Genomic DNA, 57,671 nt, shown 5'->3' with positions numbered 1-57,671 from the left:
AACGTCCTGGTTTTCAACTAGTTGAAAACCAGGACGTTTTTCTATTTTTCCTTTTTCTACTTCTACGACGATAAGAAATCAATATAATTTATCAATTTTTGTAGTGACATCTTTATCCCGAATATAATCGTCATATGTGGTGTCAACACGGTCGACCATGCCTTTTGGCCCAATCTCAATGATACGGTTAGCAATGGTATTGATAAATTCTCGGTCATGTGAGGTAAAGAGTATTGCACCAGAATAATTGATTAAGCCATCGTTCAATGCGGTGATTGATTCTAAGTCCAAGTGATTTGTTGGATCGTCGAATACTAAGACGTTGGCTTTACTTAGCATCATTTTTGATAGGTAGCACCTGACTTTTTCGCCACCAGATAAAACGCCCACTTTTTTCATGACATCTTCGCCACTGAAAAGCATTCTTCCTAAGAATTGACGTAAGAAAGTATTATCTTGTTCTTCTGGTGATGCATATTGCCGTAACCAATCAAGAATCGTCAAGTCTTTATCAGGGAAAGCAACGCTCACGTCTTTAGGGAAGTAGCTGACAATTGTTGTCACACCCCATTTATAGCTTCCAGCACTTGCTTCTTCTTGACCGTTCAAAATCTCAAAGAGAGCAGAGATGGTCGGCTCGTAACGACTCAAAAAAGCTACTTTATCTTGTTTTTGCAACTGGAAGTACAAGTCTTTAAATAAAACCTTTCCTTCATCTGTTGTTTTCGAGAGGTGGTCGACTAACAAGAGATCATTGCCGATTTCCCTTTCAGGTTTAAAACCAACGAATGGGTAGCGTCTGCTTGAAGGTTGGATATCATCCAAGGTGATCTTGTCTAGTAATTTCTTTCGGCTCGTTGCCTGTTTCGACTTTGAGGCATTGGCAGAGAAACGAGCGATAAAAGCTTGGAGTTCTTTTACTTTTTCTTCTTTTTTGGCATTTTGGTCTGCTGCTAATTTAGAAGCTAGTTGACTACTTTTTAGCCAGAAATCATAGTTGCCGACATAGAGCTTTATTTTGCCAAAGTCGACGTCACACATATGAGTACAGACATTATTCAAAAAGTGACGGTCATGGCTGACAACGATAACCGTATTCGGAAAGTCAATCAGAAAATCTTCTAACCATTGGATTGAGTGGGCGTCTAACCCATTGGTTGGTTCATCTAGTAACAAGACGTCCGGATTGCCAAATAGAGCTTGTGCTAGTAGCACTTTGACTTTTTGTGGTTCACTTAACTCACTCATCAACTGATAATGTAAATCGTCGCTGATTCCAAGGCCACGCAGCAAGTCACTAGCTTCACTTTCTGCTTCCCAGCCATTCAGTTCGGCAAATTTAGCTTCAAGTTCTGCGGCTTTTAAGCCATCCTCTTCTGTAAAATCTTCTTTTTGGTAGATAGCATCCTTTTCTTCTCTTATGGCAAACAACTCTTGGTGTCCCATCATGACAGTGTCTAAGACGGTATGATCGTCAAAGACATAGTGATCTTGTTTTAGGACTGCAAGACGTTCATGGGCATCAAGGGACACACTACCAGTTGATGGTTCGATGTCACCTGCTAGAATTTTTAAAAAAGTAGATTTCCCAGCACCATTTGCGCCGATGACGCCATAACAGTTTTCAGGGGTAAATGTCAGGTTGACCTCATCAAATAATTTACGATCAGAAAATTGTAAACTGACATTGTTGACGTTTAACATGTAATCTAATTCCTCCTTGAACGGTATTCGATTCATTGTAGCATATAATAAACTGTTAGAGAATTTTTTTGACAGTAACAAATGAATTTGTCTCTTCATCAGTTTGTTATACAAGTGCTGCTGATTAAATGTAACCATAAAAAAAGAGAAGACTGTAGTATTTAGTTTCCTCTCTATACGATTTATATGGTTTGTAAACGTTCAGTGTCAGTTAACAAAAAAGAAAAGTATGAGAAATTTTTACAAAAGCACCAACAATAATGGTGTAGTTAAAAATTTTATCTGTACTTACTGCATAATAAGATTATATGCTTCTGTTGTCATTTTCATAAAACCAGATGTTGGACCATATCCCGAATCTGATCTATAGGAGTTAATTCCTATAACTTGATTATTTGCGTTAAGTAGTGGACCGCCACTCATACCAAAAGCACTGACAACTGAATTATTATGAGCCTCATAAGTTTGATGAAGATAAGCTAAAGGTCCAGTAACAACGTTTCCAGAACTTGTATTAAAGGCCTTTTGATCTACCCAGCCGGGGTACCCAAAGTTTTTAACATTGTTAGCAGTAGAAGGAGGATTCTTATAAAGAGATAGATTTGATGGAGCGGTTCCCACATCAAGACGAATATCTAAAGCTCCAAAATCACTTCTAAAATTTCCTGTGTTTACCCAATCATTATTAGTTCTAACACCAGTTGCTGTGTAAGCAGCATTAAATTCCCATCCCACTGGAGTATCTTTTAATCCAAAAAATATCGATGCTGTATCAGCCCAACCATTTAGATCATGACTATATACAGCATGTCCAGCAGTGCCTACCGTAGTACCATTTACTTTAAATGCTGACGCGCTTAATTGATCTATCGTCCCATCTGAATGATAATAAACAAAAATTGTTTTTCCGACAGAACCATTGGGAAATCCTGTAGAGGGTGCAGAGTAAAGAGAATACGGGATAATACTATGGTTACCCTTATTATCAATATCTTTGCTAGAGCCAACAGAAATATTTGTTTTTAAATATTGTTCCATTGTGACATCATTAATTGTAATTTCACCGTTGTAATCAGGATACTTTTCTTTATATTTTTTTTGTAATAAATTTTCCCAATCTTCATGTGATATAAAGTCTGTTACCTTGGAGTCTTTATTAAGATTAACCTTTTTGATAGAAGTTAAATCTAGTGTTTCGTATTCGTGAGTTACAGTTTGGTTAGATATTATTTTTTCATCTGAGGCTGCAAAAATAGTTGGGCTACAAATAAACATCAAAATATAGACTGAACAAAGAATTAAAATTTTTTTATATTTCATAAATAGCTCCTTTGAGTATTTCTTTATACCTAGGGAAGAGTATGTAAAACATTAATGGTTATATTTTCTCATATGTATAACATTAATTTTTGCTGGGAATGTAGTTCCCACAGCTTCTTTTTTTAAGGTGATTTCGACTATATCTCCAACAGAAAAATCGTTTATAGATGAATATGAAAAGTAATAATTAGTATCACTACTAGTGATAGGTTGGTCAACCTTTTCGGAAACATAGACAAGGTTTTGCTCATGGTTAATTTTCTGTATAGTGACAGTTTTTCTTTGAAAAATAGTAGTAAAATATAAATAAGATACACTAATAACAACAATTGTAATGATTATTCCAAGCGCTAACCTTTTTTTTACTTTACCATCTAAATTGACATTGCTCGGCATCGATTATGAACTCCCCTCCTTTTATTGTTTGACTACTTTTACTATATCAAAAAATAACATTTCGAGTACAGTAATTATAGTGAACAAGTTTAGCTTATTAGTTTTTTTGGATAACACTGGAGAGTTTAAAATGTTTTGTATTATATAAAAAGAGTTATAATATGCTTTCCTGAATACCTATGACATTGCCAGAAGAAATGGACTTCAGTGAGAAATAGGAGCCTTTTACTTTCGTTGAACAGTTACCATTTCTATTTTTAATGAAACACTGTGGTTTAATTTGACACTTGGTCAAAAAAAAAGACGATACAGCTGCAGAACAGTTGAATCAAGTCATTATCGACTATCCCGGAACGGTTATCGATATTGAGCATCATCTTAGTGACATTATTGCCAAATAATGTACTAAAACTCTTACGCTGAGTAAAATGTCTGAATATGGCTCATAAACATCATTTTATAGGCGTTATTTTGCAATAAATTTTGACAATAAAATAGCGTATCAGTATAATGGACGTAATTATACAAGTGCGTTAGAGGATTTCTTGAAAAGTTAACTTGTTGACAGAGAATCGGTGAGTGGTGAAAGCCGATAACATTTTTCAAGGGTATCACCTTTTTATAGCAATTCTTCTGAAAATGATAGTGTTCCGGTTAAATGATAGTGTTTGGGTAGTAGCTAGTTAGTTAACTATTTTGTCAATCACTAATTAGTTAATCAATAATTAGTCAATCAATCGTTTCATATCAGAATAGGGAGAATCGGGTAGCCACGTTAGAGGCGTAAAGTGTTACATCGAGTTTAGAGTCTTAGCACAGTCTAGGTTCTAAACGAAGTGTAAAATTTGGGTGGTACCACGATTAACTCGTCCCTTGCGGAGGAGTTTTTTTGTTGTTATAAAGCGCTGTGACTAATTAGAAAAGATAATAAGGCAAATCAGAGGAGCGGATCAGTAGATGAAGTTGAAAGAAACGTTACAACTTGGAAAAACAAAGTTTCCAATGCGGGGTAATCTACCAGTTAAGGAAGTAGAACGGCAAGCGGAATGGGAAAAAGCTGATGTTTATCATCAACGGTTAAAATTGAACAAGGGGCATAAAAGTTTTGTTTTACATGATGGACCGCCATATGCCAATGGAGCGGTACACATGGGTCATGCCCTAAATAAGATCTCAAAGGACATTATTATTCGTTCTAAAGCTATGCAAGGGTATTATTCACCTTATGTTCCTGGGTGGGATACGCATGGTCTACCCATCGAACAGGCGTTGAAAAATAGTAAGGGTGTTGACCGGAAGAAAATGACGGTCGCTGAGTTCCGTAAGCGTTGTGAGGAGTATGCTAAAGAGCAAGTGGAGTCCCAACGTAAGACATTCAAACGCTTAGGCGTTCAAGGTGAATGGGATGATCCTTATCTGACCTTTAAACCTGAGTACGAAGCGGCTCAAATTAGAGTATTTGCTCAAATGGCTGAAAAAGGTTATATCTACAAAGGAAAGAAACCAATCTATTGGTCGCCTTCAAGTGAATCTTCTTTAGCAGAAGCAGAGATCGAATATAAAGATGTTAAGAGTCCTTCTATCTATGTCTCATTCCCTGTTCATGATGGTAAAGGTGTTGTGCCAGAGGATGCAGAATTCATTATTTGGACTACTACACCATGGACATTACCATCTAACTTAGCGATTGCTGTTCATCCAGACTATGAATATGTTGTCGTATCAGTTGATGGTCATCATTATGTGGTCGCTAAGGAATTAGTAGAGCAGCTTGCAGGTGAGCTTGGTTGGGAAGATTATAGTATTGACAAAGAATTCAAGGGAAGCGCATTGGAAAGAGCGACGGCTCACCATCCGTTTTACGATCGCGACTCATTAGTGATTCTTGGGGAACATGTCACTCTAGATGCCGGTACTGGTCTCGTTCATACGGCGCCAGGGCATGGGGACGATGACTTTATTGTCGGCCAAAAATATGGTCTAGAGATTCTATCTCCAATCGATGATCAAGGACGTTTTACGAATGAAGCACCTGGATTTGAAGGTGTCTTTTATGATGACGCTAATAAACAAATCACGGAGTTACTAAAAGAAAAAGGTCGTCTGCTGAAACTAGAGTTCTTTACCCATAGCTATCCACATGATTGGCGGACGAAAAAGCCAGTTATTTTCCGAGCAACACCACAATGGTTTGCTTCTATTGCCAGCTTCCGTCAAGAGATATTGGATATTATCGACCATGACGTCAAATGGTTGCACCCATCTGGAAAGAAGAGAATTTACAATATGGTCCGTGATCGTGGCGATTGGGTGATTTCTCGTCAACGTGTTTGGGGTGTGCCATTACCGATTTTCTATGCTGAAAACGGCGAGGCAATCATCACTCACGAAACAACAGAACATGTGGCAGACTTGTTTGAAAAACATGGGTCAAATATCTGGTTTGAGTGGGAGACCAACGATCTCTTACCAGAAGGATTCACTCATCCTGCTAGCCCTAATGATCAGTTTACTCAAGAATATGACATCATGGATGTGTGGTTTGACTCTGGTACAAGTTATGCTGGTGTATTGAAAACAAGGCCATATCTCTCATTCCCTGCTGATATGTATCTAGAAGGATCTGACCAATACCGTGGGTGGTTTAATTCTTCATTAACAACAAGTGTGGCAGTTAATGGCTGTGCACCATACCGTGAAGTATTATCTCAGGGGTTTGTTAATGATGCCTTTGGTAAGAAAATGAGCAAGTCTCTAGGTAATGTCATCTCACCTGATAAAGAAATGAAATCAAAAGGTGCTGATATCATTCGGTTGTGGACGGCCAGTGTCGACTATGTTTCAGATGTTCGTGTCAGTGATGACATTTTAAATCAAGTATCTGAAGTTTATCGCAAGATTCGGAATACCATGAGATTCATGTTAGCCAATACATCAGATTTTGATCCAGAAACTGACCGTGTTCCTTATGAAGAACTTCGTAGTGTCGATCAATACATTGAAGTTAGACGTAACGACGTCATGAAGACAATCATTGATGCTTATAATCATTATGATTTCGTCAAAGTGTATAAAACTGTCATTAATTTCGTGACAGTCGATCTCTCACAATTCTATCTTGATTTTGCCAAAGATGTCCTTTACATCGAAGCAAAAAATAACCATAGTCGTTTAGCGATGCAAACGGTCATCTATGATAGTTTAGTGTCGTTGACGAAAGTATTGACACCAATTTTAGTCCATACGTCAGAAGAAGTGTGGGAATACTTAAAAGAACCGGAAGATTATGTGCAATTGAGTAATTTCCCTGAAGTTGTGACCTATGCAAATGAAGCTGAACTAAAAGAAGAATGGGAAGCCTTTATGACCGTCAGAGATGATATCATGAAAGCTCTTGAAACTGCCCGTAATGAAAAATTGATTGGGAAGTCTTTTGAAGCTATGGTGACTGTATATCCAACGGCTGAAGTGAAGAAAATCTATAATCAATTGTCAGAGTCAGTTGATCTAGCACAAATCTTGATCGTCTCAAAATTTGTTGTCAGTGATGAAAAATCTCCTCAAGAAGCTACACCATTCCAAACACAAGCAGTCTTAGTCGGAAAAGCTCCTGGTCGTGTCTGCGAACGGTGTCGGGCAACCAAAGAAGATGTTGGTACAATCCCTGAAGCTCCAGAACTCTGTCGTAGATGTTACGATATCGTGAAGGAAAATTATCCTCAATACTTTACAGAAAAAGAGAATTAAATAGCAGCATTTTTATTAATTAAAAATGAATTAGAAAACACTTGACACTTTTTAACCGGCTCATTATAATATGAGCATACTACTTAAGAAATGGATGATTTAATATGTTGACAGTGAACTGTTCCCACGTAAACGGCTATTACGGCTACTATTATACAGAGTGAGCTTGCGTTTAAGGTATAGATGCAAGCGTTGATCGTTTGTATCTATGGGAGCCAGTTTTCTGATGCCTCACATAGGTCGTATCTAGTGAGGTTGATGTTATACATCTATTATTCTTGCCCTGATGTATGTGATGGGGTGGAAGGCCAGCTAGGTATGCCTAGCTGGCCTTTTTTAAATGTATTTTAAACGTATTTAAACATATTTAAACGTGTTTTTGTCTGTATTTTTGACTGTATGTTGAACAGATAGGGATTGACGATTGACCATCAGAGTTAAACCATAAGTAGAAAATAAGTAAAAAAATAGAGATGGAGGAAGTTAGATGACTAAGAAAAAGGGTATGAGTAAGGGTATAAATAAGACAATCGGTAAGTTGACAGGAAAGGATAGGTACTTTTTCTCGAAAGTAATTACAGCTGTGGGATTTTTGCTAGTAACACTGATGATTGTCGGATGTGGCAATAGTTCAGGTCAGAGTGAGGGTAAGACAGATGAACCAATCAAAGTTGGTATTTTGCAGTTTGCGCAGGTAGAGGCTTTGGATAGTGCGACAGAAGGGGTCAAGGAAGCTTTAGAGGCTTCAGGATTGAGTGTTACATTCGATGTCCAAAATGCCCAAGGAGATACGTCCAATCTACAATCAATCAGTCAAAAATTAGCCCGTGATAATGATATTTTGGTTGGGGTCGCAACGCCTGCTGCCCAAGCGTTAGCTACGGCAGAAAAAGAGAAACCGATATTCTTCACAGCTGTGACAGATGCTGAAAGTGCTGGTTTAGTGGCCTCTAATGATGAACCAGGTGGAAATGTGACAGGAACAAGTGATATGAGTCCATTAAAAGAACAAGTGGCATTGTTAAAATCCATTTTTCCTGACGCAAAAACAGTGGGGATTTTATACAATTCGAGTGAAGCCAACTCTAAATTCTTGGTCGATAATGCCACACCATTACTTGAGGATGCAGGATTAACGGTTGAAACAGGGACAATTACCTCAACCAATGATATTCAACAGGTTTTATCGTCATTACTTAATAAAAGTGATGTTTTATTTGGAATCACGGATAATACCGTTGATAGCGCGATGACTTTGGTCGGAAATTTAGCTAAGGAACAACAAAAGGGATTTGTTGGTAGTGCTGTACCGGCTGTTGAGGCTAATGGATTGGCAACATTTGGGATGAGCTACTTAGAACTTGGCAAACAAACAGGACGGATGATCATTCGTCATCTTGAGGATGATGAGGCAGTTAGTTCAATGCCAGTTGAAAGCAGTGAGAATCTAGAGCTTGTGGTTAATGATGATTACGCTAAAGAAATCGGGATTGATCCTGAGTCTATCAAAGCACCAGAATAACTCATTAATGATACTTGTGACACTTGTAGTTGTTTTATAACCGAATAGGTTTTATAGTAAGATAAAAGTCAGTATCTAAAAATTGCCACTGGTCAGGGGTTGATGAGGTGCTGACCAAAACAAAATATTATGATGACTTATGATGTGTTAATGCTAGGAAGCGTAGTTGCTTTGAGCCACACATCAAAAGGAATCATAGAGGAGTCGTATACATGTTATTTATTGGTTCAAGTATTACACAGGGAATATTATGGGCAATCATGGCATTGGGAGTTTATGTTACTTTCAGATTGTTAGATATTGCCGATCTTTCTTGTGAAGGCGTCTTTCCCCTTGGGGCAGCTGTTTGTGCCCGATTGATTGCAAATGGGGTTGATCCATGGATTGCAACCTTTGTAGCCTTAGTGTCTGGAATGGCTGCTGGTTGGATTGCTGGATTTTTGAATACAGTCATGAAGATACCGCCATTGTTGACTGGTATTCTCGTATTGACAGGGATGTATTCTATTAATCTCCATATCATGAGTCAGCCAAATATCGCCTTATTAGGAAAGAAGACATTGATGTCGCTGCCACTGTTGTCTTCATTATCTACTAGTATGAAAACAGCAGTCGTTGGGTCTATCGTGTTTGTCCTAGTAGTATTACTGATGTCGTGGTTTTTACATACGGAAGTGGGACTAGGATTTAGAGCTATTGGTGATAATGTGATCATGGGTAAAGCAAATGGAATCAATAGTAATCGTATGGTCGTTTTAGGCTATATTTTGGGCAATGGCCTAATTGCATTGGCAGGCGCACTGATTGCTCAAAAAGATGGCTTTGCGGATATCAATATGGGGATTGGAACGATTGTTATCGGTCTTTCAGCTGTCATGATTTCTGAAGTTGTCGTCCCTAATCTGACGATTGGGAAACGACTTGCTTCTATTGTTATCGGGAGTATTATCTATCGAGTGATCATCGATACGATTTTGAATCAACCGTTTATAGCAATTGCACCGACAGACTTGCGGTTATACTCGGCTATTTTACTAGCACTAGTTCTTTGGTTTCCGAAATGGAGGGAGCAACGTAAATGAGTCAAAGTACGATCCAATTGAAAGGAATCAATCAATCATTTTTTCTAGGAAAATCACAACAAAAGGATGTCTTGCATGATATTGATCTTAAGATCAATCCAGAAGATTTTATCTTAATCGTTGGCGGTAATGGCACTGGTAAATCGACCTTACAACAAATCATTTCGGGGAGTTTACAACCTACAAGTGGTCAGATCTTAAAAGACGACAAAGTAGTGACCAAAGAATCTGTGCAAAAGCGGGCGGAATGGATTGGACGGGTATTTCAAGATCCAAAAGAAGGGACTGCGGGCCGGTTGACGATCGCAGAAAATTTAGCTTTAGCTGCTAAACGAGGCCAAAAACGCCATTTAACAAAGGCTAATACAAAAGAAAAGGACTTTGTCAGATTATTAAAAACGCTAGACCTAGGGTTAGAACAGCGCTTGACGACGGATGTTAATTTCTTGTCAGGAGGTCAACGTCAAGCTCTGACTTTACTAATGGCAACACTCGTAAAGCCTGAGTTATTGCTGCTAGATGAACATACTGCTGCACTTGACCCAAAAACAAGTGAGATGGTTTTGGCAATTACTGATAAGATTATTAAGGAAAACCGCTTGACGGCTTTGATGATCACTCATAATCTGACAGATGCTCTCAAATATGGTAATCGGTTAGTGATGCTTCAATCTGGGAGAATTACCTTAGACCTTGATCGCAATGAAAAAGAAAAAATGACGGTTACAGATTTAATGGCACAGTTCAACGAGCCAGTGGTTGTGTAAAAAAACATCCCAGTTTTAATAGTAAATCTTATTAAAAGCAATCTATATCATGGTACTATTTCTATAAGGGTAGGTTTAACCCGATAGCAATAGCATCAGGGATAGATTGCTTTTTACTTTCGGTAGTTTTAAAAGACTTATTTGGGTGTTTAAAAAAGAGAGTTATTTTGAGTCTAATAAAAAGAGTTATTTTGAGGCTAATAAAAAGAGTTATTTTGAGGCTATTATAAAGTTGTTGGTCTATTACAAAGGTCTATTACAAAGGTTTATTAAAAGGCTAGGTTAGATAATGTCGTTACTGGCTTTTAAAGGCTATTTTTGTAAGCAAAGGGGAAAAGAATGATCAATTGGGGAATTATAGGTGCTGGCACGATTGCACATCGTTTTGCAGATAGTTTGAAGCATATCAAGGAGGCACATCTATATGCTGTGAGTAACCGGACACGTGAAAAGGCAGAGCGTTTTAAAGCTCTACATCCGTGTGATAAAGTATTCGACGATTATGATGCCTTGTTGAAAGATCCGGCGATCGATGCGGTTTATATCGCACTCCCTCATCTCTATCATTATGAATGGGTCGTAAAAGCACTCAAACTGCATCTCCCTGTTTTATGCGAAAAGCCGGCTACAATGTCGGTAGAAGAGATGGAACAGATCAAACAATTAGCTCAAAAAGAAGGAGTCTTCTTTATGGAGGCCATGAAGAGTCGTTTTGAACCGGCTTATGAAGAAGCTAAACGTCTTGTTAAAGAAGGGTTGATTGGAGACATTACCGCTATTTCTACATCCTTGTGCCGAGTGATGCCAGAGGCTAATAGTAGTTACCACTATACAGCCCAACAAGGAGGCGTTTTATATGATATGGGAATCTATAATGCGAGTGCCATTTTGGATTTTTCTAAACTTTCCTTTAAGGCTGCTTCTTCTCAACAGGCTAATGATGATATGACAGTGTTGCAGCTTGAGTCCTTAAGCAGTCGCTCATCAGATAATGATGGTCAAGATGGAAATTCAACAGTTGAAACTTACGTTGATGCCTTGTTAGAGGTTAATGGGGTGACATGTCGGTTGAAAGCTGCTTTTGATCGGTTTGAACCGGCTTGCCTAGAGATTAAGGGGACAGCAGGGAAAATCACGGTCATGGACTTTCATCGCCCAACTTCTTTTCGTATTGAAAAAGATGAGCAGGTCGAGGTACGAGAACTTCCGTATGTTAATGATGATTTTTATGGCGAAATCACACATATGATGAAGTGCCTGAAAGACGGTCTCATAAAAAGCCCTGTGATGACCTTTGAAGACTCGATCCAAGCAGCTCGACTCGTTGCGCTCATCAGAGAAAAAATTGTGAAAAAAAGTGATAAAGAATAGAGTGACAGGGTATAAAGTAATGAGAAATAGAGTAAGGAGAAATATAGTAACGAGAAAAAAGTAATAAGAAATGGAGTTATTTAGTAGCACTATTAAACGAGGAGGAAATTGCAATGACATTTAAGATTAACTCTGTCGAAATCGACCATATTGGAGTTCTTGACCAAGCTAGTTTTGATTTTTCAGAAGACCCATCAGGTGTGGTTTCAATTTATGGATCAAATCGAACAGGGAAGACGAGTTTTATTACAGCGATTCAAGCCGTTGTCAGACATTTTAAAGGTGAAAAGCTTGATGATCTAACCCCCTTGTTATCTGAAGGGGTAGAGAATGGAAGTGTCGTGCTATCGGGCTCTTATGAAGGTCAGGACTGGAGAGTTTCCGTCACCATCGAAAAGGTCGACTACGGGATAACGAGTCATCAAGAGGTATCCCTATCTGACGGTCTTTCAATGGAACAACTTGTGCAGTTAGTGACCCAACGGATTATTGTATTACCACATATCTCGACTGATGTCCTTCATCTTTCTCCACTGTCAGAGACATTTAGTCGGTTACTCAATCAGACTTCTGATAATACCTTGGCAATCGAAATGATAGGCTCGACGTTGATTTTTCCCAATAACTTTCTAGCCATTTTGACGGAGTTCGAGAATTTGGCCAATGACTTGTTAGAAGAGCTTATTCCTGATATGTCTATCCAGTTGGTCTATGGTCATCGTGGGATGCAATTGGTGGTGAACACAATTGGTCCATTGGGAGAAAGTAGCCAACTTTACGATGCTGAGTCAACTGGTACGAAATACTTAGTCAATTTATTGAGTACCCTAGCTACCATCAAAACAGAAGGACGAATTGTTTTCATTGATGATCTTGGGTCACGACTTGGTCCAGACTGGTTAGATAAGATCATCGATTACTTTAGCGAGGACAAGAGAGGTCAATTGATTTTTACGAGCTATCGTCCAATAGAGAGCCCTATAGTGAGTCCTACAGAGAACCCTACATCAGGGGGATTATTGCAACTATCTTTGGAATAAAGTAGAACTTTCGAGCACCATTTAAGTTAAATGTTCGTGAAAATATCTGTTTTAAGTTATGAATGTTGCGTTTCGTTAACAATTGATTAAAGTGTCGACTAAATAATGGTAACGGCTTTATTTTATGCTTATAATTATTGGTAATAAAAGTTTACTGAACGATAATAGCTTTACTAAACGATAATAGCTTAAGCTAAAGAATTTAGCCCATAAATGTTTAAACGCAAACACACTAAAACTCAAGACCATGTCATATCAACGAGGAGGGGAAGTTGTGAAGCCTATGAATGACGATACGAAAAAGAATGAGAAAAGTACAAAAGAAACTAAGAAAAAGATGAAGACATCGACGAAATGGACGATTCTCGGGATTATAGGACTTGTTTGTGGCGTTGTTTTTTACTTTGGCCAGCAAATTCTTTCCAATGTTGATGAAGTCTACGAACCTGTAGAGGTCGATTCGATTCGAAACAAGGAGTTAAAAATTACCAACCAGGAGCCGTTCTCAATTTTATTATTGGGTATCGATAATGGGGACAAGGGGCGTTCGCTAGAGGATGGCGGTCGTTCGGACACAATGATTTTAGCAACCGTCAATCCCAAGGAAAAAACGACAACTTTAGTGAGTATTCCAAGAGATTCTTATGCCGAGATAGTTCGGTATGGTATGAAGGATAAAGTTAACCATGCTTATGCTTTTGGGGGCGCTGAGATGGCAGTTGCTACGGTTCAACAACTGATGCAAGTCCCAATTGATTATTATGCAGAGGTCAACTTTAAGGGAATCGAGGACTTGGTTGATGCTATCGAGGGTATTGAAGTAGTTCCTAATCTCACCTTTACTTATGACAACCACTCGTTCACTGAAGGTGTTTCTCAAAAAATGGATGGCCAAACGGCACTAGCCTATGCCAGAATGCGCTATGACGATCCAGAAGGGGACTATGGTCGCCAAGAACGGCAACGGCAAATCATAGAAGCCAGTATCAACAAAGCATTGACGTTCGACTCGATCATGCGATTTAAGCCAATTCTTGAAGCATTGGGCGATAATGTCCGAACCAATATGAGTTTCAGTGATATGGTCGAGATTCAAGCCGGGTATCGTGATGGCATCACGAATTTTGAGTCACATACGTTAAAGGGTCGCGATTTGGTAGTAAATGGTGTGTACTATATGTATATCGAACCTGAAACAATCTTAGAAATGACCAATAAACTCCGCGTCTCATTAGAACTCGATGAAATATCATTGTCCGCTTTACTGGGTGAGGATACAAATCCTCCAGCTGCAGAAAATGATACAACGACTGAACAACCAAAACAGACTGAAACCAACCAATCACAACCGGGTGGGGAGTGGACACGACCCAATCAAAATAATGGTGGTAGTGGCAATTCCAGCCCTCCAGCTAGTCAAAATGATTCTGGTGGTAGCAATTCTGGTAATAATGGCAATACAGGTAATAATGGCGGTAACGGTAATAACAGTAATAACGGCAATACCGATGATACCAACACTGGTAGCGATAATGGGAATGACAGTAATCCAGATGATTCCGGTGGATCAAATGGTAGTAGCAATCCTGGGGATACTGATAATCCTGATGATACAGGAAATCAAGATGGTGGCGGATCAGACGGATCAGGTGGACCAGAAGAACCTGGTGATAATGATAACCCGGATGAACAGGAGCCACCTGAAGAGCCAGAGCAACCAGTAGAACCTGAAGAACCAGCTGAACCTGAGAATCCTTCTGACAAACCAAATTCGGAGGATAAACCAGTAGACAAGCCAGTTGATGAGCCTAAAGATGATCCAGAGAATGATGCTACAAGTGGGAACTGAAATTAGTTTTTGCGATTTGGGCATTGATTTATGGGGTTTTCTTATGGTCTAATGAATTAATACTATCTGCACAGTGATGCAGCGATTTAGAAAAGAGGCGCATTTTTCTCAATGAATCCAGAGCAACCAAATAAGGGTGGTAGTCAAGGACATCGTGAGGCTAGTAGGGATGTTTCCCCAGCTCAGAGATCCGGAAAAAAACAGGCGAATCAGTCAAAGAAAAAGCGAAAGCATGGTTGTTTGACTGGATTGCTGATTGTAGGGGCAGTGCTTGCAATTGTCTTGGCAGTAGTCCTCAAAGTGTTTGGTGATGTCGATGTTGCTTATGATGATATTTACCAGACAGTCAATAAAAATAAAGTTCGGGATGAGGATGTCGATCTTAGCCAAGTGAATCCTATTTCTATTTTGCTGATGGGGGTTGATTATGGTGAGGAAGAAAATCGCCCTAAATCATCTGGAGGTCGTGCGGATTCTTTAATGATTCTAACGCTTGATCCTAAGAATGGAAATTCGACATTGACCAGTATCCCAAGAGACGTTTTGACAGAGATAGTTGGTCATGGCACGCTTGAAAAAATCAACCATTCCTATGCCTACGGGGAGTCTGAGATGACAATCAATACCGTACAGCATCTCTTCGATATTCCAATCGACTACTATGTTGAAGTCAGTATGGATGGAATGAAAGGCATCGTGGATGCTATCGGTGGTGTTGAGATCACCAGTCCATTAACCTTTGATTTTGAAGGGCATCATTTCAATGAAGGTGAAAAGAGAACTCTAAATGGCGATGATGCCTTGGCATTTTCTAGGATGCGTTATACGGATCCAGAAGGGGACTATGGGCGTCAAAAACGACAACAGATGGTGATTAAAGCCATGATGAAGAAAGCTGTTAGTATGGATTCTATCGCTAATTATCAATCTGTTTTGGATACTCTTTCTGAAAACATGCGGACTAATTTATCATTTGATGATCTTGTTGATCTTCAAACTAAGTATAGTAAAGCAGCTGATCATATCGAACGTAATAATGTCTATGCTCATGGGATGAACACTGATGGACAAGATTCGATCTATGTTTCTAAACAGGAGATCTACCGAGTGAGCAACTATATCAGAAAGCACTTGGGAATAGATGAAGTGAGTTATGATGATATTACGAGCAATATCTATGCCCCAGGTTTATCGGAGCAATTTGATCCTTTAGATGCTGATGAAACAGCTGAGGCAGGTTATCCGATGTATCAAATCGATGAAAATTCTAATCTGATTTTGATAGGCTATCAATAGAAATTGATATCTGAATAAACTGATATCTGGCCAAGAGCCAGATATTTTTTTGATCACTATCATTTACAATTGTAGATTTAACTGTTACACTGAAATTGAAGATGTGAGGAGTTGATATAGATGGCTATAAAGGAAAAAGAAGCTAGTGTTTCTTCTGCAGAATGGCAGGTTTTACGGGTTGTCTGGGCAAATCCTGAGACGACTAGTCAAGGGGTGTATGAGTCCTTAAAAGATGAATATGGCTGGAAATTAAGCACAGTAAAGACACTATTACATCGTTTGAGGGACAAAGGCGTGATTGCGGTAACACAGGTTGGACGTGTGTTTCATTATATCGCAACAGTTGATGAGCTGGCCTTCAATGAAGAGCAGATCAGAGTCTTACTGTTAAAGAGTTGTCGACGTAAAAATGGCGCTATTTTAAAGCGTTTGATTTCTGATGAGCGTATTGCCCTATCTAAACCCGATATTGAAGATCTTATTGAGACCTTGAAAGCTCAATTACCGGATGCTCCAGATGAGTTGGGATGTAACTGTATTCCTGGACAATGTACTTGTGGACTTCATCATCATAGAGAGGTGAGCTGAGATGACAGTGAGAACTTATACGGTGCATGGGATGAGTTGTGCCAATTGCGCGCAGACGATTGAAACAGCGGTCAAAAAATTACCTGAGGTTAAGTCCGCTCGTGTCAATTTAGTGATGGAGACGATGACAGTCGTGCCAGAGGATCTTAGGGAGGATGCTACTACGTTTTCAAGGGCCGTTGAACAAGCTGTTACTAACGCTGGTTATGAGGCTTATCCAAAACTAGAAGAGCGGTCATCGTACGAAAAGGAGCAAGATAAAAAGCAACAAGAGATGGCTAGTTGGAAGCGGCAAGTGATTTTAGCAGTTGTGATTACGATTCCTTTGTTAGTCCTAACGATGGGGCATATGTTTGGGATGCCACTGCCAATGGTGATCGATAGTCATCATAATCCACTCAATTTTGCACTGTTTCAACTGCTGTTAACGTTACCTGTCATGTGGATTGGACGTGATTTTTATACGCATGGTTTCCGTAATCTGCTTAAAGGTCATCCAAATATGGATAGTCTGATAGCCGTCGGAACGGGTGCAGCTTTTGTCTATGGAATCTTGGCTCTTTTTCTGATCGCTAATGGTCAGGAGCATTACAGTCATGAACTTTATTTTGAGTCAGTCGCGACAATTATCACCTTGATCAAGTTGGGCAAGTATCTTGAGGCATATGCCAAAAATAAAACCAGTAATGCAATCAAGTCGTTGATCGACTTATCGCCTAACGAGGCCACACTGGTCACAACAGATAATGAGACACAGCTTGTAAATGTAGATGACTTACAGCTTGGCGATATTGTGCTAGTCCGTCCAGGAGAGAAAATTCCAATCGATGGAACAGTGGTTACAGGAGAATCTTCTGTTGATGAATCTATGTTGACAGGGGAGAGTATGCCGGTTACTAAGAAGGTTGGTGATCGTGTGACGGGTGCCACCATCAACAAGTTTGGGACATTGCGGTGCAAAGTTGAACGGATTGGACAAGACACTACCTTGGCTCAAATCATCAAATTGGTAGAAAATGCGCAATCTGACCGAGCACCAATTGCCAACTTAGCTGATCAAGTTTCACGCTATTTTGTTCCGATAGTCATCATATTAGCTATTATATCCAGTCTACTGTGGTATTTGGTCGGTCATGAAAGTGCCGCCTTTTCGCTAACTATTTTTGTATCTGTTTTGATCATTGCCTGTCCCTGTGCCTTGGGTCTTGCGACGCCAACGGCCATCTTGGTAGGAACTGGTAAAGGAGCCGAAAACGGCATTTTGATCAAATCAGGAATTGCATTAGAAGTCACCCAAGCGATTCAAACGGTAGTGTTAGATAAAACGGGAACAATTACAGAAGGGCAACCAATCGTCACTGAGATTGTCCCAAGCTCGACCAAAAATCAAGAAGAGATCATCAGAATGGCGGCTATTGCCGAATTAGGCAGTGAGCACCCCCTGGCAGCAGCTATCGTAACTAAAGCCAAAACACTAGGTCTGACGTTATCAGAATCTGCTGATACCCAAACAATTCCGGGAAAAGGGATCATGGTAACTCTAGCAGATGGTGATCTAGTAGTAGGGAATCCACAATTACTGAAAACCCAAGGTATAGAGTTGTCGGAGACAAGCAAAGTTGCAGACCAACTTGCCAGTAGTGGGAAAACAGTGATATATGTTGCTTTGAACGCAGAAGTTATTGGCTTAATAGCAGTTGCTGATACCATCAAACCAACCAGTCAGAAAGCTGTTGAGGAACTACAAAGACTAGGAATCAAAGTGATAATGATGACTGGAGATAATGCGCAAACAGGCCAGGCTATCGCAAAAGAAGCTGGTATTACACACGTTTTAAGTAATGTTCTACCAGAAGACAAGCAAAAAGAGATAGAGAAGCTTCAAAAAGCGGGTCATAAAGTCGCAATGGTCGGTGATGGCATCAATGATGCTCCAGCATTGATCCAAGCAGATATTGGAATGGCGATTGGGTCTGGGACTGATGTTGCGATCGATTCTGCTGATATCGTGTTGATGCATAGTGATCTTCTTGATGTCCCTGCTGCGATTCGTTTAAGCCAGGCTACCATTAAAAATATCAAGCAAAATTTATTTTGGGCATTTATCTACAATACCTTAGGCATCCCAATTGCTATGGGGGTTCTCCACTTATTTGGCGGCCCACTCCTTGATCCAATGCTGGCGGGATTAGCCATGAGCCTGAGTTCTGTTTCAGTTGTTCTGAATGCCTTGCGTTTGAAACAACTCAAACTTGTCTCAGCAACACAAGAGAATTAAGAGAAATGGGGAATGAAAATGGAAACCGTCAAGCAAACTGTCACGGTAAACGGCATGTCATGTAATGGCTGTGCTAATCATGTTCAGAGGGCTTTTGAAACTATTCCGGCTGTGCAATCTGTCGATGTGTCATTAGACGAGAAAAAAGCAAGCGTAGTGACTAATCAAGCCGTGAAGTTGAAAGAGTTCCAAGAGGCGTTAGCTGGCACAAACTATAGCGTAGTAACGATCCTGTAAGCTTATCATGCAAATAGAGCCAGATCAGCGAGAAATGGTTGATCTGGTTTTTTTGCTATTTTTATAGCATGTCGGTTAAACTGTAGGAGAATGACTAGGGGGGATCTAGATGACAGAGAATAGGTGTATCATGCAGTATTTTGAGTGGTATGTTCCAGCAGATGGAAAGCACTGGGAACGGTTAGAAAAGGATGCTGAGCATTTGAAATCGCTTGGAATTGACCGGGTGTGGTTACCACCAATGTACAAAGGAACGAGTGATCAAGATGTTGGTTATGGTGTCTATGATCTCTATGATCTTGGCGAATTTGACCAAAAAGGAACCATTCGTACAAAGTATGGGACAAAAGAACAACTTCTAAGTGCTATCAAAGCATTGAAGTCTGTCGGTATTGATGTGATTGCAGATGTTGTATTGAACCACAAAGCAGGTGCTGATGAAACAGAGTCGTTTCTAGCTGTTGAGGTAGATGCCACGAATCGCCAAAAAACGCTTGGTGATCCTCACCAAATCACTGCTTGGACAAAATTCACTTTTCCAGGGCGACACGACCAATATAGTCCATTCAAATGGAACTTTCATCACTTTTCAGGTGTTGATTTTGATGCTGAAACAGGCCATAAGGGGATTTATATGATCCAAAATGACCAATCAGGATGGACGGCTAATGAGGATGTTGATACGGAAAACGGTAATTACGACTATTTAATGTTTGCTGATATCAAATATCAAAATCAAGAAGTGGTTGACGAGACCAAAAAATGGGTGGCTTGGGTCATCAACGAAACGGGTGTCAATGGTTTTCGCTTGGATGCCATCAAACATATTAGTTTTGATTTTATTGCAGATCTGGTAAAAGAGATTGAAGAGAAACAAGGGTCAGATTTCTATATATTTGGTGAATACTGGCGTGGCGATTACCACACTAACGAAGAATACTTAGAAGAGACAAATTTTGAATTCGACTTGGTGGATGTCAAGTTACACTTGAACTTTCATCAAGCTAGTCAACAAGGCGCAAGCTATGATCTTAGACAGATTTTAAATGATAGCTTGATGCAGAAAAATCCGACTCACGCGGTCACTTTTGTCGATAACCATGATTCTCAGCCACACCAAGCCCTAGAATCTTATGTAGAACCTTGGTTTAAACCCTTGGCCTATGCCTTGATTTTACTTCGCAGTGAAGGCTACCCTTGCTTGTTTTATGGCGATTATTATGGCATCAGTGGGGATGAGCCGATTGAAGGAAACGAAGCCATTCTAGACCGTTTATTAAAAGCACGACTCAAGTGGGCTTATGGTGAACAAAACGATTATGCCCTTAATGAACATACGATTGGCTTTACACGATTAGGAGACGACGCTCACCAACATGGTCTAGTCGTGGTGATGAGTAATCAAGATGAAGGGGACTTGGAGGTTGATCTAGGAGAACTGAATAAACAGACCACTTATTATGATTGGACGACAGATCAAGAACCAGTGACGACTGATGATGAAGGCAGAGCCGCTTTTCATTTCCTTCCAGGAAAAGTCAGTGTGTATGCTCCAGAAGCCTATGGCTCATGATTAATTTTTTTATGGGAAAATAATTTTCTTCTGTACTCTATCAAAATAATTGTGCTCTTTCTATTTCCTTATCTCTGTTTGTAGTGTAATATAGGAAAAGACCACACTATATTGTGTAAATAAAGATTGTGAAACACTATATAATGTGTTTGGCGCAATTGTTTTAGCAAGGAGAGTGACAAATGTGTTAGTGGTATATATCTCTTTGACCGGCCAGACAAGACGTTTTGTCCATAAGTTAGGAATGCCTCTTCTAGAGATTACTCCAGAGAATGCTTTCCAAACTATTTCTGAACCGTTCATTGTGATTGCTCCAACATACGATATCGAAGCGACAGAGATTTTGAATGATTTTATTGAGACAGGACATAATCGCTATTACTTCAAAGGGGTCTGTGGGAGTGGCAATCGCAACTTCAACACCTTATTTTGTTTTACAGCTAAAGATCTATCTCATGATTATGAGGTTCCATTATTACATTGTTTTGAATTTCAAGGCAGTGAGAACGACGTATCAACAGTGAAAGAGAAGGTGGCACAACTTGGACAATCCGAAATTAGTCAGTAAAACAACTGATATCACTTATTTTGAGCTTAATAACGAATTGAATCGCCCAGTCGACAACAAGATTCCATTGGAAAAAGATCGTGAAGCAGTTAGAGCGTTCTTTTTAGAGCATGTGAATCCGAATACGGTGTTTTTCTACACCCTAGATGAAAAACTGGACTATCTAGTGGAACATGACTACATCGAATCTGAATTTTTGGAAAAGTACGATCGCTCCTTCATCAAAGATTTGATGCAAAAGACTTATAAAACGAAGTTTAGATTTCGCTCGTTTATGGCGGCGTTCAAGTTTTATCGCCAATATGCCTTAAAAACAAATGATGGCAAGCGCTATCTAGAGCGTTATGAAGACCGTATTGTTTTTAATGCTCTGTTTTTAGCAAATGGTGATCCTGAACTTGCAACCACGTTAGCAGACGAGATGATCCATCAACGTTACCAACCAGCAACACCAACTTTTCTGAATGCTGGCCGTAAAAGACGTGGGGAGCTTGTCTCTTGTTTCTTGATTCAAGTGACGGATGATATGAACAGTATTGGGAGAACAATCAATTCGGCGTTACAACTTTCACGGATTGGTGGCGGAGTTGGTGTTAGCTTAACCAATGTGAGAGCTGCAGGGGATCCCATCAAAAAAATCGAGAACGCCTCAAGTGGTGTGGTTCCGATCATGAAATTATTGGAAGATAGCTTTAGCTATTCGAACCAATTAGGACAACGGAATGGTGCAGGTGCCGTTTACTTAAACATTTTCCATCCGGATATCGTGTCATTCTTATCGACAAAAAAAGAAAATGCTGATGAAAAGATTCGTGTGAAGACACTATCCCTTGGCGTTGTTGTGCCAGATAAATTTTATGAGCTCGTCAAACATGATGATGTGATGTATCTCTTTAGTCCATACGATGTTGAACGGATTTATGGTAAACCATTTGCTTATGTCGACATTACTAAAGAATACGATAATATGGTCAATAATCCTGAAATCAGGAAATCTAAGATTTTTGCACGGGATCTTGAAAACGAGATTTCTAAGTTACAACAAGAATCTGGTTATCCTTATATCATCAATATCGATACAGCTAATCGCTCTAATCCGATTGATGGCACCATTATCATGAGTAACTTGTGTTCAGAGATTTTACAGATCCAAAAACCATCAGTTATCAGCAACTCTCAAGAGTATGAGGTGTTAGGAACAGATATCAGTTGTAACCTAGGCTCAACTAATATTCCGAATTTGATGAAGTCACCTCATTTTGGTAAATCAGTCGAAGCAATGGTGAGAGCCTTGACTTATGTTACTGATCACTCATCGATAGATGCCGTTCCAACGGTTAAAAATGGGAATGAACAAGCACATACAATCGGTCTTGGTGGGATGGGGCTACATACCTTCTTTGCCATCCATCATATGCATTATGGGTCACCAGAATCAATCGAGTTTACCGATCTTTACTTCATGTTGCTGAATTATTACACCTTGAAAGCTAGCAACAAAATCGCGAAGGAACGTCAAAAATCATTTGTGGGATTTGAAAAGTCTAAATACGCAGATGGCTCTTATTTTGAGGCGTATGTCGCACAAGAACGGGTTATTAACTCTGAGAAAGTCGCACATATCTTTGAAGAAGCAAACATCGCGATTCCAACCGTAGCGGACTGGGAGCAATTAAGAGATGATATCAAGGAACATGGCTTATACCACCAAAATCGCTTAGCTGTTGCACCAACCGGCTCGATTTCTTATGTGAATGAGACTAGTGCAAGCTTACAACCTATCACACGCTTGATTGAAGAACGACAAGAGAAAAAGACTGGGAAGACTTATTATCCAGCACCATTCTTGTCTAATGATACCTTGCCATATTATGTCTCGGCTTATGATATGGACATGCGGAAAGTAATCGATATTTATGCAGCTGCGCAAAAGCATATTGATCAAGGTATGAGTCTAACCTTGTTTATGCGCTCAACGATCCCTGAAGGATTGTATGAATGGAAAGATGGCAGAACCGATAAGATGACGACACGTGATCTAAATATTCTACGGTATTACGCTTGGAAGAAAGGAATCAAGTCGATCTACTACATTCGGACATTTACTGAAAATAGTGATGAGATCGGGAGTAATGCGTGCGAAAGTTGTACGATTTAAAGGAGACGGCAATGACAGATAATAATTATATTGCGATAAATTGGAACAGTATCGAGGATACCATCGATAAATTGACCTGGGAGAAGTTAACGGAGCAATTTTGGTTGGATACTCGGATACCGTTATCAAATGATTTAGATGATTGGCGGACACTCAGCCCAATTGAAAGAGATATGATTGGTAAGGTGTTCGGTGGCTTAACGCTACTAGATACACTCCAATCACAAGACGGGGTAGATGCGATTCGGATGGATATTCGGACTCAGCATGAAGAGGCTGTGTTGAACAATATCCAATTTATGGAGGCGGTTCATGCGAAGAGTTATTCGTCAATCTTCAGTACGTTAAATACGAAGAAGGAGATTGAAGATATCTTCCAGTGGACGAATTCAAATGAAGTGTTGCAATACAAAGCGAAACGGATTAATGATATCTACCAAAATGGCTCACCATTACAAAAGAAAGCCTCTAGTGTTTTACTTGAAACGTTCTTGTTTTACTCAGGATTTTATGCACCTCTTTGGTATTTAGGAAATAACAAATTGGCGAATGTGGCTGAGATCATCAAGTTGATTTTGAGAGATGAATCAGTTCACGGGACCTATATTGGTTATAAATTCCAATTGGGCTATCAAGAATTGTCTGAAAAAGAGCAAGAAGAGTTGAAAAATTGGGTTTATACAACTGCTTATGAGTTGTACTCGAATGAAACGAAATACACTCAAATGATTTATGATACATTGGGCTGGAGTGAACGTGTCAAAGTGTTTATCCGTTACAATGCGAATAAGGCATTGCAAAATCTGGGATTTGATCCGTTATTTCCTGATACTGCGGAAGATGTGGATCCTATCGTGATGAATGGGATTTCGACAGGGACAAGTAACCATGATTTCTTCTCGCAAGTTGGGAATGGATATTTGCTAGGCCAAGTAGAAGCTATGTCTGATGATGATTACGATAAGTGGATTTAAGATTATTTTCTAAAACATCTAATAGTTCTCTATTTGGTGATAACAAAACAAATGGCTGATAACAATTGATAGCTGACAACAATAATAGCTGATAACGACAAATAATAAGGTAAAAGTGCTACGACTGGTGTCGTGGCACTTTTTTTATAACTTATAAAGTGCCAAAATACTAATGGAGATGTGGAGATAAGTATTTTCCTTAAGTGGAGAGATAAGGTATTCTATGAGTGTGAGCTTTTATGGAGTAGTATTAGGGCGAAATATGAAAATAGATAATTCATGAAAATAGATAATTCATGAAAATAATTAACGAATGAAAATGCAAGAAATGAAAATAATGAAGGAGTGTTGGTATGGCAATCGTATCTCGTTCGAGTAAAAGAAAGGTACTCGTCGTTTTTGGAACTCGTCCGGAAGCAATCAAGATGGCACCTGTTATTTTAGCGTTAAGGAAGAGAGAAAGTATTGAGACAATTGTTTGTGTTACGGGGCAACACCACAAAATGTTACAACAGGTGTTGGATGTGTTTGGGATAAGTCCAGATTACAACTTGAATATCATGAAGCAAGGTCAGACGTTATTTGATATTACGAGTCTTATCTTAGAGAAGTTAAAGCCAGTTTTAGAAGAAGTGGCACCTGATATGGTATTAGTTCATGGAGACACGACAACGACGTTTGCTGCGGCACTGAGTGCCTTTTATTTACAAATTCCAGTAGGACATGTTGAGGCTGGTTTGAGAACCTATAATTTAGACTCTCCTTTTCCAGAGGAGTTTAATCGAGAAGCTGTGAGTATTGTGAGTCAGTTCAACTTTGCACCAACGGAGCTAGCAAAGCAGAATTTACTGAAGGAGCATCGCGACCCCAACACGATTTTTGTAACGGGTAATACAGCTATCGATGCTTTAAAGACAACTGTTCAAAAACACTTTACCCATCAGGAATTAGAGTGGGCAAAGGGATCTCGTTTGATTTTAATCACAGCTCATCGGCGAGAAAATCTAGGGACACCAATGCGCCATATGTTTAGAGCTATCAGAAGGGTGATGGATGAGCATCCTGATGTTAAGGTGATTTACCCAATCCATTTGAACCCTCTAGTGAGAGAGACTGCTCAAGAAGTTTTTAAGGGATCATCTAGGATCCACCTTATCGAACCGCTTGATGTAGTGGCGTTTCACAACTTCATGGCACAGTCTTATTTGATTCTGACTGATAGTGGTGGAATCCAAGAAGAAGCGCCTAGTTTAGGTAAACCAGTCTTAGTCATGAGAGATACGACTGAAAGGCCGGAAGGGATCAAAGCGAAGACATTAAAATTAGTTGGAACAACAGAGGAAACTATTTATAAAGCGTTTAGTAAGTTGTTAACTGATCAAGAAAAATACAACGAGATGAGTCATGCTAGTAATCCTTACGGTGATGGACAAGCTGCTAAGCGTATCGCTAGGATTATAGAAACAAAACTGAATGCGAAAAAATAGGCAAAAAAAAAGTGATAAAAATATAGCTGAAACTAGAAGGGAATAAAATAATAGTACAGTTGGATAAAAGTGTTATATCATACAAAAAGAAAGAATATATGAAAATGCTTAACTTGTTTTCATTTCAACGTTTAAGGTGTTTTTTTTAGGGAAATAAGTGTATGATGTTAGTAGTTAAAATAATGGAGGGATAGTATTGGCACTATTTGAAGAATTAAGAGATAAGATTAAAGGAAAAGACATTCGTATCGTATTCCCCGAAGGTTCAGAACCTCGTATTTTAGGGGCTGTGACACGTTTGAAAGCAGAACAACTTGTAAAACCAATCTTGATTGGTAATGTTGCTGAAGTGTCTAATGTCGCTAAAGGGTTAGGATATAACCTAGAAGGGGTTGATATCATCGATCCTGAAACTTATGACGCTTTTGATGAATTAGTAGATGCATTTGTTGAACGTCGGAAGGGTAAAGCAACCCGCGAACAAGCTTTGAAAGCTGTCCGTGATGCGACTTACTTTGCAACCATGCTAGTTTATACCAACAAAGCAGATGGACTCGTTTCCGGTGCTGTTCACTCAACAGGTGACACCGTCCGTCCTGCCTTACAATTGATCAAGACTAAACCAGGTGTTAGCCGTACGAGTGGTGCTTTCATTATGTTACGTAATGAAGGTCGCGAAAAATACTTGTTCAGTGATTGCGCCATCAACATTAATCCTAATGCGCAAGAATTAGCTGAAATAGCAGTTGAATCGGCTAAAACAGCTAAAATGTTTGGCATCAAACCGGATGTTGCTTTATTGAGCTTCTCTACTAAAGGATCAGCTAAAAGTGATGAAGTCACTAAAGTAGCTGAAGCAACTAAAATTGCGAAAGAATTAGCACCCGAATTCAACTTTGACGGCGAATTACAATTTGATGCAGCATTTGTACCAAGTGTTGGGAAACAAAAAGCACCTGGTTCTACTGTAGCTGGTAAAGCTAAAGTCTTTGTATTCCCAGAAATCCAATCAGGTAATATCGGCTATAAAATTGCCCAACGTTTTGGCGGATTTGAAGCTATTGGACCAATCTTGCAAGGGTTGAACCGTCCTATCTCAGACTTGTCCCGTGGTTGTAATGAAGAAGACGTTTATAAATTGACCATTGTTACTGCTAACCAAGCATTAGAAAACTAAGATAAGTTTTAGAAGAATAAACTATTAAGGCAAAGGAGCTGTGACAGTACTGTCACAGCTCCTTTGTCGTTAGTATGAATTGCTACTTGAAGTTACAGTAAAGAGAATCAGCTAAGTAAAAGGTTGGAATAGTGTATTATAGTCTGAATTTATCTCGCTCACACATGGAGCTAATCGCGTCTTCGTGTTATAGTTAAATCAATGGTATATGAAGACTAATATTGATTTATTTTTTTGTGAAAAGAACACAATATAGAGTGCTAATAGAGTACTAGTAGAGTATTAACAGAGTACTGCTAGAGTAACTAACGGGGTACTGATAGATTACTGATGGAGTACTGAAGGAGTACTGGTGGAACACTAATAGAACACTAGTCACTAGTTGATAGCGTCAGCTAAAGTGGAGGAAGTATGATGGTAGGTCAAGAGGTTAATAATAGCAATCGAGCGGTTTTCACTGTTTCTACAGAGGGGGAGTCGATTGCTTTTGGCAAGTTAGTTGGTCAAGCAGTTGTTCCGGGTACTGTTCTCTTATTGAATGGTGATCTTGGAGCTGGGAAGACGACTTTTACGAAAGGCATCGCAGGGGGTCTTGGGATTGATCGTGTGATCAAGAGCCCAACTTATACGTTGATAAGAGAATATCCTAATGGACGATTACCGTTATATCATATGGATATGTATCGAATCACTGAAGAAGAAGCGGCTGAGCTTGGGTTAGATGATTATTTCAATGGCTCTGGTCTTTGCGTCATTGAATGGCCAACCCAAATCAGTGACCTCTTACCAGCCGATACTGTGACCATCATGATCGAAAGAAAACCATCTGATCCATATGCCCGACGTTTTGTTTTAGAAGCCAGTGGTGCCAAATCAAGAGCTGTTGTTGAGGCTATTATGAAAACTGCTAGTCATTTGAGTGATAGTTCAAAAGATAGTTCAAAAGATAGTTCACAAGATAGCTCTCAAAATACTTAAAAGAATTGTTCAAAAGATAGTTCAAAAGATAATTCAGAGAATAATTCACAGAATGGTTCTAATCAACTCACGAATAGCAAATAAAGTAAAAGTTTAGAGAATTATGTAAAAGAAATCTAAAGAAATCTAAAGAAATAAGCTTGTGATAGCAACGATTAGAGCAATCAAGTTAAGGGCTATTAGGCCATATTTGACACTAGCTTTGGGCACGATGAAACTAAAGATACTTCCTATCACAGGTATGACAATAATCAAGATATGTTGCCATGGTGATGTTTGTGGGAGGCTAGTGGCATAGGTGACATAAATGAGACTTAGTGCTGTCATCATGACAGCTTGTCGTGTTTTTGACTGTTTTTTCATGGTTATTGTTTGTTCCTTTCACTACTGTGTTAAACACCTTATGTCTAAACGTGGTATGATAACCCATAAGCGTTTAAGACCACAGTAAATAATTTGTAAGAGCTAAAACTACAATTAGTAAAACAAGTATAACATATTAAATCGTAACGAAATAATACCTTGTCGTCTATTTCTGACAACTGGTATGGCATAGACAATAAGAATAAGACAGAAATAATAAGACAGAAATAGTAAGCCAGAAATAGTAAGAAATAGTAGGACAAAAATAAAAACCTGAAAATAAAGAAATAAAATAAAAAACCGAAATAATAGGACTGACCGGGGGAAATCATTTGATGAAAAAAGTGGCATTGATTGGCTTTAACAGCACGTTTAAAACATTATATTTACCGGCAATCCAAAATGTATCGGAACCGGTCAAGTGGTATGTCTACGATGAGAATCCACAGGCATTGGCCGAGATGATGACAAATCTTAATCGGGCTATTCCGTGTCATACTATCGAAGATTTATTGAAATTTGAGCTCGATGGTGCTATTGTATTTAAGATTCCGAGCGGTTGGCGGGAATTGAAACGGGCGTTTGTCAATCAAGGTACGAGTATTTATTCTCACCCGCCTATTGAACAAGATTTGATTCGTTTGAATGAAGAGTTACAGACTATTAATAAACATAATGGTTTTATGATGCCTGGGTATGTTAATCGTTTTTCTGATATTGTCAATTTTATGCGTAAGATTCCCGGAAAGAATCATTTAACACTCACACAATTGTTTATTGATTCAAGACGCTATGTGGATCAAGTGGTATGGAGCGATTTAGCTCAGTTATTGCACACTACGATCTATTTGATGGGAGAATATCCGATTCATGGCTCGTTTAGGATGCGGAAAACTGATCGTTATTTGGACGGCATTATTGTAGCCTTGAAAAACGATAAAATGTCTGCGGTCATCAGTATCAATGAGCAAGCTGGGACCCAATATCATAGTATGCAAATGGAGTCGACTTCAGGGACTTTTACACTGGATAACTGGCAACAACTCTTCATTCGTCAAGGTGGTGACTTGGTGGTAGAAACAAAGGATCCATGGGAGACTATGACACACCGTTATGGGATTGAGCAAGCTTTGAAAGCTTATATCGAACGTCTTGGCAAGCCTGTAAGTCCGATTAATCCAGCTGAAATGATGCTGATCTATCAAATCTGTGGTCGTATTACCTCTGCTATCTCGACAGAAGGATTCCTGAATTTTGATTATTCTCTTTAAAATAGAGGATATCATTCAGATTGAAATTTTAGAACTTTAGAATGGAAGATATTATGAAACAAACAATTATGACTGCTTTTCCGCACAGTAAGATTAAGGCGGATGAGTCGTTGAGTCATTACACGTATACAAAAACCGGGGGACCAGCTGATTGGTTGATTTTTCCTGAATCAATCACTGAGGTGGCTGCTATCATCAAATGGTTGAAAGAAGCTGGTGTACCAGTAACCTTCTTGGGGAATGCTTCTAATGTCATTATCAAAGATGGTGGTATCCGCGGAGCTGTTATTATGTTAACCTCTTTGAAAAATGTTGAAGTCATTGGAAACTATATTATCGTCGACGCTGGTGCTAAGTTGATCGATGTCAGTCGGATTGCCTATGAGCAACAACTGTCAGGACTCGAATTTGCCTGTGGGATACCAGGTTCTGTAGGTGGAGCTGTGTATATGAATGCTGGCGCTTATGGAGGAGAAATCAGTGTCGTGATCGATGAGGTCACACTTGTCACTGCTAGTGGAGATATCCAAAAAGTAACACCAGACGACCTTGATTTCAGTTACCGGCATAGCGCAATCCAAGAGTCTGATTCGCTGGTTGTTCAAGCTACCTTTAAGTTGCAAAAAGGTGATCCATCTGTCATTCAAAAAAGAATGGCTGAATTGACTCATTTGAGAGAATCAAAACAACCCTTAGAATATCCTTCCTGTGGCAGTGTCTTCAAACGTCCCAAAGGACATTTTACCGGGCAATTGATCCAAGAAGCTGGTCTACAAGGTTATCAAATCGGTGGGGTGCAGGTTTCGCAAAAACATGCAGGTTTCATGGTCAATATTGCGAATGGAACGGCTACAGATTATATGAATCTTATTCATTATGTTCAAAAAGTGATCAAAGAAAAGTTTGATGTCGACCTTGAGCCAGAAGTACGCATTATTGGCCAAGAAGTGACTGAAAAACAACAAAAGAACTAAGCTAAAGAATAGCAGAAATTAGAGCACAGAGATGAGCTCTATTTTTATTTGCCTTATTTTTTGCCGATAACAGGAGAAAACTTCAAAAATACCTTGTTATTTGAAGATTCCATCGTATAATTAAACATGTTAGTAAACTTTATATTTACTATTAATAAACAAAACAAGTCGAATAAGGCAAGTAGAACAAAGCAGGCCGAATAAAGTAAGTAGAAAAAAATAGGCAAAACAAAACAGTTAGAACAAAATTGGTCGAATAAAACACGGCAACAAAACGTGAGAAATAGAGCGTATAAACTAAAACAGAATACAATAAGTAAAAGTCTTAAAGATTTAAAAGCACTAGAAGAATTAAAGCGTTAAAGCATTAAAATAGTGAAGCATTATAGGTAGTTGAAATATAAAAGCAGTCAAATCATTTGTTTGGGAGGGTATCATGGAAATTGGTGAGGGGCTAAAGGCTTTACGTCTACAGAAGAATTTGACGCAAGAGGAGCTAGGGGAACGGACGGATCTGACAAAGGGGTATATTTCACAGTTAGAAAATGATCTTGGTTCTCCTAGTCTTGATACTTTTTTACAAATTTTGGATGTGTTAGGGACTACCGCAAAGGACTTTTTTAAAGCTGAGACGGATGAGGTAATCGAAGTAATGGAGCCGACTGGCATGGTAGAGGCGTGTAATGAGGCTGATGGTTGGGCGACAAAATGGTTGGTGGCCCATTCTAATGATCATGAAATGGAACCAGTAACGATTCAATTAGCTTCTAAAGGCGAAACGAAACACTATGCCCCGTCTAAGGCTGAGACTTTTGGATATGTTCTAGCTGGTGAGGTCACGGTTTGCGTCGGAAATGTTGAGAAGTCAGTTCTTGAGGGGTCAACTTTTTATTATGTCGCTGATCGAGAGCATTATTTGAAAAATAAGACAGATTCACTGGCTAAAGTCTTGTTGGTGGTAACACATTCTTATTTGTAAGCTAACTATAATCTGTAGCCTAAATAAGTGAAGTTAATGATGTCTATCAATAAGAAATGAAATTTATGAAGAACGAAATAGAAAGTTAATATGGGGAGTGTGTAATGGTGACGGAAGCAATGATCAAGTTTGATAATGTTACAAAGGTATTTGATGAGTCTGTTGTATTAGATCAGTTGTCATTTGAAATCGAGAAGGGAAAGTTTTATACCTTGTTAGGTCCTTCTGGCTGTGGGAAGACGACGATTCTGCAATTAATCGCTGGTTTTTTGGAAAGTGATGGTGGAGTGATTACGTTAAACGGGGCAAATGTCACAGATTTACCGCCTGATAAGCGTAAGGTTAATACGGTTTTTCAAGATTACGCGCTATTCCCTCATATGACTGTGGCCGAAAATGTGGGTTTTGGTTTATCTATCAAAAAAGTAGCAAAGGGAGAGATCGCAAAACGGGTCAAGGAAGCATTGAAAATGGTGCGGCTAACGGGTTATGAGGACCGTCATATTCAAGAAATGTCGGGAGGGCAACGGCAACGGGTCGCGATTGCTAGAGCTATCATCAATGAACCAGAGGTCTTATTATTGGATGAGCCATTATCTGCGTTAGATTTGAAGCTACGGACGGAGATGCAATATGAATTACGTGATTTGCAACAACGTCTAGGGATCACTTTTGTTTTTGTCACTCATGATCAAGAAGAAGCCTTAGCGATGAGTGATGATATTTTTGTCATTTCTAACGGGAAAATCGTGCAACGTGGCACGCCACTTGATATCTATGATGAGCCTATCAACCATTTTGTAGCGGATTTTGTTGGTGAGAGCAATATCATGAAAGCTACAATGATCAAGGATTACCGTGTCTCATTTGCTGGACGAGAATTCGAGTGTTTCGATGCGGGGATACCTGCCAATGAGGAAGTTGAGATTGTCATTCGTCCAGAGGATATTGAAATCACGTCAAAAGAACTCGGACAGGTAGTTGTTAAAATCGATTCTCAACTATTCCGTGGGGTCCATTATGAAATTTCTTGTTATGACGAGAATCAGCAAGAGTGGATTATTCATTCAACGCAACAAGCACCAGTCGGAGAGCAAGTTGGATTGATCATTCCACCGCAAGCTATTCATGTGATGCGTTACAACGAAACAGAAGAAGCGTTCTATCACCGCTTGGATAAATATGCGAAGGAGGACGATAGTCGTGACGAAGACTTTTAGGCAGTTTGCTGCGATTCCCTATGTGCTATGGCTACTTTTATTTGTCATTGCACCTTTAGCACTGATTTTTTATCAATCTTTTTTCTCCATAGATGGCACGGCAACACTTGCAAACTACCTGACGTATTTTACAAACTGGACCTACTTAAAAATGACTTTCAACTCAATCGTATTTGCAACTATCATCACAGTAGTCACCCTAGTGATTGCTTATCCTACAGCCTACTTTTTACAAAAAACAAAGCATAAGGAGTTGTGGTTGTTACTCTTGATCTTACCAACTTGGATCAATATTTTACTGAAGGCTTATGCGTTTATTGGCATCTTCAGTCATGATGCCTCTGTCAATCAATTTTTGACCTTCTTAGGTGTGGGACCTCAACAAATTTTATTTACGAATACGAGTTTTATTCTGGTAGCAGCCTATATCGAATTACCGTTCATGATCTTGCCAGTCTACAATGCCATCGATGATATTAGTGACTCCTACATTGTAGCTAGTCGCGATCTCGGTGCTAGCAGGTGGCAAACCTTGACTAGAATAGTCATTCCATTATCGATGAGCGGTATCAAAAGCGGAGTGCAAGCTATCTTCATTCCCTCTTTATCCTTATTCATGTTGACGAGATTGATTGGTGGTAACCGTGTGATCACTCTAGGGACAGCTGTCGAACAACATTTCTTAGTAACGCAAAATTGGGGAATGGGGTCAACTATCGGTGTGGTCTTGATTATCATGATGATCATTTTGATGCGGTTGACCACGCAAAGAAAGGGGCGTCACTAATGACACGTAAAAACACTAAATTTGGCTCTTTTTATCTTGTCATCGTTTTTCTAGTCTTATATGCTCCCATTTTGTTTTTGATGGCCTATTCCTTTAATAGTGGTGAGACCATGAATCATTTTGAAGGAGTTACGCTTGATCATTATAGTGCTTTGTTCAGCGATAGTCGTTTACTTGGCATCATGATAGATACAGTGATCCTAGCTGTCATTTCAGCCACTATTGCGACAATCATTGGTACATTGGGCGCCTTAGTGATTTACTATTTAAAGAATGAACGGACGAGGCGAGTTGCCCTGAATCTGAACAACGTCTTGTTGGTGTCGCCTGATGTTATCATCGGGGCAAGTTTGTTGATCTTATTTACAATGGTTGGCTTTCAGCTGGGCTTTTTCTCAGTATTACTGTCGCATATCGCCTTTAATATTCCTATCGTTGTTTTGATGGTATTGCCACAATTAACGGAAATGAATCAGTCATTAATCGTTGCAGCAAGGGATTTAGGGGCTAATAGCCGACAGATCTTGAGTAGAATTATCTTACCGATCATTACGCCAGGCATTTTGAGCGGCTTTTTCATGGCCTTTACCTATTCCCTTGACGATTTTGCGGTGACGTTCTTTGTGACGGGTAATGGCTTTTCTACGCTATCTGTTGAGATTTTCTCCAGAGCCAGAAGAGGTGTATCACTTGAAATCAATGCCTTAAGTACGCTCATTTTCTTCGTATCTTTGGCACTTGTATTAGGAAATTTCTTCCTTCAAAAGAAACGACATCATAAAGCCAATAGAATGATCGTTGGGGGGAGTTTGCAATGAAACAATTAGCTGGGTTATTTTCGGCGTTAGTCGCGCTAGTTTTCGTGTTGTTTGGCCTCAAATCGGTAATTGCTCAAAGCTCGCCATCAGCAGGTCAAGATAAAGTGATTATTTATAATTGGGGAGATTATATCGACCCCGAGTTGATCAAAGAGTTTGAAGCTGAGTACGGCTACCAAGTTGTTTATGAGACATTTGACTCCAATGAAGCAATGATTACCAAAATCAAACAAGGTGGAACGAATTATGATATTGCTATTCCATCTGAGTATAAAATCAGTGAAATGATCGATTCTGACCTATTGGTACCTTTGGACTATAACAAGATAGAAGGATTTGACCATATCGATGATCGGTTCAAAAATCTGTCATTTGATCCAGGCAACACCTATTCGATTCCTTATTTCTGGGGGACGCTTGGCATGATCTATAACGATAAGATGGTCGATGGCGATAAGCTGACAAAATGGGACGATTTATGGCGACCAGAATACAAAGATAGTATCCTTTTGATTGATGGTGCAAGAGAAACACTTGGTATCGGACTACAACGTAACCACTATTCGTTAAATGAGACCAAGTCGTCTGTTTTGAGTCAAGTCACAGGGCAATTGGAACAACTGATGCCAAACGTCAAAGCAGTTATTGCAGATGAGATTAAGATGTACATGGTCCAAGAAGAAGCTGCGATCGCCGTGACCTTCTCCGGGGAGGCAGCAGAGATGATGGATCAAAATGAACACCTCCACTATGTGATTCCTGAAGAAGGGAGTAATCTCTGGTTTGATAACATGGTTATTCCTAAAACAGCTAAAAATGTAGATGGGGCTTATGACTTTATGAGCTTTATGCTAAGGCCTGATGTTGCAACTCGAAATGCTGAATATGTCGGTTATGCAACCCCTAATGCTGATGCCAAGAAACTATTACCAGAAGAGATAACGAGTCAAACAGAATTCTATCCTGACGATGAATTGCTAAAAAGGCTAGAAGTTTATGATAATATAGGAGTAGATAAAACAGGGGAATATAACGATTTATTCTTGGAAATCAAAATGTATTAATCAGTTAGGGGGAACAGGAATGAACAGCAAGGAAGCTGTAGGTATCAAGGCAGCCGCTTATGTTGAAGACGGCATGACGGTTGGCTTAGGAACAGGGTCTACTGTATACTATTTCATTTTAGAGCTAGGAAGAAGAGTCAAGGAAGAGGGCCTTCAATTGGTAGGTGTTTCAACCTCTGATGCGACGACGACTCTTGCCGAACAGTTAGGGATTCCAGTGAAAACGATTGATGAGGTCGAAAAGATCGATCTGACAATCGACGGGGCCGATGAGATCAGCGCCGATTTTTGTGGAATCAAAGGTGGAGGAGCAGCACTGTTACGAGAAAAAATCGTAGCCATGCAATCAGATCGTATCATCTGGATCGTCGATAGCAGTAAGATGGTCGAGAAACTAGGGAAATTTCCGTTGCCAGTAGAGGTCATTCCTTATGGTTATTCTCATTTACTACGTCTTTTCAGAGAAAAAGGCTATGAACCTCATTTGAGAAATGTAGAGGGAGACCCTATTCTGACCGATAATGGTAACTATATTATCGATCTCGCACTCGGACGAATCGACGACCCGAGAGCATTAGCTGATGAGTTGGACCATATTACCGGGGTTGTAGAGCATGGATTATTCAATAATCTCGTTGACCTCGTCTTAGTAGGCGACGGCGATGACGTCTTAGTCGTCGAGGCTGACTGACAATGCAAAAGAAAATTTTGATGATCCATACTGGTGGGACAATTGCGATGAGTGAAGATAAGACCACTGGTAAAGTGGGACCTTTATCGAGCAATCCTCTGAACGAAACTGCCGGAATATTTAGTCAATTTGCTGACCTTACAATTGAGAACATCTTCCATCTGCCATCCCCTCATATGACAATCGATCATATGTTTTTATTGAGTCAATTCATCAATGACCATTATGAGGATTTTGATGGTATCGTCATCACCCATGGGACGGATACGTTAGAGGAGACAGCTTACTTTCTCGAGTTGACCTGTGATTTGCCGATTCCAATTGTTATGACGGGAGCTATGCGATCAAGCGATGAGATCGGTTCAGATGGGCTATCAAATTTAAGAAGCGCTCTTTTTGTGGCTTTGAGTGACCAGTCTGCAAAAGCAGGTGTTCTAGTTGTCATGAATGATGAGATTCACAGTGCCACCTATGTGACCAAAACCCATACGACTAATTTAGCAACATTTCAAACCCCAACCTTTGGGCCACTTGGTCTAGTTGTGAAGGACCAAGTGATCTATTTTCAAAAGCTCGTCCGGCAGGAACATTATGCTATTTTTACTGTCGAACCGAGAGTAGCACTCTTAAAAGCATATGCCGGAATGGATGATAGTTTGTTTGCTATTGTCGATCAAGTTGGTTATGATGGTTTAGTTATTGAAGGACTAGGTGCGGGTAATTTACCGCCGCAAACCGTTTCTGCAGTAGGTCGTTTAATCGCTAAGCACGTTCCGATTGTGATGGTTTCTAGAGCCTTCAATGGTGTTACTGAAGATGTTTATGATTATCCTGGGGGCGGAAAGCAACTCCATCAAATGGGTGTCATTTTTACCCAAGGTCTGACCGGTGTCAAAGCGCGAATCAAACTGATTGTGCTCTTGGCATCAGGCGTCCCAAAAGATGAATTAATCGACTATTTTCAACTGTAATTTAGTAATAGAAATAAATAGAAATTAGATGAGGTAACATGACTGAATACGTTGCAATTGCTAAAGAAGCACTAGATGAACAACTGGATCCTTTATTAAAGCAAACCTTACCCTGTCGTCCAGAAACGATCAAACAAATCGTTGTCGCCAAAAATAAAACTCAAATTGGATACGGTGTCACTTGGGAGAATCGTTACCATCCTTACTGTGATGAGATTTTTATCTATGTCGTGCCCGATTTTAGAAGAGAACATATTGGTTCTGAGATTATCGATCGGCTAAAAAAAGAGGTGACTCAACCATTGATGCGGTCAGTGGATGCCGACAATAAAGCTGCTGTAGGATTTTTGAGAGCACATGGTTTTGCCTTGAAACGCCGGTGTTGGGAGTATGATGTGACACCAGAACAAATCCCTGATCTTTCAGATGCTGACAAGTTGCCGCTTGTGTCATGGGCTGACCTGTCACCTGATGAACTCGTGACGGTTAAGAATGCTCTACTAGAGCATTATCGTTCCACACATGAATCAGTGAGTCCGATGAATGCCGATATGACCAAAGAAGAATGGTTCAACGTGATGCTTGATCATTTAGACATGACATATTCTTATGTCTATAGTCATGACGACTTGACGACCTTTGTGACCACCTATGACACGACGGACAAGAAAAAGCTTGAGATAGGGTACGTCAATTTTAAAGAAGATGAAGAAGCTTTTGGTGTATTTGTGACAACTATTATGGGACATTTAAAAAACCGCTTTGAGTCTTTTGGATTAGAAATCGATAGTACGGATGCTGCAGCAATGGTGCTACTCGAACTATATCCGCCAGTAGCTGTTGTCACATTTGATGCTTATGTCGCTGCTAAAAGTAGTCAATAAGAAACAAAAAATAAGTCGAAATATGCTGTAAGCAATAAGATATAATTAGTAAGAAATAAGCAGTAAGCAATAAGAAAAGAAGTAAGAAAAAAGTAAGAAAAAAGGTAAGACGAGGTAAGAAGTAAGAAGAAGTAAGAAGTAAGAAGAAGTAAAATGATAGTAGTATAAATAGAAAGTAAGGTACATCAAAAATAGTAACCGTCTGATTTCAGATGGTTACTATTTTTGGCGTTTTTTCTTATCTTGTTTTCGTTTTTTTCGTTTAGCAATTTCTTTATCACGGAATGCTTTGTTTCCTCCAAATTTAAAGAGATACATGAGGGGTTGAAAGTTTTCACCAGTGATGCCAATCAACTCGACAAAAATTTCGACTCCAATAAGTAGTCCAATGGTTAAGAGGACAAGGCCGACGCCATAAGCGTAACGATAGAGTAAGGCGATAAACGAAAAAATCATTGCTAGAGCATAAATCAACATGACCGCACCACGATGCGTGAAACCAAGAGATAACAGTCGGTGGTGAAGGTGCATCTTATCAGGAGATAAGATTGATTTATGATTGCTAGAACGACGGACGATTGCATAGATTGTATCAGTAATTGGGACTCCGAGGATCAGCAAAGGAGTGATCAAAGAGATAACAGTTGTATTTTTTAAGCCGTTTAAGGATAGGATAGCTAGCATAAATCCTAAAAAAAGAGCACCAGTATCCCCCAAATAAATCTTAGCTGGATAAAAATTGTAAGGAATAAAGCCTGCAGCACTGGCCACTAAGAGAAAAATGGCTATTTGAACGTAAGTACTGTCGGGCGGAAGAAAGAAGAAAGCTGTTATCCCAATAGTTGTCAGCGATATGATAGATAAACCCGTTGCAAGGCCGTCTAAGCCGTCAATCAAGTTGATGGCGTTTGTAATGGCGAAAATCCAGAGTATGGTGAGTGGTATTGCCCACCATCCAAAATGGATGATCCCGATAAAGGGGACTTTGATAAAGGCTAGTCTCACTTCTGACCCTAAGGCAAAGATGATAGCTGCTAAAACAATCCCAATCGATTTTTGCCAAGGCTTTAATTCAAATATATCATCTATGATTCCTGTAAAAATGACGATAGCAGAAGACAAGGTCAAGGTCATTAAGTAAGCTGTTGGAATGGCTGGTCGAAAAAGAAACCACATGCCGATCATAAATGGGATGTAGATTGCAAGCCCTCCCATTGAAGGCATCGGATATTTATTGATTCGTCGGGCGTTCGGATTATCGACTGCACCAACTCTTAGGGCAATTGAACGAATAATAGGTGTTAAGATAGCTGCCATAATGAAACAACTAAATAGACGAATGATCGTGCCTAATGAGACCAAATGAGGCATCTCCTTTCTCGTGTTTACGTTAGTTTATTATAACTGATAATAAAAAGAATTTAAATCACTAATATAGCCCATAGGTAAAGTTTATTACAAGTATGTTTGGTAGTAGAAAGATACATTTTAGGCAAAGATACACTTAATGATATAATGCCGTGGTTTTAGGCAGTGGAATGGAATTATGTTATAATAGTGAAAGCTTTAGAGTGGGGATAATTCTACCTAACGACGTTATTTAATGAGGTGAACAGAAAGTGGCAGAAGTAAAGCAATTGCCAAAAGTGAAGTTTGATTTAGTCACTAAAGAGTACGATCTTTATAAAAAGAAATCTGACAAAATTAAAGCATTATTCAAATTTAGTAGTCATCAAATTCCAAAATTTTGGGCCTTAAAAGGATCCTCATTTGAAGTTTATGATGGGGAAACGATTGGCCTGATTGGAATCAATGGTTCTGGTAAATCGACATTATCAAACATTATCAGTGGCATCATTCCGGAAACGACTGGTTCAGTCGAGATTAATGGGGAAACATCAATTATTGCGATTGGTGCAGGTTTAAAGTATCAATTGACCGGGCTCGAAAATATTCGATTAAAGTGCTTGATGATGGGGATGACCAATAAGGAAGTCGATGACTTAACAGCTGATATTGTGTCGTTTGCTGACTTGGGTGATTTCATTGATCAACCAGTCAAATCCTATTCAAGTGGTATGAGATCAAGACTTGGTTTTGCTATTGCGGTCCATAATGATCCGGATATTCTGATCATCGATGAGGCACTATCAGTGGGTGATGAGACCTTCTATCAAAAGTGTGTCGATAAGATTTTAGAGTTTAAGGAAAAAGGAAAAACCATCTTCTTCGTCAGCCATAGTATTGGGCAAATCGAAACACTTTGTGATCGTGTAATCTGGATGAATTATGGCGAGATCAAAATGTTTGATGATATGGAACCGGTGGTGGCGGAATACAAGAAGTTTTTGGCTTGGTTCAAAAAATTGAGCAAAAAAGAGCAAAAGAAATACCAAGATGACCAAAAGGAAAAACAAAAAGCCTTCGAATTAGAAGACTTGAAAGCCGTTGCCATAAAAGAAGGTCATTCAGAAAAAGACTGGGCCGAACTTTCCAAGCGACATGTCGGTGAGAATATGGCTTGGGGAACGCGTATTCTATTACTAGCGATGACAGCGGTCCTAATTCTATTGATGGTCTTAACGGTACATGGCAAATCGTTGAAAGGGTTCTTGTTTGGAACACTTTCTGAGCCAACGATCACTGAAACAGTGGTCAATGAAACAACGGCACAGCTACAACAGGAGTGGAGAATTGGTGAACGCTAGAATGACAGATTGGGCAAAAGGTGGCTATGAACAGCTGCTAAAGTTGATGGCCAAACAAAATAGGTGTAAATTGAATGAGACAAAAGTCAGACCATTAGTCGTCTATGTAGAGACATTTCCGTCTAATGATAGGGGATTTATTGACGAACTGGATTCAGCAATCACTGAACTGGCTGATTTTATCGTCATTTCAGACCGGAATAAGGACTATCCATTGAAATTCTCTCCTCAGTTCTTGAATCATTCCTTCAAAGCACTGATCACCGCCGATATCGTCCTGTGCGATAATTATGTGCCATTTTTACAGAGACAATACCTAAATCCTCACGCTGTCGTCATAGAACTTTGGCATGCAACCGGTGCCATCAAATGCTTTGGTTATGAAGATCCTGAAACAGTCAAACGGACGTTAGCAGAGCAAGCTAGATTCCATCGCGTCTATGATACAATCGATTATTTCGTTGTTGGCTCAGACAAGATGGCTGAGATATTTGAAGAAAGCTATGAAGTGAGTGCTAATCACTTCTTGAAAACCGGTTCACCACGAACAGATATCTTTTTCGATTACAAGCGTCTAACAATGACGACTGAAACGAAGAAAAAGTTGGGGTTAACCGATCGACCGTTGATTTTTTATACACCGACTTACCGTAAAACAGCAGTGACGACTTTTCCGTTAGATGTCCAAAAAATGAGAGAAAATTTTGGTGAGACACACCAATTAGTCGTTCAACTCCATCCACATGATGATGACTTATACCGTTTAGTTGAAGATCAGTTGTTAGAAGATGATGACTTTTTAGTAATCAATCATGAGCCAACGATTTTACCACAGTTATTGACACTCACGGAATGGTTAATCACTGATTACTCTTCAGTAGTGTTTGAATATGCACTTGCAAATCCAAATGGAAATGCACTGTTTTATTGGTATGATCAAGAGGCGTATGAAAAAAAAGTGGGGATTCAACCGGGATTTGATCAAGAATTACCTGGACCTCTTGTTCATTCAACTAATGAGTTGTTACTAGCGATGACCTTGCATACAAGGACAGATTTCAAGGACTTTAACGCTGTGTGGAACCAATATAATGATGGTCATGCCTCAAAACGGTTGCTGACTAAAATCAAAGAATGGTTGAATGAGATAGATTAGTCAATTAGGGTAAGTAAGATTGGCTACATCAAGAGTCAGAAAGTAGGAGAGGGCAAAATGTCAACGGATCGAAAGACAGAAGTCATATTAGGATTACCTGTCGATCAGCTATCTTATGAAGAAATTCTTTCGGACCTTCCGATATACAAGACTGCTGGGAAGCAGATGCGTTTGACAAGTGTCAATCCTCAGATTTTGTTGCATGCGTCAAAATATCCCGAAGTTTGTGAATACGTTAAAAAGTCGACACATCGACTCCCAGATGGTATTGGCGTTGTGCTTGTTTCTAAATTGACGACGGGCACTATCACAGACCGTATCACTGGGTATGATTTGATGCTACAGTTGTTAGCCTATGCTGATCGTCATCATAATCGTATTTTTTTGTATGGAGCGCACCCAGATGTGTTAAAGAAGACAGTTGAACAGATTTCACGTGATTATCCTCATATCGAGATAGTTGGGCATATTGATGGCTATCATGAAGCGGGTGAAGCTGAAGTTGTGGAGCAGATTAATTTAGCCCATCCTGATTTTTTGTTTGTGGCGCTAGGTTTTCCAAAGCAAGAGTTGTTTTTGAGCCGTAACTGGGAGAAGTTGACGGTTCCAGTAATTGAGGATGTTGGCGGTAGTTTTGATGTGATTGGTGGTGCGGTTAAACGGGCACCAGATTTTTTTATTAAGTCTCATTTGGAATGGGCGTATCGGTCTTTTAGTAGTCCGAAGCGGTTTAAACGCGCATTTGAGTTGCCTGTGTTTTTGGTTAAGGCGTTATGGGTTCATTTTTTTAGATTTTTGAAGGATAAAGGAGCACGTGATAGTGAATAATGTCATTCTAGTGTTAAAAGAACAGTTTCAGAATTTGGGTATCATCAGGCGGGTATCTAAATATGAAGATAAAGCAACCTATCAAAGCCATTACCTAGGGTTGCTGTGGCAGGTGTTGAATCCTTTGATTCAAATCGCTATTTATTATTTGGTATTTGGTGTCGGGGCGCAACAAGATCGTGAAACTGGTCAAACACCTTATATTATTTGGATGTTAGTGGGTATTATTGCATGGTTCTTTATAAATGCAAGTTTGCTTGGAGGTTCAAATAGTATTTATTATAAAGTTGGTATGGTTTCGAAAATGAAGTTTCCTGTCAGTATTTTGCCATCGATCAACATAGCTAGTAACCTAGTGTCTTACGGTGTAATGATGGTCATACTATTACTATCGATGTTTTCTTTTGGAATTAGGCCTAGCATTTATTGGATACAGTATATTTACTATTTTTTTTGTATGATTATGTTTTTATTCTCATTCGGGATTCTAAACGCAACAATCACCGTTTTAGTGAGAGACTATCACATCATGTTACAATCGGTGTTGCGCTTACTTTTCTACTTATCCGGACCAATATGGAATATTGAGACTTTAGGGAATAGATTTCCTATAATAGTTAATATCTTACAATTGAATCCCCTTTACTATATCATCGATGGATTTAGAGACAGCTTTCTAGATCGTGTATGGTTTTGGGAGAAACCGACTTTAACACTGATTTTTTGGTTAATCACCCTAATACTACTAACCTTAGGTTCACACTTACACATGAAATTTAGAGCCAGATTTATGGACTTTATTTAGCGAGCGATGCTTATGAAAATACTAATCCAACAATTGATTGAAAGACTTGTTGCCCTATGCTTCTTTGTCATAGGGTTGTTTCCAAAAAAAGAAGTTGTTTATTTTGAAAGCATGCATGGGCGTCAATATAGCGATAATCCAAGAGCTATTTATGAGCAATTAGTTTCCTTAAATACGGAAAGGAAGTCAGTATCTTCACAATCATTAGTAAATGACAAAAGTGATTTCGAACTAATCTGGGGTGTCAAGAAGGGCTTTGAATCTGATTTTGTTGATGCTGAAGTCCCATATATGACAAGATTTTCGCTCAGGTGGTTTTTACTGATGCCAAGGGCCCGAGTGTGGGTCATAAATACAAGAACACCACTTTGGTTGGTTAAGTCAAAAGATACGATCTATATACAAACATGGCATGGTACACCTCTTAAAAAAATTGGTATAGATGTAAGATCGGATAATAAGCCGTCAGCTTATGAGAAATATAGTCGGGATTTTGTAAAAGAAAGTGCTCGGTGGAACTACCTATTAGCACCAAACCCATATAGCAAGGAAATTTTTAAAGAAGCTTTTCAGTATTCTGGTAAAATGATTTGTTGTGGCTATCCGAGAAATGATATATTGATAAATGAAAAAAATAATGCGGATTTAAAGAGAAAAATAAAAGAAAATATTGGGTTATTAGATCAAGATGAGCGGGAAATCGTTCTTTATTGTCCTACGTGGCGTGATAATAACCAAATTAATTCTAATCGGTATCGTTTTGATGAGGGTATTGATTTTAGAAAATGGGAGAAGGAGTTAGTAAAAAATACTGTCTTGTTGGTTAGAGGCCACTATTTGACTGATTACAAAGGGGAAAGTGACGGTAATATTATCAATGTTTCCAATTATGAAGATGTTAATCAACTGTTATTGATTGCTGATATTTTGATTACCGATTATTCCTCCGTGATGTTTGATTATAGTTTACTAGATAGGCCAGTGATATTGTATGTGCCAGACAGGAACGAATATGTTTATCGTACTCGAGGTATCTACTTTGACATTTTCACTGAGAATAAACAATTAGTCGCTGAAAGTAAGATGGACCTTGAAAGTAAATTGAAAGCTATCTTAATGAAGAACGCTACTATGTCTATGTTAAAGACTGATAATATAGCTAATTGGGAAAAGGGCATAGCATCACAAAAAGTAGCTGAACTGATATTAGGTAATTTAAAAATGACGAATGAAAAGAAAGGAGAGAACGAAAATGCACAGGATAATCCGAGAAGTAGTCGGACCAATCGCTCAGAGAATTGGTAGCCCATACTCGAGAACTGTAGCTTGGTACAGACATTACTATGAAAAGCTACCAATTATGCCCAATACTATTTTTTATGAAAGTAGAGACGGTAAGTCAATCAATGATAGTCCTTATGCGATCTTCTTATACTTGTTAGAAAATCCAAAATTTGAAAACTACATTCACATTTGGAGCTATCAAGAGAGTCCAGAGATACACTATATTATGGATCAATTTTCCAAGTTTAGTAATGTTATATTCGTTGAACGTAATACAAAAGAATACGTTAAGTGGCTCGCTCAAGCAGAGTATTTGTTTAATAATGCTACCTTTCAACCTTACTTTACAGCAAAGGAACAACAAACATATGTCAATACATGGCATGGGACTCCACTAAAAAAAATGGGATTTGATATTCCTGGTAAGCAAAGTGGTTCTCAGAATATTGTAAGAAACTTCTTTCACTCAGACTTTTTGATTAGTCCAAATTCTCATACGACCAAAATGTACCTTGACAGCTACCGCTTGAGAGGTGGATATCCTGGTAAAGTAATTGAGACAGGATATCCGCGAATAGATCTGATGTTCAAGGATAATTCAGAAAAACTGGTCAATTTATTTAGTCACTTTAAACTGACTTATGATAAACATAAAGCTCTTTTACTTTACTCCCCTACATGGAAGGGAACTCAGATAACTAACACAACTGATAATGTGAATCAGATTGCTAAAGAAATGGCTTATGTTAGAGATAAGGTCGGTCACAAGTATAATGTGTTGATCAAGGTTCATCCTTACGTTTATAACAAAGCCAAAGAGAATGCTGCACTAAAACCTTACCTTGTGCCTGATATTTGTGACACTAATGAGTTGATGAGCTTAGTTGATATTCTGGTTTCCGACTACTCTAGCATCTTCTTTGATTATCTTGTGACTAAGAAACCAATTCTTTTTTACATGTGGGATGACGATATCTATAACGATGAAAGAGGTCAATACTTTAGTGAAGATAGTTTGCCAGGAAAAATAAGTTATACTGTCTTTGAGCTCGTGGACAATATACTGAAGATATCTTCCACTGATGAGCATGTTTCATCTAACTACAATTCTTATGTACACCAGTTTGTTCGATACGAAGATGGGAAAGTCTGTCAACGTGTGGTAGACGTAGTTTTTAATAACAAAAATTCTGTGAATAGTGGTGAGATAATTGAATCAAAAGCTAGTAAAAAACGAAAAATACTATTTTATCCTGGTGGCATGTTAAACAATGGTATAACTACTAGTGCAATCAATTTACTACACAATATTGATTACGATCAAAATGAAGTATATGTCCTCTTAGGGGGAATCAATAGTCAAATAAAAAGTGATAATATCGATAGGCTTCCTCAACAAGTTCATTACGTTTTTCGGTTTGGTAGACCTAATTTTTCATTATATGAAATTTATATTGACAGAATTATCCACTTCTTTGGTGCAAACGGTTTACTTAAAAAATTATATCCAAATAGCACCTACCAGCGTGAAGCCAAAAGATTATTTGGAAAACTCCAATTTGATGATACAGTTGATTTTAGTGGCTATAGTTTATATCAGACTAAACTCATATTGGCCTCGAGTGGTAAAAAATTATGTTTCTTTCACAGTGATATCTTATCTGATAGCCAAAGAGTTGTTAATGGTAAGAAACCGCATAAAATCAATCTAAGAGGGATGTTTAGTGTATACGATAGATATGATGAACTATTAAGCGTTTCTGAAAGCACTAATAAGATTAATAAACATAATTTGGAACGTTATGCAGACAGTGAAAAATTTAAAGTTTGTATCAACACAATAGAACCAGAAAAAATTCTGCATGACTCAAAAGATAATGAGATTCTTGAAAGAAAAGAAACAAGGTTGGAAATTTCCAATACTCTAAGTGAGATTAATACTACTAATAAAGTAGCAATTTATAATAAGATGCCAAATTATACAGCATCACTATTAATGGATCTCAATGCTGAACAGTCTATTAGGCAAATAGCTACTTATAGGAATGAAAATGGCGAAAAATTCGCAAAAGTGTTAGCTGACAATATTTATATAGGTTGGGTAAATTCCAAATATTTAGTTAATGCTAGCAAGGATGCTATTCAATATAGTGATGACGATATTTATGGAAGTATTAATGCGACTGAAAATACGATTCTCTATTCGGCACCTGTTGGGGAAAAAGAATCATATCCAATAATCAATTCTATAATTATTCGAAACATGTATGTTCATATTACAAAAATAGCATCAACAGAAAATCACGGGTCTTACGGATTAATTACCTATGGTCTGAAAAAAATAGGATGGGTACATCTAGGTACGATTAAGCGTAGTAAATATCTCAATAGAACCGGTAATTTACTCTTTAAATTACTCTTCAATAAACTACTAGCACCTATTGTAGTATGGAACAATCAAAAAAAATACAAAGAAATAATAGAGATACTGTCGCAAAAAAAAGAAATAAAGTTACAAGAAGTAGACTATTATGCAAAGATTAGATACGAATCCCAACTAGTAGGAGAGTTGATCAAAAATACCCAGCAACAAAAGTTTAATCAAAAAAATGTGACTCCTACTATCAAAGAAGGAGCAATCGTAAATGTCGTTAAGATCCAATTGTTAAATGACAAGTCTTACGCCTTTATCACGGACGAAGAAACGAACGGATGGGTCTTTGCAAGCAGTTTAGAGAAGATAACGGATCTTTCGATACCGGTTTTTGAAAGTAATATAAATTTGAAAATTACTAGTACTAAAGAAATTGGATGTTTATCAACAGATTCATTACTAGGAATAAAGCGTAAAAAGTTGATTAATGGAGAAGTAAAAGTATTGGTAACTGATGGAAAAAAATCGGAATGGTGTGATGAAAAATCTGTTCAATATGACTATTCCGAAGGAGTATTTAATGCAGATGGTGATTTTATAGCTTATCCTTCAGAAAATACGCTTTCATTTGTGACAATGGGTCGACTTTCGCCTGAAAAGAACCAATCAATGATAATAAATGCTTTTTCGCTATTTCTAAAAAAACAATCATCCGCAAAATTATATATAATTGGCAGTGGTGTTATGGGAGAACAATTAGTTCAATTAGCCAAAAAATTGAACTTGATGAATTCTATCGTTTTTGTAGGGCAACTAAGTAATCCGTTTAGATTCATGGAAAGATGCCAAGTATTTTTATTATCCTCTAAGTACGAGGGGCAACCTATGGTACTATTGGAAGCAATGACTCTTGGTATGAAAATTGTATCGACAGATATTCCAGCATGTCGAACAGTGCTGGAAAATGGGAAGTATGGGATACTAACTGAGAATAATACTCCTGAAGGATTAGCAAAGGGTATGGAAGAGGTTAGTAATTCGACAGTCAAATTCAAAAAATTTGATCCCTACGACTATAACAAAATGGCAGTCAAGCAGTTTTACGCTAGACTGTAAATGTGCTACAAATTTATTAGAATAGAAGGAAATACGTTGATGGTAAAAAAGTATAATTTAAGAATAACGCAACATGCCTATATTTTCATACTTGCATGTTCACTTGTTCTATTATGTTTATCTCTTACATCTAATCCATTATCTAACGCTTTGAGTAGACATGATTCGTCTATGTTTATTTACTTTGGTCGTGGTATTTCTGACGGCATGATTCCATATTTAGATATGTACGATCATAAAGGAATTATATTATTTATGATCAACTTTGTGGCTCAATTCATTGACAGCCAATATGGATTATTCATTGTTGAAGCACTTTTTTTGATGGGAAGTCTGATTTATTTATATCGTTTACTTAATCTATTAATAGAAGATAGATTGATTTCTGCTCTAGGAATTTTAGTATCAACTCCTTTGTTGATGGTTTGTCTTCAAGGAGGAAATCTTTCCGAGGAGTATGCATTGTTCTTTATTTCTGGGGCACTATAAAATTGCTGTTTAATGTGGCTTGAGCCAGCTAAAAGTTCTATTTTAAGATTAATAGTAGTTGGCGTTTTTGGTGGATTGACCTTCTTTTTACGAGTAAATATGGTCAGTGTGTGGCTTGTTTTTAGCTTGGCATTTATAATAAGGGCTATTTATTCAAAAAAATATAGATTGCTGATTAGGCAAATCGTTTTTGTATTGACAGGTGTATTAATTGTCTTCATAGCAATCCTAGTGTATGGCTTAATGACTAATTCGTTGACCGAAATGATTGATCAAACTTTTGTCTTAAATTTCAAATATGCTAGTGTATCAACTAATGCTGAAAAAATCAGGACATTAATGGCATTTTCTTCAATAATAATCACATATGGAGGTCACTTATTCATTGGCCTCTATATTTACTACCTCATTGCAAAAACTAAATCCAATCAGATGAATCGCCTTGAAATAACATTACATTTTATTTTTGGAAGCTATTTTTTGGTTAATGCTTATACAGTAGTTTTGTCTGGTAGAGATTATCTTCATTATTTGATGACACAGTGGCCTATCCTAGTGATTTATACTTCTTACGGAATTGCTGTTGTAATTAAAAGTTTGAATGCAAATCGTACCGCATTAATCGCCGCATACATCTTACTATTAATGATAGTATCTCAACCTTTTTATATTGGCTGGAAAGAAAAAATTAGTTATATGTACAAACCTAATCAATATGCTCAATCCGTGGAACAAATGGCTAATTTTGTAAATGAAAATTCTAATAATCAAGACACTATTTATGTACATAATATAGATGCAAATCTCTATAATGTTAGTGGTCGCTATTCCAATTCCCGCTACTTCGTATTACCAAGTTTAAATTATGAACAGTTTACTGAAATAGCAGAAGACTTTAAAAAATCTATGGAAAATAACTCACCTAAATTTATTCTGATAAACGCTGATGTTTATGAATCAAAACAATTGAATGATACCAGACTAAACCACTTTATGGTTAGTTTTATTGATGATCATTACAAAATGGTGCCAGAATTTGAGAATAGATCAGCGTTATTATTTGAACTTCAATAGCGATTTTTTTCTTTGTTATAAGTCATGCTTTAGCCGTGATGGATTCATATCCCGCTTTTTGGTCTTAGTAAGTAAAAAGCGCTATCAACTTTTAAAAAAGATAATAAAACTATGATTAAAGTTGTTTCTTTATGATATAATTCTAGTGATATAATAAAATTGCTTAAAGGAGGGTCACTCTCATGAACTATAAATCGCGTTTATTTAAAGGGATTCTATTTCTAACTACCTTTTTAATGATCAATCAGCCTGTAATGATTATCGCTGACACTACGAATGATAATGTCAAGACGGAACAAAATAGTGATAGTAAGAAGACTGATAAAAATGATCATGATCAGTCAAATGAAAGGGAATCTGAAAGCGATGAAGGCTCGTCAGAAGAATATATAGATGAAAGTAGAGATAAGCAAGAAAACGATCAATCGAAGGAGCAAAATGACAGTCACGATTCAGAAGATGAAGTATCCGATGAGAATCAGGATGGCAAGAATACTAGTATAGATTCAGAGAACTCAAACGTGGATAATTCTGAGGATAAAAAAGATTCAACTTCAGATACCATAGATGACGAGGGTAAAGAAGAAGAACAAGTGAATGATGATCAATCTGATGGAGAAAGTGAAGATTCAAAATTAGATGAAGAGAGCACTTCAGAAGATTCAGATAAAATTAAAAAAGCTAACGAGTTATTGGAATTAAATAAAAACATCATTCCTGTGGCAACGCCATACCAATTGCGCTTAAAAGATAAACAGGTAAAAGTATACGATTTACCAGGTTATCGAGAAGATAAGAAACAAGTTCAAAATTTAAACATGGCAGAATTGACCAAAATGCCATTGACTATAAAATATCAAGATACATCCACTGAGAATAAATATGTTCAAATCTTTAAATCTGACTCTGATGAAGCTATCGGTTGGGTAAATGAAGATAATGCTTTGATGGTGTTACAAGGTTCATGGATTCGAGAAAATCTGTATGTTAGAATCAACTCTAATAATTCTGATATATACCAAGGATTTAACTGGGCCATTAGAAGAAAGTCAACAGATGTTTTTAATAAAGGCTACAAGGTTACTGGAAAATATGAACATATCAATGGAATTACATACTATTCATTGTATGATAGTAATGGTAAATGGGACGGCTATGTTAATAGTAAAGATGTAGTGGATATCGGGAGTGCACAAGGTCCATGGATAGCTGATAAACGCTATGTTAGTGTTACTAGTAATAAAGCTGTAATTAGAAGGGGTTTTACTTCTGGAAAAACTGTGGGCGGAAATCATTACCTGAAAACTTATTTAGTTAAGGGTAGATATAATCATATTAATGGCATTACCTATTACTCCCTTTATGAGGACAGTAAGTGGATTGGTTATATTGATTCTAAATTTGTTACAACTGCGGATGGTAGACAAGGAATTTGGATTAGAAACAATATATATGTGATTGTTAATGGAAACTATAAAACTTATAGTAATTTCTCTTGGAAAACAAGATTGTCCTCAAAGACAGTCAAAAATAAAACGTACAAAGTAAAAGGCGAGTACCACCACATGAACGGGTATACTTATTACTCGCTATATGATATTAATAATAAGTGGCAGGGATATATTAATTCAAATGCAACCGCTAATGTCGATGGTGCGCAAGGAAAATGGATTCACGAGAACAAAAAGGTTATCATTCATGGGAAAAATTATCAAGTTTACCAAAATTTTCAATGGGAAGTTAGACAGAGTGGTTCTCAAGTTTATAATAAAGTTTATACAGTAAAAGGAAAGTACCATCATATGAATGGGTATACTTATTACTCACTTTATAATGAAAAGGGACAGTGGCAGGGTTACATAAACAGTAATGGAACAAAAAATAGTACTGGTTGGTACACTAGTAATGGGATGATATATTTAGAAAACGGCAAACGCTACGGTCTGAGAAATGGTAATTTTATCCTGGTTAGTCTCGCAAAACAACGTACATGGGGTGTAAAAGGTGGAAAAACCATCGTTGACACACCAATCATATCGGGCAAGCCTGGTTCACCAACTGTCACTGGGAATTTCAAAATAGAGTGGGGAAAAACAAGGAATACTTATTTAATCGGTGCGAATTATCGTTCGCATGTTTCATACTGGATTCCTTTTACTTCTGACAATATGTATGGTATACATGATTCTTCTTGGCAATGGAATGGGTATGGAGGCAACTTATATAAATTAGGTTTTGGCTCACATGGGTGTGTGAATACACCAATATCAGCTATGAGAACTTTATACGATGCGTTTCCTAAGGGAACTCAAGTTATTGTTTATTAATGTGGAACACCATATTATTTAGATATATTTAAATAATACAGAGAACCATCTATAAATTAGACTAATAGTCTCCTTTATAGATGGTTTTTTGCGTAAAATCACCAATAAGTTATTCGGTAAAAATGATATAAATATTATATATTGACAAATTTTGTTTAATTGAAACCCTTATATAAATGAAATCGATTGTGCTACAATACACTTATCTATTGTAGGAGGAAGACTATGATTTCAATTATCATTCCTTGTTATAATGAAGAGGAGACAATTCCATTTTATTTAAAAGCAATTGCACCTGTAAGGCATCAGGTGTCTGAGCCATTTGAATTTATTTTCGTCAATGATGGTTCCACTGATCATACACTATCGGTTTTAAGAAAGGCTTCTACGGATTTAAAGGGGGTTAGGTTCATTTCATTCTCTCGTAATTTCGGTAAGGAAGCTGCTCTCCTTGCAGGGTTAAGGGAAGCTAAGGGCGATTATGTCGCTGTGATGGATGTTGATTTACAAGACCCACCCGAGTTACTGGTCAAAATGTATGACATCATCACGACCAAAAATGTTGATTGTGTTGCTACTCGTCGTGATACGCGTGAAGGCGAGCCTATTATCAGAAGCTTTTTTGCGGAACTCTTCTATAAAATAGTCAATAAAATCAGTTCTACCAAAATGGTCGACGGTGCAAGGGACTTTAGGTTGATGACACGTCAGATGGTAGATGCTATTCTATCTCTAACAGAATACAATCGGTTTTCAAAAGGCTTATTTGAATGGGTCGGTTTTGAGACGGAGTATATCGCTTATGATAATGTCGAACGGTCTACAGGAACTTCTAAATGGAATTTCTGGAGTTTGTTCAGCTATTCTATTGACGGTATCATCAACTTCTCTGAAATGCCTTTGAATATTGCTTCTGTCATGGGAGCATTAGCCTGTCTTTTTTCGGGAATTGCAATGATCTATATCATTATTCGGACGATAGTCTTTGGTGATCCAACGAGTGGGTGGCCATCATTAGTGACCATCGTTTTGTTTGTTGGAGGTCTACAATTATTGTCGTTGGGGATTATTGGGAAGTATATTTCCAAAATTTTCCTTGAAACTAAGAGACGTCCTAACTATATCATCAAAGAAAAAAGTGATGAGGATACTAGCAGTAAATGGTAGTAGCTAATGAATAAATTAGTAATAAAGAGTCATAAGAATTAAAAAAGATATAGGGATACAGGAGTGAGGATAAATTCACATGCTTAAGAAGTTAAAAAATCCCTACTTAGGGATCATAGGTGTTGCCATTGTCCTGTTACTCCCACAGTTATTTACGAGAAACATGATTATGGGATCAGACATCATTTTTCACTTTAATCGTTTCTACGATACGGCGATGCAGTTGAAAACGAGAAATATTGATTATTTTATTGCGATGTTTGGATTTAGTCAATCTGGTCGGATTGTCAACGCCTTGTATGGGCCAATAATGGCTTATATACAAGGCGGTATTCTTTTGTTAGCAAAGACTTGGTTCAATTATCAGGTGCTCTCAAACTTTTGTCTGTATGTATTATCCGGGATTTCGATGTTTCAGTTGCTTAGGAAGACAACTCATAAGAAGTGGTACTCTTTCTGGTTAGCTCTCATTTTCATGACGACGTTTTGTATTCAGTACTGGATACAACGTCAAGGTTTTACTAGCTGGGGTGTTGCTATTTTACCGTGGTGTTTGATGCCAATTAAACGGATGATGGAGCACAAGAAACTGAACTGGTTTAGTATCGGTGTTGGTGTAGCCGCCATGTTTCAAATTCACCTATTTACTAGTTTACAACTTGTGTTGATTTATGCTGGTTTTTTTGTTGTCTGTTGGGTGACTGCAAATAAGGGTGAACGTATTCAGCTGCTTTTTGATTTATTGAAATCTATTGCATTGTTTATTGTGCTAACAGCTAATATTATTGTGAGTTATTTTCAAATCTACTCAAACAACACTCTGGCTGAGCCTTTCTTAAATGATGACATGAATTCGACAGCAGTCAATGTGGGGAATCTCTATTGGTTAGTGACACCTTATTTTTTATTGGTGTTATTTGCGTTATGGGTTGCCGTATCGATTGGGTCGTGGTCTAAGACGACTGTAACGAATAGGACGGCTATTGGTATTAGTTTAGTGTTCTTGTTGCTGTCAACAACGATTGTGCCGTGGAATGAGATTCTGAATGCAGGAGTGCCACTTATTAGGCTAATTCAATTTCCGTTTCGTTTCTTTGTTCCATTTACAGTGTTACTATTTTATAGTCTTGCTCTTGGGATGTCGGATCTTGAGTGGCAGACCCAGAAAGTTGTCCGTATTTTTGCGATAGGTGGCTTGTGTGCGATGCTCCAAGTCATGTGGACCAATTATCAGCATTTGCAGTACTGGAATCAAAAGGACTTAGGCAACTATTTATCATTGCATGTTCGCCTAGATGATGATCGAGAAAAGGTTAGAGCTTCTGCTTATAGCACTGATTTAGATGAGTTATTACAGCTATGGCAAAAATCAACGCCAGATTATATCCCGATTATAGGGAAAGGTCCTAATAACAATTATCGTGGTTATGAAGCCTACATTTTTGAAAGCCAGAAGGGCTTTGAAAAAACTATTTCGCCTAGTGGCGATTTGATGATTACTTGGACGGCAACGGATACTGTTCAAACCGATGTTCCAGTATTCAAATATGCAGATACGGAGCTATTTCTCAACGGACATCAGTTAGTTTCAGGTCAATACGATTTATCTCCAGTAGGAACAGTTGCTGTGACACCACAGGTGGGTACTAATGAACTAACTGTCAAGTACATTTCCCCACGTGGTTTTCTAGAATCTGTTATAATAACGGTGATTGGTTGGCTATTTGTGCTCGCCTGGTTCATGACCATTACGTTTTGGCCAGATCGTGGCAGAACAATGAAGCAAGTAACTCTTGAAAAAGAGATATGATCTATCGTTACAGGAATATTGAAAGATCTGAAATAGCAATGAGATCTAAAACATGAATGAGGCTAATACTGAATGAAAAAATTGATTGAACAACTGATGAAGTTTGGCGTGGTGGGTGTCATCGCTTCGTTAATAGATTTTGGTGTATTATATGTCTTGACTGAATACCTAGGCATCAACTATTTGGTGTCGAGTACGATCTCGTTTTTGGCATCAGTCATTTTCAATTACATTCTGAGTGTGAAGTGGGTCTTTGTTACCGCTAAAACCAATAAAACAAAAGAATTGCTTCTGTTCACTATCTTAAGTGCAGTGGGATTAGTGATCAATAACCTATTGATGTGGGTGTTCGTAGAGAAAGCAGGAGTTTACTATATGTTAGCTAAGGTGATTGCTACTGTTGTAGTGATGCTTTACAACTTTATCAGTCGGAAAATATTGATAGAGGACAAAGGCGCGAAGTCTTTCAAAGAAATGTTATAACACTGATTGAAGTAGTTGAGGGATTTTTAAGGAGGCATAGGATGACGACTTTAAAAAACAACCATCTTCTGATAATGATAGGAATAACACTTATTAGCCTACTAGCAGGCTGTCAACCAAGGGAACAAACCTTGAATGAAGATACGGACCCTATCATGGTAGAAACAGCTGAAAAAAAGGATGATCAATCGTCTGATGAGTCGGATAATCAAAATGAGGCTTCTGATAAAGATGAAGATAATGACCAGTCCTCTGATAAATCAGATGAAGCAACAGACGACTCTGACGACTCTAAGGATGACTCTGGAGAGAAAGAAGAAAATCCTTATTGGAATGACAGTAAAAAGCAGAAACTCGACGCGTTTATAAAAGACTGGGAAAAGAGTATGGGACAATTCTATGATGCCTATACAGATGAGGAAAAACTGGACTGGTATGGTGTGACATTTCCAGATGCCATGAGTCAATCCGACATTCAGTTCCAAGTAGATGAACAACCAGTCACTGCAGACTGGACACAAGACCCAACCAAAAAAGATACGTATAACGTCGTTGCTATCTATGCCAATATTGATAATCCACAAACCACTGAACCCTATCTCTACTTATTTACGATTTACAACGACCAACCAGTCGTTTTAGTAACGGCTCAAAACCAAGGAAATGATCCACAAGTCCTTAACCTTTACTTCAGTCCAACGGAAAACCAACAACTACAACAAGGATTCGCACAAATCGTGGCAGAGTAATTACAAATGGAGTTAGCGCCTAAAAGAGTTATTTGCGACGAAATGTCTAAATTTAAAAAATAGTAGTATAGATAACATAAAAATCATAAAGGAGCAACACAATGAAACGCATTATTACATATGGAACTTTTGATCTTCTACACTACGGACACATCAATCTACTCCGTCGGGCAAAACAATATGGCGACTATCTTGTAGTAGCTTTATCAACCGATGAATTCAATTGGAATCAAAAACAAAAGAAGTGTTACTTCGACTTTGAAAAGAGAAAACAATTGCTAGAAGCCATTCGTTATGTAGACTTAGTAATCCCTGAAAATGGTTGGGAACAAAAGGTTTCTGACATTATAGAGTACCATATCGACACCTTTGTCATGGGAGATGATTGGGCTGGTAAATTTGACTTTATTGAAGAAAAAACCGATGCTACAGTGATCTATTTACCACGGACACCTGAAATCTCAACTTCACAAATTAAGCAGGACCTTGAGAAATTCAATAAATAGTTAATGTGTCTATTTATTTTAAGCATACTGAATAAAACTAATATTTAAAATAATATGACAAAAGTGTTGATGACTTATTCATTTTATATTAGAATAATCTAAGTCGGAAGTTGCATGAGGCCAATTTGTTAGATGTTGGTCTTTTTTCATCTTAAATTGTCAAATTAAGTGCAACACAGTTTTATAAAAGATTTCATAAGGTGTTTTCCAATTCAAACATTTTTTGGGACGTGTATTTAATTTCGCTGCCCAACCTTGTATCTCTTCATCAGTTGCATCTGTCAAATCAACACCTTTCGGTGAGTACTCTCTAAGGAGTCCATTTGTATTCTCATTAGATCCTCTTTGCCAAGGGGCATGAGGATCTGGAAAATAAATTTGCGTATTATTTAATTCCTCAGTCAATCGGACGTGTTGACTGAATTCTTTACCACGGTCAGGTGTAATGGTTTTACAAAAATTAGAATCAATACCTTGTAGTAATTTAATCATTTGGTCAACTACCGGCTTAGAAGCTTTCTTCTCAGATTTACCGATTAGTAATAACCTAGATTTTCTATCAACTAGCGTTACTAAGCACGCTTTACCAGTTTGACCTGCAACTGTATCTGCTTCCCAATGACCAATCTCAGTTCGTTCATTAACGCTATCTGGTCGTTCA

At 38.3% G+C, this 57,671-nt stretch carries 48 protein-coding genes; 42 read left to right on the top strand and 6 right to left on the bottom strand.

Annotation, left to right across the window (positions count from 1 at the left end; translation table 11 throughout):
• Positions 1–78 precede the first annotated feature (78 nt).
• The 3 genes from H541_RS0102090 to H541_RS0102080 all read right to left on the bottom strand — a co-directional run bounded on the left by H541_RS0102090 (position 79) and on the right by H541_RS0102080 (position 3,420).
• A complete protein-coding gene (locus tag H541_RS0102090) occupies positions 79–1,704 on the bottom strand; it encodes an ABC-F family ATP-binding cassette domain-containing protein (protein WP_022795700.1) in 1,626 nt (541 codons plus the stop codon).
• A 288-nt stretch (positions 1,705–1,992) separates the two neighbouring features.
• A complete protein-coding gene (locus H541_RS0102085; protein ID WP_022795699.1) occupies positions 1,993–3,024 on the bottom strand; it encodes a serine protease family protein in 1,032 nt (343 codons plus the stop codon).
• A gap of 51 nt (positions 3,025–3,075) precedes the next feature.
• A complete protein-coding gene (locus H541_RS0102080; RefSeq protein WP_022795698.1) occupies positions 3,076–3,420 on the bottom strand; it encodes a hypothetical protein in 345 nt (114 codons plus the stop codon).
• Positions 3,421–4,377: 957 nt separating this feature from the next.
• Between H541_RS0102080 and ileS the strand changes: the two genes are divergently transcribed.
• The 18 genes from ileS (at position 4,378) to tsaE (ending at position 28,112) form a co-directional block, all read left to right on the top strand.
• On the top strand, positions 4,378–7,167 hold the full coding sequence (ileS, locus tag H541_RS0102075) for an isoleucine--tRNA ligase (protein WP_022795697.1): 2,790 nt from the start codon (positions 4,378–4,380) through the stop codon (positions 7,165–7,167).
• 487 nt (positions 7,168–7,654) lie between these two features.
• Complete coding sequence (locus H541_RS0102070) at positions 7,655–8,689, top strand: ABC transporter substrate-binding protein (RefSeq protein ID WP_022795696.1); 1,035 nt, start codon at positions 7,655–7,657, stop codon at positions 8,687–8,689.
• Between the two features lie 212 nt (positions 8,690–8,901).
• On the top strand, positions 8,902–9,771 hold the full coding sequence (locus H541_RS0102065) for an ABC transporter permease (RefSeq protein WP_022795695.1): 870 nt from the start codon (positions 8,902–8,904) through the stop codon (positions 9,769–9,771).
• Positions 9,768–10,538: an ABC transporter ATP-binding protein gene (locus H541_RS0102060; protein WP_022795694.1), complete on the top strand. Its 771-nt coding sequence runs from the start codon at positions 9,768–9,770 to the stop codon at positions 10,536–10,538. Before H541_RS0102065 ends, H541_RS0102060 begins: the two co-directional genes overlap by 4 nt.
• A 339-nt stretch (positions 10,539–10,877) precedes the next feature.
• A complete protein-coding gene (locus H541_RS0102055; RefSeq protein ID WP_022795693.1) occupies positions 10,878–11,909 on the top strand; it encodes a Gfo/Idh/MocA family protein in 1,032 nt (343 codons plus the stop codon).
• A gap of 113 nt (positions 11,910–12,022) precedes the next feature.
• Entirely contained in the window at positions 12,023–12,949 is a 927-nt protein-coding gene (locus H541_RS0102050; RefSeq protein WP_022795692.1) for an AAA family ATPase, read from the top strand.
• Positions 12,950–13,232: 283 nt separating this feature from the next.
• Positions 13,233–14,798 carry an LCP family glycopolymer transferase gene (locus H541_RS12700; protein ID WP_240470887.1) on the top strand — a complete coding sequence of 522 codons (1,566 nt, stop codon included), beginning with the start codon at positions 13,233–13,235 and terminating at the stop codon, positions 14,796–14,798.
• Positions 14,799–14,909: 111 nt separating this feature from the next.
• The gene (locus H541_RS11280) at positions 14,910–16,094 is read left to right on the top strand and encodes an LCP family glycopolymer transferase (RefSeq protein ID WP_022795690.1); all 1,185 of its coding nucleotides are present in this window, start codon (positions 14,910–14,912) and stop codon (positions 16,092–16,094) included.
• A gap of 120 nt (positions 16,095–16,214) precedes the next feature.
• The gene (locus H541_RS0102035) at positions 16,215–16,682 is read left to right on the top strand and encodes a BlaI/MecI/CopY family transcriptional regulator (protein WP_022795689.1); all 468 of its coding nucleotides are present in this window, start codon (positions 16,215–16,217) and stop codon (positions 16,680–16,682) included.
• A 1-nt stretch (position 16,683) separates the two neighbouring features.
• Positions 16,684–18,960, top strand: coding sequence for a heavy metal translocating P-type ATPase (locus H541_RS11275; protein WP_022795688.1), 2,277 nt, complete (start codon positions 16,684–16,686; stop codon positions 18,958–18,960).
• Between the two features lie 12 nt (positions 18,961–18,972).
• The gene (locus tag H541_RS0102025) at positions 18,973–19,197 is read left to right on the top strand and encodes a heavy-metal-associated domain-containing protein (RefSeq protein WP_022795687.1); all 225 of its coding nucleotides are present in this window, start codon (positions 18,973–18,975) and stop codon (positions 19,195–19,197) included.
• Positions 19,198–19,306: 109 nt separating this feature from the next.
• A complete protein-coding gene (locus tag H541_RS0102020) occupies positions 19,307–20,770 on the top strand; it encodes an alpha-amylase (protein WP_022795686.1) in 1,464 nt (487 codons plus the stop codon).
• 184 nt (positions 20,771–20,954) lie between these two features.
• The gene (gene nrdI / locus H541_RS0102015; protein WP_022795685.1) at positions 20,955–21,338 is read left to right on the top strand and encodes a class Ib ribonucleoside-diphosphate reductase assembly flavoprotein NrdI; all 384 of its coding nucleotides are present in this window, start codon (positions 20,955–20,957) and stop codon (positions 21,336–21,338) included.
• Positions 21,313–23,496, top strand: coding sequence for a class 1b ribonucleoside-diphosphate reductase subunit alpha (gene nrdE, locus H541_RS11270; protein WP_022795684.1), 2,184 nt, complete (start codon positions 21,313–21,315; stop codon positions 23,494–23,496). Before nrdI ends, nrdE begins: the two co-directional genes overlap by 26 nt.
• 11 nt (positions 23,497–23,507) lie before the next feature.
• Positions 23,508–24,470 carry a class 1b ribonucleoside-diphosphate reductase subunit beta gene (nrdF, locus tag H541_RS0101995; protein ID WP_022795683.1) on the top strand — a complete coding sequence of 321 codons (963 nt, stop codon included), beginning with the start codon at positions 23,508–23,510 and terminating at the stop codon, positions 24,468–24,470.
• A gap of 353 nt (positions 24,471–24,823) precedes the next feature.
• On the top strand, positions 24,824–25,957 hold the full coding sequence (gene wecB, locus H541_RS0101990) for a non-hydrolyzing UDP-N-acetylglucosamine 2-epimerase (protein WP_022795682.1): 1,134 nt from the start codon (positions 24,824–24,826) through the stop codon (positions 25,955–25,957).
• A 196-nt stretch (positions 25,958–26,153) separates the two neighbouring features.
• Positions 26,154–27,134, top strand: a complete 981-nt coding sequence (pta, locus tag H541_RS0101985) for a phosphate acetyltransferase (RefSeq protein ID WP_022795681.1) — start codon at positions 26,154–26,156, stop codon at positions 27,132–27,134.
• Positions 27,135–27,548: 414 nt separating this feature from the next.
• A complete protein-coding gene (gene tsaE, locus H541_RS11265) occupies positions 27,549–28,112 on the top strand; it encodes a tRNA (adenosine(37)-N6)-threonylcarbamoyltransferase complex ATPase subunit type 1 TsaE (RefSeq protein WP_022795680.1) in 564 nt (187 codons plus the stop codon).
• A gap of 126 nt (positions 28,113–28,238) precedes the next feature.
• Here tsaE and H541_RS0101975 read toward each other — a convergent pair whose 3' ends face one another.
• The gene (locus tag H541_RS0101975) at positions 28,239–28,475 is read right to left on the bottom strand and encodes a hypothetical protein (RefSeq protein WP_022795679.1); all 237 of its coding nucleotides are present in this window, start codon (positions 28,473–28,475) and stop codon (positions 28,239–28,241) included.
• Positions 28,476–28,810: 335 nt separating this feature from the next.
• On the opposite strand from H541_RS0101975, the gene H541_RS0101970 reads away from it, so the two are divergent.
• From H541_RS0101970 to H541_RS0101925, 10 genes are all read left to right on the top strand, one after another.
• Complete coding sequence (locus tag H541_RS0101970) at positions 28,811–29,746, top strand: hypothetical protein (protein ID WP_022795678.1); 936 nt, start codon at positions 28,811–28,813, stop codon at positions 29,744–29,746.
• A 50-nt stretch (positions 29,747–29,796) separates the two neighbouring features.
• Positions 29,797–30,720: a UDP-N-acetylmuramate dehydrogenase gene (murB, locus tag H541_RS0101965; RefSeq protein ID WP_033420719.1), complete on the top strand. Its 924-nt coding sequence runs from the start codon at positions 29,797–29,799 to the stop codon at positions 30,718–30,720.
• 436 nt (positions 30,721–31,156) lie between these two features.
• Positions 31,157–31,699 carry a helix-turn-helix domain-containing protein gene (locus H541_RS0101960; RefSeq protein ID WP_022795676.1) on the top strand — a complete coding sequence of 181 codons (543 nt, stop codon included), beginning with the start codon at positions 31,157–31,159 and terminating at the stop codon, positions 31,697–31,699.
• Positions 31,700–31,806: 107 nt separating this feature from the next.
• Positions 31,807–32,919, top strand: a complete 1,113-nt coding sequence (locus tag H541_RS0101955) for an ABC transporter ATP-binding protein (RefSeq protein ID WP_026501540.1) — start codon at positions 31,807–31,809, stop codon at positions 32,917–32,919.
• Complete coding sequence (locus tag H541_RS0101950) at positions 32,903–33,706, top strand: ABC transporter permease subunit (RefSeq protein WP_022795674.1); 804 nt, start codon at positions 32,903–32,905, stop codon at positions 33,704–33,706. Before H541_RS0101955 ends, H541_RS0101950 begins: the two co-directional genes overlap by 17 nt.
• A complete protein-coding gene (locus H541_RS0101945; protein ID WP_022795673.1) occupies positions 33,706–34,524 on the top strand; it encodes an ABC transporter permease in 819 nt (272 codons plus the stop codon). The genes H541_RS0101950 and H541_RS0101945 overlap by 1 nt, the downstream gene beginning before the upstream one ends.
• Positions 34,521–35,588 (top strand): ABC transporter substrate-binding protein, encoded by a 1,068-nt coding sequence (locus tag H541_RS0101940; RefSeq protein ID WP_022795672.1) that lies wholly within the window; start codon positions 34,521–34,523, stop codon positions 35,586–35,588. The genes H541_RS0101945 and H541_RS0101940 overlap by 4 nt, the downstream gene beginning before the upstream one ends.
• 19 nt (positions 35,589–35,607) lie before the next feature.
• The gene (gene rpiA / locus H541_RS0101935; RefSeq protein ID WP_022795671.1) at positions 35,608–36,279 is read left to right on the top strand and encodes a ribose-5-phosphate isomerase RpiA; all 672 of its coding nucleotides are present in this window, start codon (positions 35,608–35,610) and stop codon (positions 36,277–36,279) included.
• 2 nt (positions 36,280–36,281) lie between these two features.
• A complete protein-coding gene (locus H541_RS0101930; protein WP_022795670.1) occupies positions 36,282–37,250 on the top strand; it encodes an asparaginase in 969 nt (322 codons plus the stop codon).
• A 38-nt stretch (positions 37,251–37,288) separates the two neighbouring features.
• Entirely contained in the window at positions 37,289–38,134 is an 846-nt protein-coding gene (locus tag H541_RS0101925; protein ID WP_022795669.1) for a GNAT family N-acetyltransferase, read from the top strand.
• Positions 38,135–38,353: 219 nt separating this feature from the next.
• Here the strand turns inward: H541_RS0101925 and H541_RS0101920 are convergent, their stop codons facing one another.
• Entirely contained in the window at positions 38,354–39,451 is a 1,098-nt protein-coding gene (locus tag H541_RS0101920; RefSeq protein ID WP_240470886.1) for an MraY family glycosyltransferase, read from the bottom strand.
• A gap of 302 nt (positions 39,452–39,753) precedes the next feature.
• Here H541_RS0101920 and tagH point away from each other — a divergent pair, with 302 nt between their 5' ends.
• From tagH to tagD, 14 genes are all read left to right on the top strand, one after another.
• Positions 39,754–40,842, top strand: coding sequence for a teichoic acids export ABC transporter ATP-binding subunit TagH (gene tagH, locus H541_RS11260; RefSeq protein ID WP_022795667.1), 1,089 nt, complete (start codon positions 39,754–39,756; stop codon positions 40,840–40,842).
• On the top strand, positions 40,832–41,998 hold the full coding sequence (locus H541_RS0101910) for a CDP-glycerol glycerophosphotransferase family protein (protein WP_022795666.1): 1,167 nt from the start codon (positions 40,832–40,834) through the stop codon (positions 41,996–41,998). Before tagH ends, H541_RS0101910 begins: the two co-directional genes overlap by 11 nt.
• 57 nt (positions 41,999–42,055) lie before the next feature.
• Positions 42,056–42,826, top strand: a complete 771-nt coding sequence (locus tag H541_RS11255; protein WP_022795665.1) for a WecB/TagA/CpsF family glycosyltransferase — start codon at positions 42,056–42,058, stop codon at positions 42,824–42,826.
• Positions 42,819–43,631, top strand: coding sequence for an ABC transporter permease (locus H541_RS0101900; RefSeq protein ID WP_022795664.1), 813 nt, complete (start codon positions 42,819–42,821; stop codon positions 43,629–43,631). The genes H541_RS11255 and H541_RS0101900 overlap by 8 nt, the downstream gene beginning before the upstream one ends.
• Before the next feature lie 12 nt (positions 43,632–43,643).
• On the top strand, positions 43,644–44,936 hold the full coding sequence (locus tag H541_RS11250; protein ID WP_022795663.1) for a CDP-glycerol glycerophosphotransferase family protein: 1,293 nt from the start codon (positions 43,644–43,646) through the stop codon (positions 44,934–44,936).
• Positions 44,884–48,405: a CDP-glycerol glycerophosphotransferase family protein gene (locus H541_RS12695; protein WP_022795662.1), complete on the top strand. Its 3,522-nt coding sequence runs from the start codon at positions 44,884–44,886 to the stop codon at positions 48,403–48,405. Before H541_RS11250 ends, H541_RS12695 begins: the two co-directional genes overlap by 53 nt.
• A gap of 39 nt (positions 48,406–48,444) precedes the next feature.
• A complete protein-coding gene (locus H541_RS0101885) occupies positions 48,445–48,894 on the top strand; it encodes a hypothetical protein (protein WP_022795661.1) in 450 nt (149 codons plus the stop codon).
• A gap of 12 nt (positions 48,895–48,906) precedes the next feature.
• The gene (locus H541_RS0101880) at positions 48,907–49,968 is read left to right on the top strand and encodes a hypothetical protein (protein WP_022795660.1); all 1,062 of its coding nucleotides are present in this window, start codon (positions 48,907–48,909) and stop codon (positions 49,966–49,968) included.
• Positions 49,969–50,150: 182 nt separating this feature from the next.
• Positions 50,151–52,295 (top strand): L,D-transpeptidase, encoded by a 2,145-nt coding sequence (locus tag H541_RS12690; RefSeq protein ID WP_022795659.1) that lies wholly within the window; start codon positions 50,151–50,153, stop codon positions 52,293–52,295.
• A gap of 225 nt (positions 52,296–52,520) precedes the next feature.
• Complete coding sequence (locus H541_RS0101870; RefSeq protein WP_022795658.1) at positions 52,521–53,462, top strand: glycosyltransferase family 2 protein; 942 nt, start codon at positions 52,521–52,523, stop codon at positions 53,460–53,462.
• Between the two features lie 79 nt (positions 53,463–53,541).
• A complete protein-coding gene (locus tag H541_RS11235; protein WP_022795657.1) occupies positions 53,542–55,272 on the top strand; it encodes a hypothetical protein in 1,731 nt (576 codons plus the stop codon).
• A 72-nt stretch (positions 55,273–55,344) separates the two neighbouring features.
• A complete protein-coding gene (locus H541_RS0101860) occupies positions 55,345–55,755 on the top strand; it encodes a GtrA family protein (protein WP_022795656.1) in 411 nt (136 codons plus the stop codon).
• A gap of 41 nt (positions 55,756–55,796) precedes the next feature.
• Entirely contained in the window at positions 55,797–56,504 is a 708-nt protein-coding gene (locus tag H541_RS12685; protein WP_022795655.1) for a DUF4767 domain-containing protein, read from the top strand.
• 101 nt (positions 56,505–56,605) lie between these two features.
• On the top strand, positions 56,606–57,010 hold the full coding sequence (tagD, locus tag H541_RS0101850; RefSeq protein WP_022795654.1) for a glycerol-3-phosphate cytidylyltransferase: 405 nt from the start codon (positions 56,606–56,608) through the stop codon (positions 57,008–57,010).
• 159 nt (positions 57,011–57,169) lie between these two features.
• On the opposite strand, the gene H541_RS0101845 is transcribed toward tagD, so the two are convergent.
• The coding region (locus H541_RS0101845; RefSeq protein WP_022795653.1) for an IS30 family transposase at positions 57,170–57,671 on the bottom strand (502 nt) is incomplete at its 5' end.

This window comes from Bavariicoccus seileri WCC 4188 (assembly GCF_000421665.1).
GTDB lineage: Bacteria > Bacillota > Bacilli > Lactobacillales > Aerococcaceae > Bavariicoccus > Bavariicoccus seileri.
This window is presented reverse-complemented; position numbering and strand designations above follow the sequence as displayed.

Excerpts from the sequence above, each read along its gene's own strand:
- H541_RS0102090 (WP_022795700.1), bottom strand. The coding sequence starts at position 1,704 with ATGTTAAACGTCAACAATGTCAGTTTACAATTTTCTGATCGTAAATTA.
- H541_RS0102085 (WP_022795699.1), bottom strand. The coding sequence starts at position 3,024 with ATGAAATATAAAAAAATTTTAATTCTTTGTTCAGTCTATATTTTGATG.
- H541_RS0102080 (WP_022795698.1), bottom strand. The coding sequence starts at position 3,420 with ATGCCGAGCAATGTCAATTTAGATGGTAAAGTAAAAAAAAGGTTAGCG.
- ileS (WP_022795697.1), top strand. The coding sequence starts at position 4,378 with ATGAAGTTGAAAGAAACGTTACAACTTGGAAAAACAAAGTTTCCAATG.
- H541_RS0102070 (WP_022795696.1), top strand. The coding sequence starts at position 7,655 with ATGACTAAGAAAAAGGGTATGAGTAAGGGTATAAATAAGACAATCGGT.
- H541_RS0102065 (WP_022795695.1), top strand. The coding sequence starts at position 8,902 with ATGTTATTTATTGGTTCAAGTATTACACAGGGAATATTATGGGCAATC.
- H541_RS0102060 (WP_022795694.1), top strand. The coding sequence starts at position 9,768 with ATGAGTCAAAGTACGATCCAATTGAAAGGAATCAATCAATCATTTTTT.
- H541_RS0102055 (WP_022795693.1), top strand. The coding sequence starts at position 10,878 with ATGATCAATTGGGGAATTATAGGTGCTGGCACGATTGCACATCGTTTT.
- H541_RS0102050 (WP_022795692.1), top strand. The coding sequence starts at position 12,023 with ATGACATTTAAGATTAACTCTGTCGAAATCGACCATATTGGAGTTCTT.
- H541_RS12700 (WP_240470887.1), top strand. The coding sequence starts at position 13,233 with ATGAATGACGATACGAAAAAGAATGAGAAAAGTACAAAAGAAACTAAG.
- H541_RS11280 (WP_022795690.1), top strand. The coding sequence starts at position 14,910 with ATGAATCCAGAGCAACCAAATAAGGGTGGTAGTCAAGGACATCGTGAG.
- H541_RS0102035 (WP_022795689.1), top strand. The coding sequence starts at position 16,215 with ATGGCTATAAAGGAAAAAGAAGCTAGTGTTTCTTCTGCAGAATGGCAG.
- H541_RS11275 (WP_022795688.1), top strand. The coding sequence starts at position 16,684 with ATGACAGTGAGAACTTATACGGTGCATGGGATGAGTTGTGCCAATTGC.
- H541_RS0102025 (WP_022795687.1), top strand. The coding sequence starts at position 18,973 with ATGAAAATGGAAACCGTCAAGCAAACTGTCACGGTAAACGGCATGTCA.
- H541_RS0102020 (WP_022795686.1), top strand. The coding sequence starts at position 19,307 with ATGACAGAGAATAGGTGTATCATGCAGTATTTTGAGTGGTATGTTCCA.
- nrdF (WP_022795683.1), top strand. The coding sequence starts at position 23,508 with ATGACAGATAATAATTATATTGCGATAAATTGGAACAGTATCGAGGAT.
- wecB (WP_022795682.1), top strand. The coding sequence starts at position 24,824 with ATGGCAATCGTATCTCGTTCGAGTAAAAGAAAGGTACTCGTCGTTTTT.
- tsaE (WP_022795680.1), top strand. The coding sequence starts at position 27,549 with ATGGTAGGTCAAGAGGTTAATAATAGCAATCGAGCGGTTTTCACTGTT.
- H541_RS0101975 (WP_022795679.1), bottom strand. The coding sequence starts at position 28,475 with ATGAAAAAACAGTCAAAAACACGACAAGCTGTCATGATGACAGCACTA.
- H541_RS0101970 (WP_022795678.1), top strand. The coding sequence starts at position 28,811 with ATGAAAAAAGTGGCATTGATTGGCTTTAACAGCACGTTTAAAACATTA.
- H541_RS0101960 (WP_022795676.1), top strand. The coding sequence starts at position 31,157 with ATGGAAATTGGTGAGGGGCTAAAGGCTTTACGTCTACAGAAGAATTTG.
- H541_RS0101945 (WP_022795673.1), top strand. The coding sequence starts at position 33,706 with ATGACACGTAAAAACACTAAATTTGGCTCTTTTTATCTTGTCATCGTT.
- H541_RS0101940 (WP_022795672.1), top strand. The coding sequence starts at position 34,521 with ATGAAACAATTAGCTGGGTTATTTTCGGCGTTAGTCGCGCTAGTTTTC.
- rpiA (WP_022795671.1), top strand. The coding sequence starts at position 35,608 with ATGAACAGCAAGGAAGCTGTAGGTATCAAGGCAGCCGCTTATGTTGAA.
- H541_RS0101930 (WP_022795670.1), top strand. The coding sequence starts at position 36,282 with ATGCAAAAGAAAATTTTGATGATCCATACTGGTGGGACAATTGCGATG.
- H541_RS0101925 (WP_022795669.1), top strand. The coding sequence starts at position 37,289 with ATGACTGAATACGTTGCAATTGCTAAAGAAGCACTAGATGAACAACTG.
- H541_RS0101920 (WP_240470886.1), bottom strand. The coding sequence starts at position 39,451 with ATGGCAGCTATCTTAACACCTATTATTCGTTCAATTGCCCTAAGAGTT.
- H541_RS11255 (WP_022795665.1), top strand. The coding sequence starts at position 42,056 with ATGTCAACGGATCGAAAGACAGAAGTCATATTAGGATTACCTGTCGAT.
- H541_RS11250 (WP_022795663.1), top strand. The coding sequence starts at position 43,644 with ATGAAAATACTAATCCAACAATTGATTGAAAGACTTGTTGCCCTATGC.
- H541_RS12695 (WP_022795662.1), top strand. The coding sequence starts at position 44,884 with ATGCACAGGATAATCCGAGAAGTAGTCGGACCAATCGCTCAGAGAATT.
- H541_RS0101885 (WP_022795661.1), top strand. The coding sequence starts at position 48,445 with ATGGTAAAAAAGTATAATTTAAGAATAACGCAACATGCCTATATTTTC.
- H541_RS0101880 (WP_022795660.1), top strand. The coding sequence starts at position 48,907 with ATGTGGCTTGAGCCAGCTAAAAGTTCTATTTTAAGATTAATAGTAGTT.
- H541_RS12690 (WP_022795659.1), top strand. The coding sequence starts at position 50,151 with ATGAACTATAAATCGCGTTTATTTAAAGGGATTCTATTTCTAACTACC.
- H541_RS0101870 (WP_022795658.1), top strand. The coding sequence starts at position 52,521 with ATGATTTCAATTATCATTCCTTGTTATAATGAAGAGGAGACAATTCCA.
- H541_RS11235 (WP_022795657.1), top strand. The coding sequence starts at position 53,542 with ATGCTTAAGAAGTTAAAAAATCCCTACTTAGGGATCATAGGTGTTGCC.
- H541_RS0101860 (WP_022795656.1), top strand. The coding sequence starts at position 55,345 with ATGAAAAAATTGATTGAACAACTGATGAAGTTTGGCGTGGTGGGTGTC.
- H541_RS12685 (WP_022795655.1), top strand. The coding sequence starts at position 55,797 with ATGACGACTTTAAAAAACAACCATCTTCTGATAATGATAGGAATAACA.
- tagD (WP_022795654.1), top strand. The coding sequence starts at position 56,606 with ATGAAACGCATTATTACATATGGAACTTTTGATCTTCTACACTACGGA.